We start from the raw sequence: 56,223 nt of genomic DNA, 5'->3' as shown, positions 1-56,223 counted from the left end.
TCGCACGGCTCGCTGGAATGGGCCGTGGCCTGGACGGTGGCCGACGACGGCGTCTCGCATTCCTACTGCAACACGATCCCGACGCCCGAGGGCGGCACCCACGAGGCGGGCCTGCGGGTCGCCCTGCTCCGGGGCCTGCGCGAGCACGCCGAGCGGGTGAACCAGGCCAAGCGCATGACGGCGGTGACCACCGACGACGTGATGGCCACCTGCGCCTCCATGCTCTCGGTCTTCATCCGCGAGCCGGAATTCCAGGGCCAGACTAAGGACAAGCTCGCCACCGTCGAGGCGCAGCGCATCGTCGAGACGGCGGTGCGGGACGCCTTCGACCATTGGCTCGCCGCTTCCCCGGCCCAGGCCAACAAGCTCCTCGATTGGGTGATCGACCGGGCGGAGGAGCGCCTGCGCCGCCGCCAGGAGAAGGAGGTCGCCCGCAAGAGCGCCACCCGCAAGCTGCGCCTGCCCGGCAAGCTCGCCGATTGCTCGGCGGCCGGGACGGCGGGCTCCGAGATCTTCATCGTCGAGGGCGATTCCGCCGGTGGCTCGGCCAAGCAGGCCCGCGACCGGGCGACCCAGGCGATCCTGCCGCTCCGGGGCAAGATCCTCAACGTCGCCTCGGCGAGCCGGGACAAGCTCGGCGCCAATCAGCTCATCGGCGACCTGACCCTGGCGCTCGGCTGCGGCACGGGGGCGAATTTCCGCGAGGCGGACCTTCGCTACGACAAGGTCATCATCATGACCGACGCCGACGTGGACGGAGCCCACATCGCCTCGCTGCTGATCACCTTCTTCTACCGGCAGATGCCCAAGCTGATCGACAAGGGGCACCTCTACCTCGCGATCCCGCCCCTCTACCGGCTGCAGCAGGGCTCGAAGGTCGCCTATGCCCGCGACGACGCCGACCGCGAGCGGATCGTCAAGACGGTGTTCAAGGGCGGCAAGGTCGAGATCGGCCGCTTCAAGGGCCTCGGCGAGATGATGCCGGCGCAGTTGAAGGAGACCACCATGGACCCGAAGAAGCGCACGCTCCTGCGGGTTGCGGTCCTCGACGAGGCGCGGGAATCGACGGGCGACACGGTGGACCGCCTGATGGGCAACAAGCCCGAGGCTCGCTTCGCCTTCATCACCGAGCGCGCGGCCTTCACGGAGGGCGCCGACCTCGACATTTGAACGGGGTGTCCAGAGGGCGAGCCCTCTGGCGGGTGCAGGGCGGAGCCCTGCCAACATCCAGGGGCCTTGCCCCTGGACCCCGGCAAGGGACTTGTCCTTCAGGATCCTCTTACTTCGAAGCGGGAATCGCCTTGGCCGGGTCGAAGGGCTGGGCTCCGGCAATCGCGTCCTTGCTCATCTGGAGGATCGCCGAGAAGCGGTCGCCGCCGGGGCGCAGGACGAGGGCCGTCGGCTCGACGGCGATGCGCTTGCCGCCGATCCCGAGAAAACCGCTCACATCGATGACCACCGCCCGGATGCGGCCGCCCTCCAGGAGCAGGTCGTCGATCTTGCCCACGCTCTCCCCCGCTTGGTTGCGCACGGTGATGCCGATGGCGTGGGAGGCCAGCAGGATGGCGGGCTTCAGGTTCTGGCGCCGCTGCGCCTCCGTCTCGCTGCCCGCCTGCATCAGGCCGCCGCCGCCGGCTCCGTCCGTGGCGGTGCCGGGGCCGGTGCCAGGCAGGATCGTCTCCTGGCCGATGACCGTGGCCTCCTGGGCCCATGCGGGCGGGCCCCAGAGGATGCAGAGGACGAACGGGACGACGCAGGGACGCGGACGCATCGGGAGGCACCTCGACGGGGGCGAAGCCACGCGGTCAGATGCGTGGTGGCCGGTGCCGGTCAATGGGTCGCCGCGAGGGCGGGTTCCCGGTCACCGCGCCGCAACCCCTCCCCCGAAACGACGGAAGCCCGGCCGTGGGGCCGGGCTTCCGCCGGGTGAGGCCCCGCCGCGCCCGACAGGCGCGGCGGAGCGTCGGAATCGAAGAAATCCTCACGGGACCCCCGGCAACCGGGAGCACTCCCCCCGGCCTCGTCGGCGCAGGGGGAGTGCCGTGAGAGGGTCTTAGTACGAGCCGAACTTGTAGTTCACGCCGGCGCGGACGACGGCGAACTCGGTCTCGCGGCGGACGTTGGCCGGGCCGGCGAGCAGGGCGATGCCCGGCGTCACGGTCGAGAAGGTGGTGCCGGCGGCGTTGGTGGCGAAGGCGCCGGCCGAGCGGCGGTTCTGGTCGAGGTTCACGTAGAGACCTTCCACCTTCAGCGTGACGGCCGAGGAGCGGAAGAAGTTCAGGAACGAGTCGGTCGGGAGAGCGTACTCGACACCGCCGCCGACCGTGTAGCCGGTCTGGAAGTCGTCGGAGGACACGCCCGTGCCGAACTGACGGCCGCCGCCGGCGCCGTAGGCGAAGCCGCCCGTGGCGTAGACGAGGGTGCGGTCGAAGGCGTAGCCGAGGCGGCCGCGCACGGTGCCGAAGTAGTCGAGGCCCGACAGGCCGTTCGGGTTGTAGACCAGGGTGCCGGGGACGATGCCGCCGGGAACGCCCAGGGTGTTGAAGGCGAAGCGGTTCCGCTGACGGCCGAAGTCGGCGTACTGGGCGTCAGCCTCGACACCGACGACGATGCCGGAGCCCGGCGTGAACTGGTAGTTGTAGCCGATCTGACCGCCGCCGACGAAGCCTTCGTTGTTGTTGCGGTTCGAGAAGGCGAGCACGCCCGGGATGTTGTTGGCGCCGGCCGCATCCGCGAAGATGCCGGTGCCGGCCGGAACGCCGACGACCGTGGCGGGGCGGCTCGAGGAGGCGTCGAAGCCGTAACCGGCGTTGAAACCGGCGTAGAAGCCCGTCCAGGTGAAGACCGGAACCGGGGTGAAGACCGGCGGCGGGGCGGCGCGGCGCGGCAGGTCGGCGGCCGAGGCGGCCGCGGTCAGGCCGGCGAGAACGGTCGATGCAAGGAGAAGCTTTTTCATGGGGTACTGCGTCCTGGGTTGGCTTAGGCCGGCGGCCTTCTAGGCGCTTGAGGCGAACGGGTCTGTCGCTTTCCTGCAACAAGCAGGGTCAGATTAGACAGACCGAGTCAACGAAAGGTGAAGGTTATGCAGTCGTAACGCCGACGTGAGAAGCGATGTGTCCCAGCGCACACGTGGTCCGCCACCAGTCGATCGGCCGATATTGAGGCGGCGATCGAGATCTAAATGCGGCAGAAGGGTGGCGTCCAGCACCGAACATTTGGTTGGTGGGCCGAGGCGGGGCGGAGGGCAGGCGTTTTATTTCAGGACGCTTTCGGCACAATGGCTCCGGAGCCGGTCAGGCTCGCTTAACCATGATGCGGCCGCGCCCGCGCAGCCGGGACTGGGCCCGGCGCCCGCGCGACGGCCGGCGATCGCCTCTTCGGGCGCGGAGCTAGGGCGTCGTCCCGCCCTTCCCGGGCCCGCGAGATTGACAAGCGACGACAAGACTATAGGTGGAGGGGTGATCGCTCGGCGGTCGTGCGCCCGTCCGTGCGTCCGCTCAATCCCGGATCGTTGCCGCGACGATGTCCTTCGCGCCGGCCGGGCGCGCAACAGTTGCCGACACGCAATGCCGTTCTCTGATCTGGGACTGAGTGAAAAAGTCCTGCAGGCCGTTACGGCCGCCGGTTACACCGAGCCGACGCCAATCCAGGCCGAGGCCATTCCCCATGTGCTCGCGCGCCGGGACGTTCTGGGCATCGCCCAGACCGGGACTGGCAAGACCGCGGCCTTCACCTTGCCGATGCTGACGCTGCTGGAGACCGGCCGCGCCCGGGCCCGGATGCCGCGCACGCTCATCCTCGAGCCGACCCGCGAGCTCGCGGCCCAGGTGGAGGAGAGCTTCGAGCGCTACGGCACCAACCACAAGCTCAACGTGGCGCTGATCATCGGCGGCGTCTCCTTCGCCGACCAGGATGCGAAGCTGACCCGCGGCACCGACGTGCTGATCGCCACGCCCGGCCGCCTGCTCGACCATTTCGAGCGCGGAAAGCTGCTGCTCACCGGCGTCGAACTCCTCGTGATCGACGAGGCGGACCGCATGCTCGACATGGGCTTCATCCCGGATATCGAGCGCATCGTGAAGATGGTGCCGTTCACCCGGCAGACGCTCTTCTTCTCCGCGACCATGCCGCCGGAGATCGAGCGGCTGGCGGACATGTTCCTGCACAACCCGCAGCGGGTCGAGGTGGCGCGCGCCTCCTCCACGGCGGCCACCATCACCCAGCGCCTCGTGGCCGTGGGCGCGGCGGATTACGCCAAGCGTGACCGGCTGCGGCAGCTGATCCGCAGCGAGGATCACCTGACCAACGGGATCATCTTCTGCAACCGGAAGCGCGACGTCGCGACCCTCCAGAAGTCGCTGGTCAGCCACGGCTTCGACGCCGCCGCCCTACACGGCGACATGGACCAGCGCTCCCGCACGGCCGCCCTCGATGCCTTCCGCAACGGCGAGACCGCCCTGCTCGTGGCGAGCGACGTCGCCGCGCGCGGCCTCGACATCCCGGCGGTGAGCCACGTCTTCAACTTCGACATCCCCCGCCACCCGGAGGATTACGTCCACCGGATCGGGCGCACGGGGCGCGCCGGCCGCACCGGCCAAGCCTTCACCCTCGTGAGCCCGGAGGACGACCGGTCGCTGGGAGCCATCGAGTCGCTGATCGGCCAGCCGATCCCTTGGCTCGACGGTGACCTGTCGACGGTTGCGGCCTCCGATGACGAGCCGCGCAGCCGCCACCGGGGCCGGAGCGGCGAGCGGCGCGGCCGCGGCACCAAGGCCGGCGGCCGGGGCGAGACGGCCCGGACGGAGGGATCGCGCGGGGAGGCCCGGAGCGAGACGCCCCGCGCCGAGTCGGGCCGGAGCGAGGGAGGCCGGACCGAGTCCGGCCGCGGCGGCCGGAGCGGTGGGCGCGAGCGCAGCCGCGCGACCACCCGTGCCGACGAGGCACCCAGGGCCGAACGCGCGACCGCCCGCGCCGACGAGGCGCCCAGGGCCGAGCGCGCGACCGAGGCTCCGTCCTCGCCGAGGCCGGGACCGGCCCGCCGCGAAAGCCCCCGCCGCCAGGCGCCGCGATCCGGCCGGGGGAACGAGGCCGAGGACGACACGCCCGTCGGTCTCGGCTCGCACGTGCCGGCCTTCCTGCTGCGTCCGACGTCGGTCAAGCGCGAGCGGTAGTCCCCGTCGCGGACGGTCCTTCGTGTCCCGCCACAGGCTCGGGGCCCGTCGTGAACCGTCGAGCGAGGGGTGAAACGGTGCGGCGGCTGCGACTTAGACCGCGGGAGAACATTGGTCCCGCGGAGACGGACTGTCCGCCTGCTTTGTATGATTCCTGCCCTATTAACCGAGTATCTACCAACGTCGGTTAGTTCTTAACCTGCGCGACGCGGTCCGAGAGGATTGCCTCGCCGTGCGGCAGGTGAGGATGACCCAGAGCGCTCTCCCGGATCGTGATCGCAGCTTCGCCCTGGCGAAGCGGACGCATGAACTCATGCGCGACTACGGGCCAGCGGCGACGCCGCGGTCCTACGCCGTGTGGTACGCCTACGTGTCCGGGGAGATGCCGACCCTCGTCGATGCGGTGAAGCGCCTGACCGCCGACAAGGGGCACCTGACCGAAGCCGACATCGACCAACTCCACGAGTGCTACATCGGCCAGCAGCGGCGGATCGCCGAGGCGGAGGTCGTCAGCAGGACGATTTTGGCCGAACTGGCGGCGGTGATGGAGATCCTCGATCTCTCCCTCGGCTCCACACGCCTCTACGGCGAGTCGCTGTCGAGCCTCACGCACGACCTGTCGGCGGACGCGATCAGCGGCGTGCGTCTCGCCGAGATCCTGGCTTCCCTGGCGGTGACGACCCGCGAGGTCGTGGCGAATAACCGGGTCCTCGAATTGCGGATGAACGAGAGCCGCAACGAGATCGAGACCCTGCGCGAGAAGCTCGAGGCGACGCGCACCGAGAATCTCACCGACGCCCTCACCGGCTTGGCCAACCGCAGGCATTTCGAGGAGACGCTGGAGGGGGCGCTCGGCGCGGTCGCCCGCGCCGGCACCCTCAGCCTGATCGTCGTGGATATCGATTTCTTCAAGCGGTTCAACGACCTCTACGGTCATCTCACCGGCGATCAGGTGCTAAGGCTGGTGGCCGTGGTGATGCGCGAGAGCACGGGGCCCACCGCCCACCTCGCCCGGTTCGGCGGCGAGGAGTTCGGCATTATCCTGCCCGATGCCGACCGGGCGACCGCCGTCCGCACCGCCGAGACGATCCGCACGAACCTCCTCGGCCGGGAACTGGTGAAGCGCTCGACGGGCGAGTCCCTCGGCAAGGTCACCGTCTCCCTCGGCGTGGCCGAGTACCGGGGCGGGGACACGCCCGCCTCCCTGCTGGAGCGGGCCGACCTCTGCATGTTCGCCGCCAAGCGCGCGGGGCGGAACCGCGTCGTCAGCGACGGGGCCCTCGCCGCCCCCGAGGCCGCCTGAGGGGCGGACCCATCGAGGGCCGGGCGCGGGGCCCGGCCCGGCCGGAGGTCGCCTTCGCGAAGCCCCGTCAGACCGTGGCAGGCACCCGCTCCGGCGAGACCGGCGTGATCGCCACGGACTCGCCGCAGCCGCAGGCCGAGGTCTGGTTCGGGTTGTTGAACACGAACTGCGAGGCGAGCTTATTGGTGGTGAAGTCCATCTCGGTGCCGAGCAGGAACAGCACCGCCTTCGGATCGACGAAGACCCGCACGCCGCGATCCTCCACCACGTCCTCGCCGGGCTTGCGCTCGTCGGCGTATTCCATCGTGTAGGACATGCCGGCGCAGCCGCCGTTCTTCACGCCCACGCGCAGGCCCGCCACGGGCGTGTCGGCCTGCGCCATAATCGCCTTGATCCGATCCGCCGCGCGCTCGGTCAGCGAGATTACCTTGAAGCTCGACATCATCACTCTCCGGCCCGACCGGGTTCAAGGCCCGTGGGACGTTGGACCACGACCTTTAAGATAAGCATGACTTGCCCGCCGGTCCACACGCCGCGCGGACCCTCACGCCATGCCGGGGCGAGGAAGGGTCCCCGGCGGCCGGACCTTCGGGGCCCGGAACGTCCTCAGCCGACGAGCCGCGCGAAAGCCGCGATATCGACATTGCCGCCGCTGATGACGATGCCGACGCGCTTGCCGCGCACGTCGAGCTTGCCGTGCAGCACGGCCGCCGCCGCGAGGCAGCCGGTGGGCTCCACCACGAGCTTCATCCGCGCGGCGAAGAAGCGCATCGTCTCCACCAATTCGGCGTCGCTCACCGTCACGATGTCGGTGACCCGCTCGCGGATCACCGGGAAGGTGAGACGGCCGAGATAGGTGGTCTGCGCCCCGTCCGCGATGGTCCGCGGCACGGGGATCGTCACGATCCGGCCCTCGCGGAAGGAGCGGCGACCGTCGTCCCCCGCCTCGGGCTCCACCCCGTAGACCGCGATGCCGGGGGAGCGCGCCGTCGCCGCCAGGGCGCAGCCGGAAAGCTGCCCGCCGCCGCCGAGGCAGGCGACTAGCATGTCGAGGGGGCCGGTCTCCTCGATCAGTTCCAGGGCCAGGGTGCCCTGCCCGGCGATGACGTCGGGATGGTCGTAGGGCGGGATGAGGGTGAGGTTCCGGGCCTGCGCGATCTCCCGCCCCAGGGCCTCGCGGTCCTGGCTGTAGCGGTCGTAGCTCACCACCTCGGCGCCGTAGCCACGGGTCGCCTCGACCTTCACCGCGGGGGCATCCTCCGGCATCACGATCACGGCGGGGACGCCGAGCAGCCGGCTCGCGAGGGCGATGGCCTGGGCGTGGTTGCCCGAGGAGAAGGCGAGCACGCCCCGCGCCCGCACCGCCTCCGGGAGGGCGCTGATCGCGTTGTAGGCGCCCCGGAACTTGAAGCTGCCCCCCCGCTGGAGGTTCTCCGCCTTGAAGAACAGGCGGGCGCCGGTCAGCGCGTCGGCGGTGCGCGAGGTCAGGACGGGGGTGCGATGGGCCACGCCCGCGAGGCGGCGGGAGGCCGCCTCCACGTCCGCGACACCCGGCAGGGCGGGCCCGTCCAAGGTGGTCTCCGGCATCGGTCCTCGCTCCCGTGGCGCCTTCGGCGGCCCCGCACGGCGAGCGGAGCCATTAGCGTTGCCGTGGATTATCCCCTCGCAGGGGGATCGCACAATGCCAGACCGGGACCGTACCACGCCGCACCGCGCGACCGCCCCATGACCGGCGACGACGTGCCGGGCGCCAGTACGCCCGTGACCTTCCGGGGCCGGGGCCTCGGCCTCCGCCTCGGATCACGCCTCGTCGTCCTCGTCTGCCCTCTCTGCTCCCAGCGCAACGCCCCACGGGGTGCCGAGCGCGGGATCTGTGAATGGTGCGCCTACGTCCCGTCGCCCGAGGATGTCGAACAGGTGGAGGACGCCTGAGCGGGGTCCGCGCCGGTCTCCGCCGAGGCCGGGCGAATTGAACGGAGCGGGGGCGGCGACGTTAACCGGCACACGCCCCCGGGTCCGGATCGGACGAACGGCCCCCAGAGAGGGCGAAACACTGGATAAGGAACCCGCCATGAAGACGACCACACTCATTGCCGCCGCCGGCCTCATCAGCCTCGGGACGGCGGCCTTCGCCACCGAGAGCGGACCGGCGACGCAGACGACCACCGGCAACGCCGTGACGCGCATGCAGGGCTCGCCGAACGCGGCCGGCTTCGGCAAGGACGGGGCGCAGGGCGCCGCCCGGGGCGACGTCACCGGAAGCACGGCCACCGCGCCGGGCGCGGCGACCCAGGACGGCAAGATGCACGGCTCGCCGAACGCCTCGGGCTTCAAGGGCGGCGCGACGACCGGTTCCGGCCGCTGATCGGTCTCGACCACCTGGCCGCGTCCGGGTTCCCGGACGCGGCCAACCCGGCTGTCCATCACCCGCCTCCCGCCGGCCTCAGGTCTCGGGGGCGGCCCGCTTCCGGGACCGCCTCGGCTTCGGTGCGGCCGCCGGGCGAGCCGGCTCCAGCGTCACGCTGACCGGGTTCGGCGTATGGTCATAGGCCGCGCCCGTCGCCGCATCGACGCCCAGCCCGATCACGCCCCCCGCCAGGATGTTTCCGGCCACGGCCGCGCCGCCCTTGCCGACGATCTCGGTCCGGACCGGCACCGAGCGCGGGCGGAACCCGTCCTTCTCGAAGGTCGCCATGAGTTCGTCGCTCCGCTTGATCTGCGGGGGCAGGGCGTCTCCGGGCAGGCGTAGCCCTTGTCCGTCGTCACCCGCGCGCCGGCGGGATCGGACACGAACGCCACGGGCTCGTCCGTTCCACGGACGATCGATCCGCATCCGCTCAATCCCATGGCCATCGCGACGGCCATGGCTATTCGAAAGTCCATCGTCTTCCCCTCAGCCGCATCCTTGCGGCGTCCGACGATGGGCGGACGATCAGCCTGCGACAAGTTAGCTCATGGTTCGGAGTGTGGAAGAAATCACCGCTAAAGTTGTGCCAACAAGACACATTAATACTTGGAATTGTGCCGGCGGGCGTCGATCACCGCCGGCCCCTCAACTCGTCCGGAATGGCCGCAGGGGTGGCAGGAGTTCTGGCAGGAGGGGTCGCTTGAGGGATCGCAGGAGGGGCAGCTTGGCGCGGTGATGCCGGATCGCCCTCCCGTACGCCCAACGTCGGGCGTGGCGGGGCCGCCGGCTCGGCCGCCGGAAGCGGTGCCGATTTCAGGCGGCGGCGAGGCGGAGCGGGCGGCTTCTCGGGTTCGAGGGTGACGATGACGGGGTTCGGCCCAAGTTCGACGTCCACTCCCGTGCCGGTTCCGAAGCCCAGGCCGCCGCCGCTGCCGACGCCGACCATCCCGATTCCCATGCCGACCTTGGCCATCTGCCCCTTGGGGATGAGGAGCTTCCTCACGGGGACGGTCTGCGGCTGGTAGCCCGCCAGGCTGAAGGTCGCATCGAAGGCGTCGTTCCGGTCGACCAGGATGGTGCAGGGCGTGCTGGAGCAGGTGTAGAGCTTGGTGATCGTCACGCTCGCCCCCGGCGGCGTCGAGACGAAGACCATCGGGATCCCCGCCTTGCGCGCGGTCGAGGCGCATCCGCTCAGACCAACGGCCGCCAACACCGCTACGACGAGCCGACACTTCATGCTCACACTCCAGGGCCGCGTCCTCCGCGAGCCGAGCGAGTGTGAAGACGATCCGGTCTCTACGCAAGACGAAGACTAAAAGAGAGCTTGCGGCTCCACACACGTTGTCTTGCAACTCTGGGTTTTAATACTGGGATGAACGGCGAAAAAGGCCGTTCATCCCGCTGCGGACAGCCTCAGGTGTGGATCACCTTGCCGTAGGCATCGAGCACGCTCTCGTGCATCATTTCGCTGAGCGTCGGGTGCGGGAACACCGTGTGCATCAGTTCCTCCTCTGTGCTCTCGAGGTTCATGGCGACGACGTAGCCCTGGATCAGCTCCGTCACCTCGGCCCCGACCATGTGGGCGCCGAGCAACTGGCCGGTCTTGGCGTCGAAGACGGTCTTGATCATCCCGTCCGGCTCGCCCAGCGCGATGGCCTTGCCGTTGCCCGCGAAGGGGAAGCGGCCGACCTTGACGGCAAAGCCCTGCTCCTTGGCTTTGGCCTCGGTGAGCCCGACGCTGGCGATCTGCGGCTGGCAGTAGGTGCAGCCGGGGATCTTGCCCTTGTCCATCGGGTGGGTGTGTAGGCCCTTGATGGTCTCGATGCAGATGACGCCCTCGTGCTCGGCCTTGTGGGCCAGCATCGGCGGCCCGGCCACGTCGCCGATGGCGTAGAGGCCGGGCACGTTGGTGCGGCCGAGCCCGTCGGTGACGATGCAGCCCCGGTCGGTCTTCACCCCGAGCTTCTCGAGGCCGAGATTCTCGATGTTGCCGACGACGCCCACCGCCGAGATCATCTTCTCGGCCTTGATCTGCTGTGTCTTGCCGTCGCCGGTCTCGATGGTGGCCGTGACGGAATCCGCCGCCTTCTCGACCTTCGTCACCTTGGCGCCGGTGAGGATCTTGATGCCCTGCTTCTCGAACCGCTTGCGGGCCATGCCGGCGATCTCGGCATCCTCCACGGGCAGGATCTGCGGCAGCACCTCGACCACCGTCACCTCGGCGCCCATGGTGCGGTAGAACGAGGCGAACTCGATGCCGATGGCGCCCGAGCCCATCACCAGCAGGCTCTTGGGCATCGCCTCCGGCACCATGGCCTCGTAGTAGGTCCAAATCTGCTTCTTATCGGGCTCGATGCCGGGCAGGGCGCGGGGCCGGGCGCCCGTCGCCACGATAATGTGCTTGGCGCTGTAGCTCCCCGCCCCCTTGGCGCCCTTCGGCGCCTCGGCGCGCTTGGTCTCCTTCACGGTGACCTGACCGGGCTGGTTGCCCTTGGCGACCGAATCGACGGTGGCCTCGCCCCAGATCACATCGACCTTGTTCTTCTTGAGCAGCATCCCGACGCCGCCGTTGAGGCGGGCGGAGACGCCGCGCGAGCGCTTGACGATGGCCGAAGTGTCGAACCCGACCTTCTCCGCCGTCAGGCCGTACTCGCCGGGGTGCTGGAAGTAGTGGAAGATCTCGGCCGAGCGGAGCAGCGCCTTGGTCGGGATGCAGCCCCAGTTCAGGCAGATGCCGCCCAGGTGTTCGCGGTCCACCACGGCGGTCTTGAAGCCGAGCTGCGCCGCGCGGATGGCGGTGACGTAGCCGCCGGGCCCGGCGCCGATGATGAGGACGTCGTAGGTTTCAGACATCAAGACCTCCTACTCCCCTCCCCCTTGCGGGGAGGGGTTGGGGGTGGGGGTGGTTCCGGAGGGGGCGCCGAGCGAGAGTGCGGCGGCGATGGTGTCGAGAACGCTGTCGATCTCGCGCATCACGACGTGATTGGGAAAGCGGAGGACGCGGTAGCCGCGCCGCTCCAGGGTCTCCGTCCGACGCTTGTCGTAGGCGAGACGGTGCTCATGGCCATGCTGGTCGCCATCGAGTTCGACGATCAGACGATGGCCCAGGCAACAGAAGTCGGCCACATAGCTCTCGATGGCGATTTGTCGCCGGAAGTGGGTGCCAGGCATCGGCAGCCGGTGACGCAGGTGCCACCACAGCCGCCGTTCGGCATCAGTCGGATTTCGCCGCAGGGATGCGGCGTGGCGGGCAGCACGGGGTGTGACAAGCCGAGAGGGAGTCTCCGACCAGGGCATCATCGATCCTGCCACTGTCGACCCACGTCGCGACCCCCACCCCTAACCCCTCCCCGCAAGGGGGAGGGGAAATCCACTCACACCAGCATTCCCATCGGGTTCTCGATCAGCCCCTTGAAGGCTTGGAGCAGCTCGGCGCCGAGGGCGCCGTCCACCACCCGGTGATCGACGGAGAGCGTGACGGTCATGGCCTGCACCACGCTCGGCTGTCCGCCCTTGGCGACGATACGGGCCTCGCCCGCGCCGACGGCGAGGATCGTGCCGTGGGGCGGGTTGATCACCGCCTGGAAGTTCTTGATCCCGAACATGCCGAGGTTCGACACGGCGGTGGAGCCGCCGTTGTACTCCTCCGGCTTGAGCTTGCGCGAGCGCGCCCGGCCGGCGAGGTCCTTCATCTCGGCGGAGATGGTCGAGAGCGTCTTCTGCTCGGCCTTGCGGATGACCGGGGTGAACAGCCCGCCCTCGATCGCCACGGCGACGCCGACATCCGAATGCTTGAACTTCAGCACCCGGTCGCCCGCCCAGACGGCGTTGGCGTTCGGCACCCGCTGGAGGGCGAGCGCCAGGGCCTTGATGACGAAGTCGTTCACCGACAGCTTGAAGGCGGGCTTGCCGTCCTTGTCCTTGCCCGCTCCGGCATTGACCTGCTCGCGCAGCTTGAGCAGCGCGTCGAGCTCGACGTCGAGGGACAGGTAGAAGTGCGGGACCGTCTGCTTCGATTCGGCCAGCCGCTTGGCGATGGTCTTGCGCATCCCGTCGAGGGTGATCTCCTCGTAGGAGCCCGGCTCGAACAGCGCCTTGACCTGCTCGGTGGTCATGCCCTGCGCGGGCGCGGCGGCGGCCGGGGCGGCGGCCTTCGGCGCCGGAGCCGCCTCGGCGGCGGGGGCCTTCGCGGCGGCAGCCTTGGTCCCGTCGCTGGCCTTCGCGCCGCCGCTCGCCTTGGCCTCGGTCACGTCACGGGCGATGACGCGGCCATGGGGGCCCGAGCCCTTGAGGGCGGAGAGGTCGATCCCCTCCATCTTGGCGAGGCGCCGGGCGAGGGGCGAGGAGAACACGCGGCCCCCCTCCCCGCCGGCGGAGGTGGGCGCCGAGGGCTGGCCGGCGGCGGGGTTCACCGCCTTGGCGGCGTCGGGCGCCTCGTTGACGCGGGTATAGGACATCTGGGCGTCGCCCGCCGGCTTCGCCTCGGCCTTCGGGGTCTCCTTGGGGGCTTCGGGCGCCTTGCCGCCGCCGGCGGCCGGGGCCTGGATGCTGCCCGGATCCTCGCCTTCACCCGCGATGAGGGCGATGAGGTCGTTCACCGGCACGTCGGCGGTGCCCTCCGGCACGACGATCCTGGCCAGCACGCCCTCGTCCACGGCCTCGACCTCCATCGTGGCCTTGTCGGTCTCGATCTCGGCGAGCACGTCGCCGGACTTGATGGCGTCGCCCTCCTTCTTGAGCCACTTGGCGAGGTTGCCCTTCTCCATCGTGGGAGAGAGCGCGGGCATGAGGACGTTGATCGGCATGGTGGTCAGGTCTCGGGCGGGGCCGAAGCGGCCGGATCGGCGAAGGGGAACAGGTCGTCGAGGGGAAAGGTGATGGCGTCGAAGGGGGCGAGCGACACGCTCTCGCCTCCGACCACGGTGCCGAGCAGGAGCCACCGGCCCCCGGTCAGGGCGAAGGGTTCCAGCGTGCGCTCGTCGGGATCGAGAAACCAGAGGAAGGGCACTTCGGCCTCGGCGTAGATGCGCCGCTTCGGGCCGAGGTCGAGGCGGCGGGTTGAGGGAGAGAGGATCTCGCCCACCCAGTCGGGCGGGGTTTCGATGTAAGCCTTATCTGGCTCGACCGGCATCCGCTCTCGACGCCAGCCGGCGAGGTCGGGGACGACTACGTCGTAGCCCAGGTGCAACTCCGGCTCGGCCATGAAGACCCATCCACCGGGACCGCCGCGGCCTCGCCCGTAAGGAAACTGAAGCTCCGCCCCGAGGCCTATGGCCACCGAGGCGTGGCGCGGCCGCGGACGCGGATGCGTCTCCAGCACCCCGTCGACGATCTCGGCGACGAGATGCGGCGGCACCGCCTCGAGGTCGGCATAGGTGGCGGGACGGGGCACGGCCTGGGCCATCGGGCCGCCGTCAGTTGAACGCACCCGGATCGAGGCATTCCGCCTCAATCGCGGCACGGATGCGCTCGAACGCCTCCTCCTCCGACAGGTCGGTGTCGACGGCGTAGGCGCGGGCCGCCTGCCGGGCGAGATCGACCAGCAGCCGCCCCCAGGTGGCTGGATCGTCGAAGGAGCGGCGCAGCGCAACGCTCACGGCGCCGTCCACCACCGCCGCGCGCAACACCTCGATGCCGCCCTGTTCGAGGGCATCGGGGGGAGCGGAGAGTTCGGCGAAATCCTGGCTCATCGGTCGCGGCCCGTCTGCTGCAGGAGGCGGGAAAGCGGTGGGGCGGAGGCGGGTGCCTCGCCCCTCACTTGTAGCAGACGGCCTTGGCCGCCTCGATCACCTCGGCCACGTTCGGCAGGGCGAGCTTCTCGAGGTTGGCGGCGTAGGGCATCGGCACGTCCTTGCCGGTGACCCGCAGCACGGGCGCGTCCAGGAAGTCGAAGGCATCGACCATCAGGCGCGCGGAGATCTCGGCGCCGATGCCGGATTGCGGGAACCCTTCCTCGACGGTCACGCAGCGGCCGGTCTTCTTCACCGATTCGACGATCGTGGCGCTGTCCATCGGGCGGATGGTGCGCAGGTCGATCACCTCGGCCTCGATGCCCTGCTCGGCGAGCGCCTGCGCCGCCTTGAGGGCGTAGGTCATGCCGATGGAGAAGGAGACGATGGTCACGTCCGTGCCCGGACGGTGGATGCGGGCCTTGCCGATCGGCAACTGGAAGTCGTCCAGCTTCGGCACCGGGAAGGTCTGCCCGTAGAGGATCTCGTTCTCGAGGAAGATCACCGGGTTCGGGTCGCGGATCGCGGCCTTCAGCAGGCCCTTGGCGTCGGCCGCCGTGTAGGGCGCGATGACCTTGAGGCCGGGCACGTTGGAGTACCACGCCGCGTAGTCGTGGCTGTGCTGGGCGGCGACGCGGGCCGCGGCGCCGTTCGGCCCCCGGAACACGATGGGGCAGCCGAGCTGGCCGCCGGACATGTAGAGGGTCTTGGCCGCCGAGTTGATGATGTGGTCTATCGCCTGCATGGCGAAGTTGAAGGTCATGAACTCCACGATCGGCTTCAGGCCGGCGAGCGCCGCGCCCACGCCGATGCCCGCGAAGCCGTGCTCGGTGATCGGGGTATCGACCACGCGCTTGGCGCCGAATTCCTGCAGCAGCCCCTGGGTGACCTTGTAGGCGCCCTGGTACTCCGCGACCTCCTCGCCCATGATGAAGACGTCGCCGTCCCGGCGCATCTCCTCGGCCATGGCGTCGCGGAGGGCCTCGCGGACGGTCATCGTGACCATCTCGGTCCCCGTGGGGAATTCCTCCATGACGGGATCGTTCGCCTTGGCGGTGATCGTGGCCGGGGCGGCGGGGGCGCGGGGGGCGTCGTCCTCGGTCTTGGCGATCGTGGCCGGCTTGTCGCCGCCGGGCTCGACGGAGGTGTCGTGGCCGTTCGCCTTCGGCGCCTCGGCCTTCGCCTTGCCGCCCGCGGCGGCGGCGGCCTCCACGTCCTCGCCCTCGTCCGCGATGATCGCGATGGGCGTGTTGACGGCGACGCCCTCGGTACCCTCGTCGATGAGGATCTTGGCGAGGACGCCCTCGTCCACCGCCTCGACCTCCATGGTCGCCTTGTCGGTCTCGATCTCGGCGAGCACGTCGCCGGACTTCACCGGATCGCCGACCTTCTTGAGCCATTTCGCCAGCTTGCCCTCCTCCATGGTCGGAGACAGGGCGGGCATCAGGATATCGGTCGCCATGTGAGTTCTTCGCGTCGCTCTCTTCGGGGGCGGCCTAAGGGTTGAGGCTCGGGATGGGGCCGTGATCCGGGATCAGGCGTCGACCTCGAGCAGAATGTCGGTCCACAGCTCGGACGGATCCGGCTCGGGATCGTTCGTCGCGAACTCGGCGGCGGCGTTGACGGTCTCGCGCACCTTGGCATCCGTCGCCTTGATGTCGGCCTCCGGCACGCCGTGCAGTTCGAGGAGGCGCTTGCGCACCATCTCGATCGGGTCGTGCTCGTCGCGCATCTTCGAGACCTCGTCCTTGGTCCGGTACTTCGCCGGATCGGACATCGAGTGGCCGCGATAGCGGTAGGTCTGCATCTCCAGAATGTACGGGCCCTGGCCGGAGCGGGCGTGCTCGATCGCCCGGGCGGCGGCCTCGCGGACGGTGCGCACGTCCATGCCGTCGACCTGCTCGCCGGGGATGCCGAAGGACAGGCCGCGCTTCGAGAAGTCGGTCTGCGCCGAGGCGCGGGCCACGGAGGTGCCCATGGCGTAGCGGTTGTTCTCGATGACGTAGACCACCGGCAGCTTCCACAGCGCCGCCATGTTGAAGCTCTCGTAGACCTGGCCCTGGTTGGCGGCGCCGTCGCCCATGTAGGTGAGGCTGACCTTGCCGTTGCCGCGGTACTGGTCCGCGAAGCCGAGGCCCGTGCCGAGCGAGACCTGCGCGCCGACGATGCCGTGGCCGCCGAAGAACTGTTTCTCGCGGCTGAACATGTGCATCGAGCCGCCCTTGCCGCGGCTGTAGCCGCCCCGGCGGCCGGTGAGCTCGGCCATCACGCCCTTGGGCTCCATGCCCGTGGCGAGCATGTGCCCGTGGTCGCGGTAGCCGGTGATGACCTGGTCACCGTCCTCGGATGCCATCTGCATCCCGATCACCACGGCCTCCTGGCCGATGTAGAGGTGGCAGAAGCCGCCGATCAGACCCATGCCGTAGAGCTGGCCGGCCTTCTCCTCGAAGCGGCGGATCAGCAGCATCTCGTGGTAGGCGTGGAGATCCTCGTCGCGCGTGAACTGCGGCATGTTGGGCGCCGGCTTGTGAGCCTCGGCAGCCTCCGGCGACGCGGCGGCGGGACCGGACTCAGCGACCTTGCCAGCATCCATGTCGACTACTCCCCCGTTCCGCGATCGTGAGTGGGGTGTAGGACAGGCGCGGCGCGAAAGCGAGGGCCGCCCCTCTGACAGGGGCGCGCGGTTGTCAGACCGGCCAGGGACGGACCGGCTGCGTCGCGCAGACGGCCGGAGCCCCGTTTCAGGGCGCGATGATGACGACGTCGTTGGCGTGGACGCGGCCGAGCACGACCCGCGCGCGCTCCTCCAGCAGGTCCCGGTCGATCTGGTCGCTCTTCAGGAGGCCGACGCGATGCTCCCAGACCGCCCGCTCGGCCTTCACGGCGGAGAGTTCCTGGTTGAGGGCGAAGGCCTTGATCTTCAGGGCCCGCTTGGCCTCGAGGCCGCGGTTGCCGCTCTCCGCCTGGACGATGAAATAGCCGCAGACGAGGGCCGACAGGGTCCACAGACCCAGTGGCAACACGACCATTCTGACGCGGCGGCGGACGACCATGCCGCGACCTTGGCCGTGAAAGGGTTAACGGGGGGTTTAGGGGGCTCGCGCGAGGGTCACATCACCCCCGGCCGCCGCCTCGCTTCCCACCGACACGACAAGGTGTCGGTGGGCCTCTCCCCGCGGACGGGGAGAGGGGGATTCCTGCCCTACGCCTTCGCGAGGTGCTTGATCGCGCTGCGGCCCGCGTACAGCGCCTGCGGGCCGAGGCCCTCCTCGATGCGGATCAGCTGGTTGTACTTGGCCAGTCTGTCAGAGCGGGCGAGCGAGCCGGTTTTGATCTGCCCGCAATTCGTCGCGACCGCGAGGTCGGCGATGGTCGAATCCTCGGTCTCGCCCGAGCGGTGGGACATCACCGCCGTGTAGCCGGCGCGCTGGGCCATATCGACGGCGGCCAGCGTCTCGGTGAGGGAGCCGATCTGGTTGACCTTGATCAGGATCGAGTTGCCGGTCCCGGTGGAGATGCCCCGCGACAGGCGCTCGACGTTCGTGACGAACAGGTCGTCGCCCACGAGCTGGCAGCGGGCACCGACCTTGTCGGTCAGGAGCTTCCAGCCCTCCCAATCGTCCTCGGACATGCCGTCCTCGATGGACACGATGGGGTACTTGCCCACGAGCTCGGCGAGGTAATCGACCTGGGCGGCGATGTCCCGCGTGCGGCCCTCGCCCTCGTAATGGTAGGCGCCGTCCTTGAAGAACTCCGTGGCCGCGCAGTCCAGCGCCAGGGCGATCTCCTCGCCCGGCTTGAACCCGGCCGCCTCGATCGCCTGCATCACGAAGTCGAGGGCCGCCTCGGCGGAGGGCAGGTTGGGGGCGAAGCCGCCCTCGTCGCCCACGTTGGTGTTGTGGCCGGCCTTCTTGAGGGCGCCCTTGAGGGTGTGGAACACCTCGGAGCCCATGCGCACGGCTTCGGCGATCGACTCGGCGCCGACCGGCATGATCATGAATTCCTGGAAGTCGATCGGGTTGTCCGCGTGGGCGCCGCCGTTGATGATGTTCATCATCGGCACGGGCAGGACCCTGCCCTGCACGCCGCCGACATAGCGGTACAGCGGCAGGCCGGACGCCTCGGCGGCGGCCTTGGCGACGGCGAGCGAGACGCCGAGGATGGCGTTGGCGCCGATGCGGCTCTTGTTGGCCGTGCCGTCGAGTTCGATCATCGCCTCATCGACGGCCACCTGATCCTCGGCATCCATCCCGCCGATCGCGTCCAGGATCTCCGTCTGCGCGGCCTCGACGGCGCGGAGCACGCCCTTGCCCCCGTAGCGGGACTTGTCGCCATCGCGCAGTTCCACCGCCTCGTGGGCGCCCGTCGAGGCGCCCGAGGGAACGGCGGCGCGGCCGAAGGAGCCGTCCTCCAGCATCACGTCGACTTCGACGGTCGGGTTGCCGCGGCTGTCGAGGATCTCACGGGCGCTGATATTGGTGATCGCGGTCATGATGGTCTCCTGGGCCGCGGGCCGTCTGCGTCGCGGCATCGGTGCCGTCGCGCTGCGGTGCGGCTTATCCGCCATGCGCCCGCCCCCGGCAACCCGCCCGCCGGTCCCGTCCTGATGAATTCTTTGCAGCCGGGCCGGTTGTTTTTTCAGGCCGTCCGGGAGGGACGGCGACGCCGGTGCGGGACACGCGATTTCGCGCTATAGGGCCGCCATGAGCAGCCCTTCCGACACCGGTGCGCCCGCCCTGCAATTGGGCCAGGCCACTCCCCTGCCCCAGACGCCCGAGGAGGCCCGCCTCGACCGCGTTCCCAATCCCCATGTGGATACGGATTATCTCGCGCGGTTCACCGCGCCGGAATTCACGTCCATCTGTCCGGTGACGGGCCAGCCCGACTTCGCGATCCTGATCATCGACTACGTGCCGGGACAATGGCTCGTCGAGTCCAAGTCGCTGAAACTGTATCTCGGCGCCTTCCGGAACCACGGCGCCTTCCACGAGGACTGCACCGTCGCCATCGGCAAGCGCCTCGTGGCGCTGCTGGAACCGCGCTACCTGCGGATCGGCGGGTACTGGTACCCCCGTGGCGGCATTCCCATCGACGTGTTCTGGCAGACGGGTGCGCCGCCGGCCAACGTTTGGCTCCCCGACACGGGCGTCGGCTCGTATCGCGGGCGCTGAGAAGCGAACACGCGAAGGGGCGGCCGGCTCACGCCGACCGCCCCTTCATCGTCAGGTCCGAAACTTAGTAGCCGTAACCGTAGTAGCCCGAGCCGTAACCGTAGGCCGGAGCACCGTAGCCATAGCCGTAAGCGGGACGGTTGTAGCCGTAAGCGTCACGGGCTGCTCCGGCAGCGATGGCACCAGCCGCGAGGCCGGCGATCCCGAGGCCGACGGCAGCGCCGGTCCCGATGCCGCGGCGACCGCCACCGTAGTAGCCGTGGTGGCCATATCCACCGCCACGCCAGCCGTAGGGACGCGCCTCGGCGCTGCTGGTGGCGGCGATGCTGCCCACGGCGAGGGAGGCGGCGGCGGTGATGAGAGCAAGCTTACGCATCGTATCCTTTCTCGATCACTGATCGATTATGCCTCAACAACGTGGGCGGTCAGGCAGTGGTTCCGAGATTTCTGAGCCCGAATTTCCCTTAATCCCGTCCATGAACGGCCGTTCATGAGCAGAATGGCCACTCTGTCATCAATCGTGACGGCCTCGGCCGCCCTCCAAGCTGCGCTGTGTCGAAACGGGATCTTGCAACAACGTTGCAGGAGGCGATGGGCGGAGCCCAATGCTGGTTCCGATGCTGAACGCCAATTTAATCGACACGGGCCCGCCGGGGGCCCTTGATCGGGCCCCGTTCCATGCTCGGCCCTTCCATGCGGCGCCTCAGTCTTCTCCTCCTCATCCTCGTGTCGGCGGCACTGCCCGCCGCGGGCCAAGCCCTTCCCGCGCCGTCCACGCCGGGGCGGACGGTGACCGATGCGGTCTATGTCCGGCCGCTCTACGGGGGGCCTTACCGGCATTGCGGCGGCGAGTGCCTGAAGAGCGGGTCGCTGTCGTGGTTCTGCACGGAGCGGCAGCAATGCCTGCTCAACTGCGCGGTGGCTCCGCCCTCGCGGAAATGCGCGGGCCCGTGAGGTCGGCTGTTCGCCGGGCGCGACAGGTCCATAAACGACGGGCGCCGCGAATCGGGCGCGGTTGGAGCCTGCGCCGATGGATGCCCTGACGCTGATCCGCGAGACCTTCGCTCCCCTCGCTCGCAGGGCGATCCTCGATATCGGCTGCGGCGCGGGGCACTTGTCCCGCGCGCTGAGCGCGGACGGGGCGGCCGTGACCGGCATCGATCCCGGCGAGGCAGCCCTCGCCAAGGCGAGGGCTGCCGTCCCGGAGGCGCGGTTCGAAGCCGCCTCGGCGCAGGCCCTGCCCTTCCCGGACGGAGCCTTCGACGGGGCGGTGATGCTGAATTCCCTGCACCACGTGCCCGATCCGGCCGCCGCCCTCGCCGAAGCGGCCCGCGTGCTGGGGCCTGGCGCCCGCCTCGTGGTGGTCGAGCCCCTGGCGGAGGGCACGTTCTTCGACGCGCTCAAGCCCGTGGAGGACGAGACCGACATCCGTGCGGCGGCCCAGGCCGCCATCGCGCAGGCCGTGGCGGCGGGCCGCTACGCCTGCGAGCGCGACGTGGTGGTGGAGCGGCGGGAGACCTTCGCGGATGGCGAGGCGTTCTTCACCCGCATTTCCGCCGTCGATCCGGCCCGGGCCGACGTCATCCGCGCCGACCGGGCCACGGCCGAGCGGGCGTTCCTGGGTGCGGCCGAGCGGACCGCTGAAGGCTACGCCCTCGTCCAGCCCCTCCGCATCCACGTGCTGAAGCCGGAATAAGGGATCCCAAAGGACCGCGTCCCTTGGTGGGGTCCAGGGGCAAGGCCCCTGGGTCTTGCAGGGCGCCGCCCTGCACCCGCCAGAGGGCTTGCCCTCTGGACACGCAGACCTGGCGTCAGCCCTTCCGGCGCTTGGCGAGTTTATCGAAGGCGATCAGCTCTTCGAGGAGCGCCGGCATGTCCTTCAGCGCCACCATGTTGGGGCCGTCGGAGGGGGCGCGGTCGGGGTCGGGGTGCGTCTCGATGAAGACGCCCGCCACGCCCACCGCCACCGCCGCCCGCGCGAGCACGGCGACGAATTCCCGCTGGCCGCCGGAGCTGGCGCCCTGGCCACCCGGCTGCTGCACGGAGTGGGTCGCATCGAACACCACGGGCGCGCCACCGGTGACCGAGGCCATGATCGGCAGGCTGCGCATGTCCGAGACGAGGGTGTTGTAGCCGAAGGAGGCGCCCCGTTCCGTGACGATGACGTTGGGGTTGCCGGCCTCCGTCACCTTGGCGGCGACGTGCTTCATGTCCCAGGGGGCGAGGAACTGCCCCTTCTTCACGTTCACCGCCCGGCCCGTGGCGGCAGCGGCGAGCAGCAGGTCGGTCTGGCGGCAGAGGAAGGCGGGGATCTGCAGGATGTCCACCGCCTCCGCCACCGCCGCGCATTGGTCCGCATCGTGGACATCGGTGAGGACGGGGAGCCCCAGGCTCTCACGGATCTCGGCGAAGATCGGCAGCGCACCGGCGAGGCCGATGCCGCGGGCGGCGGTGCCGGAGGTGCGGTTCGCCTTGTCGAAGGACGACTTGAACACCAGTCCGATCCCGAGCCCGGCCGCCAGCTCCTTGAGGGCGGCGGCGATCTCCAGCCCGTGGCTGCGGCTCTCCAGCTGGCAGGGGCCGGCGATGAGCGCCAGCGGCAGGTGGTTGGCGAAGGCGGTGTCGCGCACGCGTACCACGGCGCCGGGATCTGGCTGAGACATGGGGCGGATCTAGCCCGCGCGGCGGCGATGCGAAAGCCCGATCACCGGTTTGGCCGGCACCACCCGGCAGACGGTCAGGTCCCCGGCGAGCGCATCCGTGCGCGGCCCGGTCTCGCATTGCATGAGCGTCGGCCCGGTGCCGCCCCGCCGGGGGGCGTCGGCGAGCAGGCTGTCCTGATGGAGGGTGAGGGCCAGCACCTCGGCCTCGGCCGCATCCGCCCCGGTCAGCGCCCGCGCCGCAAGGCCGACGAGGGCGAAGTAGGCTCTGGCGGGTTCGCGATCCAGGGACGCCAGGGTGATCCGCGCCGGGTTGCGGCAATCGAGGCTCATGCGCTCGGCATCCTGCGCCCGGAACACCGCGTAGGCCCCCGTCCGCCCGGCGAGCGAGGCGCCGGTCACGCGGATGACCTTCGCGGTCAGGACATCGCAAGGGTCGGCCGCCGCCGCCGGGGTGGCGAGGCCCAGGCCCATCAGGCAGGCGGCGAAAAGGGAGCGGGGCATCGGGGGCGTCCTGCGCGGAGGGGACCAGCATACTGGACGAAGCGGCCCCGTGCACGATGTCGGTAGCGTTCGTCTACCGCCGACCGCCGCCGTCCTCGCTCCCGCGACGACGCCGTGGCAACCCCGTCCCCGAGGCCCCTATGTCGCGTCCCGCCCTCGCCCTCACCCTGCTCCTCGCCGCGACGATGCCCGGATGGGCCGACCCCGCCCCGGCCTACGGCCCCGAACTCGAGGGCTACGCCTACCCCTTTCCGGTGGAGCGGTTCACCTTCACGTCCCAGCGCCAGCCCCTGCAGATGGCCTATCTCGACGTGAGGCCGGAGACGCCGAACGGGCGCACGGCGGTGCTGCTCCACGGCAAGAATTTCTGCGCGGCCACCTGGGAGGGCCAGATCCGGGCGCTGACGGGGGCCGGCTACCGGGTGATCGCCCCGGATCAGATCGGTTTCTGCAAGTCGAGCAAGCCCGCCGCCTACCAGTTCACCTTCCGGCAACTGGCTGAGAACACCCACGCCCTGCTGGAGAAGCTCGGCGTGACGCGGCCAGTGATCGTCGGGCATTCGACGGGCGGGATGCTCGCCGCCCACTACGCCCTGCTCTATCCGAAGGAGGTGGAGCAGCTGGTGATGGTGAACCCGATCGGGCTGGAGGATTGGAGCGCCAAGGGCCTTCCGCCGGTCTCCCTCGACCAGTGGTACCAGCGCGACCTCAAGACGAGCGCGGACTCGATCCGCGCCTACGAGACCGCGACCTACTATGCCGGCCATTGGGAGGCCCGCTACGAGCCCTGGGTCGAGATGCTCGCCGGGCTCTACCGGGGACCGGGCAAGGAGGCGGTCGCCTGGGACTCTGCGCTGCTCTACGACATGATCGTCACGCAGCCGGTGGTCTATCGCTTCCCGCAGATCGCGGTGCCGACCCTGCTGATCATCGGCCAGAAGGACAACACCGCCATCGGCAAGGACATGGTCCCCGCCGACCGGCGCGCCACGCTCGGGAACTACCCCGAACTCGGCAAGGCCGCAGCGAAGGCCATCCCCGGCGCGAGGCTGGTGGAATTCCCCAATTCCGGCCACGCGCCGCAGATGTCGGAGCCGGAGGCGTTCAACGCCGCGCTGATCGAGGGAATCGGGCGGTAGCGAGGCTATTCTCCTGCCCCTCCCCGTTGTCCCCCTCCCCCTTGCGGGGAGGGGTTAGGGATGGGGGTGGCGCAGAAGGCACCGCTGCGAACTCTCCGGCATCACCTCCACCCCCTGCCCCTCCCCGCAAGGGGGAGGGGAGAGGCTCCTAGAAGTACGACTGCAGCACTCCGCGGCGCCGCACGTCGAGGGTGGCGCAGTGGAACGAGCCGCCGAAGGGGCCGTAGCTGAGGAAGGGCGCCGGGATCGGGTCGAAGCCCCAGTCCTTGAGGGCCTTGATCAGCGTCGGCTGGCTCTGGTCCACGACGATCTTCTTCTCGGTGATGGCGAGCACGTTGATCGAGGTCCAGGGCGAGCACATCGAGATCTTGCTCATGAAGCCCTCGACCGGGTCGGGGCGCGGGGCGACGAGGACGTCCCACTTCTTGAGCACGGCCGGCAGGCGCTCGATATCGACGTAGTCCGGGTTCACCAGCACCTTGCCCGGCGCCAGAGGCATGAAGGACGAGTCGATGTGCATGGGCTGCGGGCAGCGGCTCTCGATCTCGTGGATGCGGAAGCCGGAGCCGAGGTGGCGGCGCAGCCACTCGATGCCCATGAGGTTCGTGACGTTCGAGCGGGTGACGAACAGGTCGCGGCCGCAGCGCACGAAGTCGGCCGCGTCGAAGACCGGCTCGAACTCGTTGACCGTGAACTGCATCGGCTCGCCGGCCTTCAGGTTCGGCACCCGGTAGTCGTAGTTATACAGGTCGTCGGTCAATTGGGGCCGCGGGGCCGAGGTCCAGCGGGCGCCGTTCCGGAAGTACTCCTTGAACAGCGAGCGGTAGGCGTCACCCTCGAAGTAGCGCGAGCGCCAGCACATCGGGCTCTCGATGATCTCGTCGCCGATGACGAGGTACGGGTCGCGCGGGCAGGCGACGCAGAAGCCCCGGGAAGTCCAGCGGGGCGCCTTGAACTTCTTCGAGAAGTCCACCGGATCGGGCCGGCGGACCTTCACGCCCTCGCCCGCGAGGATCCCGATGAAGTTGTCCAGCTCCTGCTGGGCCAGCTTCTTCATGAACTTCGGGTACTTCCAGCCGGAGGCGAGGCGGTAGAACGGCTGCGCCGCCCGGGGAAGGTTGAAGATGACCGTGAGGTGGTGCGTCGGGATCGTGGCCCCTTCGAGGGAGCCGACGATCACCTCCTCCAGCGGGTCCCATTCGTTCCACGCCATGACCGGCGAGCGCGGGGAAGGGATGGCGGGTTCGCGCTGGCCTGCGAAACCGTCGGCACGCAACGTGTCGTCCACGGCCTCGGCGGCCGTGATGGGTGATTCGCGGTCCATGACGTGTGGTCCTTCTGCGACGTTCAGCGGTCTCTCGAATGGGGTGCCGAGCACCCCCGCCGCTTTGCCCCTCGGTGTAGCAAACGGGTGATAGACAGGGCTCATCCATGCTGCAACGTGACGGAAGTGCTTGTCGGGGTCGTTCGGACCTATTTCCGCCGCGACCGTGACCGATTTCCCGCATCAAGCCATTTGCGAGCTTGAAAGACGAAGATGAAGCGTCTCACGACACTGGCCTCGATTGCCGGTCTCTGCACGGTCGTGGGCCTGTTCGCGTCCTCCGGGCTGGAGGACGTGTCGGCCGCCGTGGTCAGCGCCGGATGGGGCGCGCTCCTCGTCGTGCTCGCACGATTCGTGGCGGTCGCCTGGGCGGGGTTCGGCTGGCACGTCGTGTTCCCGGCGGGCCCCCGGCCGCGCCTGCGCGACTGCATCTCCCTGCGCTTCGTGCGCGAGGGCATCAACACGCTGCTGCCCGTGGCGACGGTGGGGGGTGACTTCGTGGGCGCCCGCCTGCTCGCCAAGCGCGGCGTGCCGGGCGCGCTCGCCGGCGCGAGCATGTTCGTCGACCTGATGACCCAGGCGGTGACGCAGCTTCTCTTCACGATCCTCGGCCTCGGCCTGCTGGTCTGGCTCGACGGCGACGGGCCGGTGGCCCGCACCGTCGGCGGGGGTGTGGCCCTGGCCATTCCGGCGCTGGCCGCCTTCTACCTGATCCAGCGCAGGGCCGGTCACCGGGTCATCCAGGCCCTGCTGTCCCGGTTCGCCTCCGGCCGCGAGTGGCGGGCGCTCGGCGCCATCGACCAGCTCTACGACAGCCTGCGCCGCCTCTACGGTGCGAAGGGCCGGGTCACGGCGGCGATCGCCATCCATTTCGGAGGCTGGATCGTCGGCACCCTCGAAGTCTACCTGTGCTTGCACTTCATGGGCTATCCCGTTGATTTCATGCAGGCCCTCGTGATCGAGAGCCTTGCCCAGGCTGTCCGTGGCGCGGCCTTCGCCGTGCCCGGAGCCCTCGGCGCGCAGGAGGGCGGCCTCATCGCCCTGTGCGGCCTGTTCGGCATCCCCGCCGAGGCGGCGCTTGCCCTCTCCCTCGTCAAGCGCTTCGCCGATCTCGGCGTCGGCCTGCCGAGCCTGCTCCTGTGGCACCGGATCGAGTCCCGCCTGCGGGCGAGCGGCGAGGAGGAGGCCGGGCCCGAGCGGGAGGAGGCCGTCCCGCCGGGTCGGCGGCCGCCCCCGGCAACCCTGGGCCCGTTCTACAGCTACGCCCCGCCGCGCATGGTCGCCCGGATGGACGACAAGGAGTTGAAGAAGTGCGCCTGATTCGCCACTTCGCCGCCGCATTCCTGCTGGTTCCCGTCCTCGCCGCGCCCGCCCGGGCCGGCGACGAGGCAGCGATCAAGACCGTCGGCGACCTCTACGCCACCTTCTCGGGCGCGGTGAAGGATGGCGCGGGGCCCCTCCCCGCGCGGGTGGAGGTGCTCGGCCCCGCCCTCGACAGGGCCTTCGACTTTCCCGCCATGGCCCGCATCGCCGTCGGGTCCAAGTGGGGCGGCTTCACCTCCGAGCAGCAGGCGGCGGTGATCGCGGCCTTCAAGCGCAGCCTGAACGTCACCTATGCCAGCCGCCTCGGCCGGGCGGCGGGGGGCAAGTTCGAAGTGACGCCCAAGGTGGAGACGCGCGGTGCCCAGCGCGTCGTGCCGACCACGGTGACCGCCGCCGACGGCGACGACTCGCAGGTCGACTTCGTGGTCAACGGCGACGACAAGGTGCAGGACGTGCTCCTGAACGGCGACGTCAGCGAACTCGCCGCCCAGCGGACGATCCTGTCGAAGCCCCTGGCCAGCGGCGGCGCCGACGCCGTGGTCAAGTTCCTGAACGAGCGCGCCGACGGCATGCTCGCCGCCAAACCGGCCCAATAGGCCGACGCCCCTCAGCCGCGGTCGGCGGCCGGACATCTCACGGACCCGACGGATGGATTGGACCTCCCTGGCGTCGCAGGCGCTGCTCTGGCTGTCACCGCTCTGCCTCGTGATCGCCGGCGCGGGCTGCCTCTACGGGTTGGCGGCGGCCCTGTTCGTCACCCGTTACGGCAGCCGCCGTGCCCCTGCCCTGCCGGCCGGGATCGCCCCCCCGGCGGTGACGGTGCTGAAGCCCCTCTGCGGGATGGAGCCGAACCTCTACGAGAACCTCGAGACGGTGATCCGGCAGGATTACGCGGGCGCGGTGCAGATCGTCTTCGGCGTGCAGAACACCGCCGATCCGGCCATCGGCGTGGTGCACGCCCTCCGCGCGGCCTACCCGGACGCGCGGATCGACCTCGTGGTGGACGGGCGGCAGCACGGGTCGAACCGCAAGGTTTCGAACCTCATCAACATGGCCGAGGCGATCGCCCATCCGGTGATCGTGCTGGCCGACAGCGACATGGTGGTGGAGCCGGACTACCTCGCCCGCCTCGTGGCCGAACTGGCGCAGCCGGGCGTGACAGGCGTCACCTGCCTGTACCACGGGGTGCCCGCCTTCCGCGGCCCCATCGGCCAGCTCGCCGCCCTGGCGATCGACGTGCAGTTCCTGCCGAACGTGGTGATGGGCGTGAGCCTCGGCCTCGCCAAGCCGTGCTTCGGCTCGACGGTGGCCTTCACGCGGGCGAGCCTCGACGCGATGGGCGGCTTCCGCCGGTTCCGCAACGACCTCGCGGACGACTACGCCGTGGGCGCGGCCCTGCGCGACCTCGGCGGGCGGGTGGTGATCCCGAGCTTCACCATCGGCCATACCTGCGTCGACACCGAGGTATCCGGCCTGTGGCGCCACGAACTGCGCTGGAACCGGACGATCCGCACCGTCGATCCGGCGGGCTATGCCGGCTCGGTCGTGACCCACGCCTTCCCAATCGCCCTGATCGGCGCCCTGCTGCCCGGGGCCGGCACGGCGGCCCTCGGCATGGCCGCCCTGGCCCTGGCCTGCCGCGCCCTGCTCTGCCGCCAGGTGGAGCGGGCCTTCGGCCTGCCCTCCCACGCCACGTGGCTGTTGCCGATTCGCGACATCCTCTCCTTCTTGAACTTCTCCTGTGCCTTTCTATCGGGGGCGGTGACATGGAAAGGTCACGATTATCACGTGGTTGCGGATGGCACGCTGATCCCCGACGCGGACCTCGGCCGAGACGCCGAAGCCCCGACCGCCTGATCCCCCTTTTCGCACCTCCGGCACTGCACTGAGGCCTTGAACCCCATGCGCACGCTTTTCCTCCAGGCCCCCACCTTCGACGGCTTCGACGGCGGCGCGGGCTCCCGCTACCAGGCCAAGCGCGAGATCAAGTCGTTCTGGTACCCGACCTGGCTCGCCCAGCCGGCCGCCCTGGTGCCGAACTCCAAGCTGATCGACGCGCCCCCGCACAACATCAAGCTGTCCGAGATCGTGGCCCAGGCCAATGACTTCGACCTCGTGGTGCTCCACACCTCGGTCCCGTCCTTCAAGTCGGACGTGAAGACCATCGAGGCGATGAAGGCCGCCAACCCGAAGCTGATCGCCGGGCTGATCGGCGCCAAGGTGGCCGTGGACGCGGCCGGCGCCATGGCCCAGGCTCCGGTGGTCGATTTCTGCGCCCGCAACGAGTTCGACTTCACGGTCAAGGAGGTCGCCGAGGGCGTGCCGATGGCACAGATCAAGGGTCTGTCCTATCGCGATGCCAACGGCACCGTGGTCCATAACGAGGACCGCGAGATCATGACCGACATGGACCAGCTGCCCTTCGTCACCAGCGTCTACAAGCGCGACCTGGAGATGGAGAAGTACTTCATCGGCTACCTGAAGCACCCCTACATCTCGTTCTACTCCGGCCGGGGCTGCAAGAGCCGCTGCACCTTCTGCCTGTGGCCGCAGACGGTGGGCGGGCACACCTACCGGACCCGCTCGGTCGCCCACGTGATCGAGGAGATCAAGTACTGCCTGAAGGAGTTCCCCCAGACCAAGGAGTTCTTCTTCGACGACGACACCTTCACCGACAACCTGCCCCGCGCCGAGGAGATCGCCCGCGAGCTCGGCAAGCTCGGCGTGACGTGGTCGTGCAATGCCAAGGCGAACGTGCCCCGCGAGACCCTGAAGGTCCTCAAGGAGAACGGCCTGCGCCTCCTCCTCGTCGGCTACGAGTCGGGCAACCAGCAGATCCTGCACAACATCAAGAAGGGCATGCGCGTCGAGGTGGCCGAGAAGTTCACCAAGGATTGCCACGACCTCGGCATCGCCATCCACGGCACCTTCATCCTCGGCCTGCCGGGCGAGACGAAGGAGACGATCCAGGAGACGATCGACTTCGCCAAGCGGATCAACCCGCACACGATCCAGGTCTCGCTGGCGGCGCCCTACCCCGGCACCTTCCTCTACAAGCAGGCCGTGGAGAACGGCTGGCTCGACGTGGAGAACGCCGAGCTCGTGGACGAGAACGGGGTGCAGGTCGCCCCGCTGCACTACCCGCATCTGTCGCACACCGAGATCTTCACCTCGGTGGAGGAGTTCTACAAGAAGTTCTACTTCCGCGCGCCGAAGATCGCCTCCATCGTCTCGGAGATGGTGCGCTCGCCCGACATGATGAAGCGCCGCCTGCGCGAGGGTGTGGAGTTCTACCGCTTCCTCAAGGAGCGCCAGGGCACCGCCAAGGCCGCGTAAGTCCTGGGGGTCCGGGGCCTCGAGGCCCCGGCGGGGAGTGCGGGGCTGCGCCCCGCATCGTCCCAGGGCGCCGCCCTGGACCCGCGAGAGGGCTTTGCCCTCTCGACACCCATGACCGAGGGTACTGTGAAGCGTCTCGTTGTTACCGCCGATGATTTCGGGCTGAGCCCCGAGGTCAACGAGGCCGTCGAGCAGGCGCACCGGGAGGGCATCCTCACCGCCGCCAGCCTGATGGTCTCGGCTCCCGCCGCCGCCGATGCGGTGGCGCGGGCCCGTCGGCTGCCGTCGCTCCGGGTGGGCCTCCATCTCGTCCTCGTCGAGGCGTGGCCGACCCTGCCGCCGGCCGAGCTGCCGGACCTCGCCGGGCCGGACGGCCTGCTCCGGGCCGACATGGCGGGGCTCGGCCTCGACCTCGCCCGCCGCGCGGGCGCCCGGCGTCAGCTCGCCGCCGAGCTCACGGCGCAGTTCGAGGCGTACCGGGCCACCGGCCTGCCCCTCGACCACGTCAACGCCCACAAGCATTTCCACGTCCACCCGCTGATCGCGGGGGCGGTGCTGCGGATCGGCCGCCGCTACGGGATGCGCGCCCTGCGGGTGCCCCGGGAGCCGAGGGACGTCCTGCGCCGCGCCGAGCCCGGCGCCCGGCCCCGCGCCGCCCTCGACAGCGCGCCCTGGGCCGCCCTCCTCGCGCTCCGCGCCCGGCGGGCGGGCCTGCTGATCCCGGACCGGACGCTCGGCCTCGCGTGGTCCGGCGCGATGACGCCGCCGCGGGTCGCCGGGCTCCTCGCCCACCTGCCGGACGGCCTCACCGAACTCTACACCCACCCCGCCACCGGCGGCGGCTTTCCCTGCGAGGCGCCGGGCTATCTCTACGCCGAGGAGCGCGACGCGCTGATCGCGCCCGCGAGCCTTGCAGCGGCAGCGGGCGTGGCGAGGGGTGGGTTCTCGGACTTCTCGTAGTTCTCGCCGCCGGTGCGAGCGCCGCGACGCGATCCAGGACAGGGAGACGCCTCACGACGAGGCGCCGACCCTGGATTGCTTCGCTCCGCTCGCAACGACGGATGACGGTTCCGAGAATTCGACTACTTCACCGCCACCGTCTCGGCCTTGCGCTGGCCGAGGAGCGGGCTCTTGCCGGCGGCCTCGCCCTCGGGGCGGTTCCGGTCGGGCTGGGCCGGGGGCTCGCCCAGGGTGGCGGGGACCACGAAGAAGGCCGCGAGCAGGGTGAAGAACAGCGAGAGCGCCAGCAGCTCACCCATGCTGGCCGTGCCCGGATGGCTCGACAGGACGAGGGAGCCGAAGGCGCTGCCCGTGGTCATGGCGGAGAAGAAGATCGCACGGGTCAGGCTGGAGGCCAGCATGTCCGTGACGCCTGCCCGCCACGCGATCACGTAGTAGATGTGGAAGGCGACGCCGACCGCGAGCATCAGTGGCAGGGCGATGATGTTGGCGAAGTTCAGCGGCATGCCGATGATCTTCATCGCCATCAGGGTCCACAGGGTGGCGATCACCAGCGGGCCGAGGGTCATCGCCACGTCCCAGGGCTTCCGCAGGGCGACGGAGAGGATGACGAAGATCAGCACGAGGGCGGTGATGGCCGCTTGCACGAAGGCGCCGAGGATCGTGTAGGTCGAGCGCGTGGTGGAGACCGGCGCGCCGGTGGCGTGCGGGGCGACCTTCAGCACCTCGTCGGAGAACTTGCGCAGCACCTCGTCGTCGTTGGAGTTGCCCTTCGGGTGGATCTCCACCCGGGCGCGTCCGTCGGCCGAGACCCAGTCCGCCTTCAACTGTGGCGGCAGGTTCTCGAGGGTGATCTTGGTGGGGTGGAGCAGGTCGCGCAGGCCGGAGAGCAGCGGGCCGAGATCCTTCGTGAGGGCCACCGAGGCGGCCTCCCGCTTCTGTACCGGCCCGTCCGCCAGCGCGATCAGGGTGCCCGTGAGGGTGCGGGCCGTGTCGGCCCCCGGCGTGCCGGGCTTCGCCTCGTCGGCCGTGGCCTTCAGCGCGGCGGCGGCATCCTTGAGCGCCTTGACGTTGTCCGCGTCGGTGGGCGGCGGCGGCCTGCGGGCCGGGTTCAGGACCGGATCGAGCAACTGCGCCGTGTCGGCGATCTGCGCGAGCTTCTTGTCCTGGTCCGGCGGCACGAAGGTGTCGATGCTGTTGACCGAGCTCGCCACGGGCAACGCGGCGAGCTTCTTCGACAGCTCCGGCACCGCCGCGACGTTCGGGGCCAGCACGTCGATGACGTTGGGGCTCGTCTCGGGGTTCTTGATGAGGTCGAGATAGGTGGCGATCGATTCGACCTTCGGGCTGCGCAGGTGCATCGGGTTCGAATCGAAGGGCAGCCAGTAGAGGAGCGGCATGCCCGCGAGCGTCACGAGGCCGACGGCGATCAGGATCGGCTTGCGGTTGCGGATGATCCACGGGTCGACGCCCACGAGCCACTTGGTCTCGACCGCCTGCTTCTCGCCCTTCGGCCGGAAGATGGCGATGAGCGCGGGCAGCAGCGTGAGCGAGAAGAGGTAGGCCACGATCATGCCGACGCCGGCGATGAGGCCGAGTTCGGAGACGCCGCGGAAGGCGGTGGGCAGGAAGGCGAAGAAGCCCGCGAGCAGGGACACCGCCGCCAGGGTCAGCGACCAGCCCACGCCCCGCGCCGCGGCGCGGATCGCCGCCTGCAGGGTCGGCTGCTCGTAGCGGTCCGCCCGGTAGCGCACCGAGAACTGGATGCCGAAATCGATGCCGAGGCCCACGAACAGGGCGGCGAAGGCCACCGAGATCGGGTTCAATTCGCCAACCAGCGCGAGGCCCAGCGCCGCCGTCACGATGAGCCCGGCGAAGGTGGTGATGATGACGGCGACGACCAGCGGCCCGGAGCGCAGCGCCAGCCACAGGAACAGCACGATGGCACCGACGATGATGCTGTTGTTGAGGAGCGCGTCCTCCGAGAGGGTCGCGAACTCCTCGTCCGCCACGGCGACGGGGCCGGTGAGGCGCATCCGCAGGCCGTGGGCGGCGTCGATCTTCAGGTCCCGGGCGGTCTCGCGGATCATCCGCGTCGCCTCGTAGCCCGGCTCCAGGGCGTTGAAGTCCAGCACCGGCTGGATCATCACGAATTTCAGCTTGTCGGTGACGCGGGTTTCCCCGTTCGACAGGAGCGACTGCCAGGAGAGGCGGGCGGGCTCGCCCTTCAGGACCCGCTGGAGGGTGGCGTCGATCTGCGCCATCGGCTTGTCGAGGTCGGCCAGCGTCGCGTCGCCCGATTTGACGCCCTTGGCGCCGAGCGTCAGCACCCGCATGACGCCGCGCAGCGACGGGTCGGCGGCCAGCGGCCCGAGGAGGCCCTGCTGCTGCGTAAGCTGCTCCAGGGTCTTGTCCAGTTCCGCCTGGGGCATCAGGAGCAGGCCGTTCTTCTGGAAGAACGGGCCGCCATCCGGCCGGTAGACGGTCTCGATGAGGGACTTGCGCTCCGAGAGGGTCCGCGTGAGGGCGGCGGCGGCCTCCTCGGTCTCCTCCGGCGTCTGCCCGTCGATGACGGCAACGATCAGGTTGGAGCGCTGGGGGAACGCCTTCTCGAAGGCGATCTCGTCCTGGCGCCACGGCTCCTTCGGATCGATCAGGCGCTCGACATCCGTGTTGATCTTGAACAGATGGACGCTGATCCCGACGCTCACGACGGTCATGGCCGCGATCACGGCGATCACGATCCAGCGGTAGCGGACGGAGAGCGCGACAAGTCCTTCGATCACGAGTGCCCTACCAATTCGCCCGGCGCCGGTCGCCGGTCCCCGGTGGCCGGAGCGACACGCCCCGGTCGCCACAGCCGAACCACACGGCCAGGACGGCGCGCCCGGAGGACGACCCGCCCTGGAGCCGCCGCGCCGAGGCACGCTGATGGATGGCGCGGGTGATCCCGTGCCGGACGCTCCCTTGCAGTGCGGCCGCTTGGCTCAGTAAAGAGGAGGGCGCCGGAATGCAACGCGAGCGAGCGCTGACGTATCCGTCCGGCCACAACGGTGCGTTGCCGCACCGCACACGCGACCGTGTTCCCGCCAACGGCGCCGGTGGCCGCATTCCCGTCGCATTGTGCGCGTGAAAGTCGGCAACCGTTTATGGGCCGATGCCGCGCCGTGTGTGGCGCCGTTGCGTCAGCCTTCGACGAAAGCGTTCTCGAACGATCCAGGGCCGGCAGATTGAGATCGTTCCAAGCTACGTTGCTGGAAATCGAACACTTTTCACGTTAAGCACCCCGATCGATCCGGGGTCGACAAAGCTAAGGAGCCTCAACTTGGGTATCCCCCTCCGATATGTCGCGACGATCGGCGGCTACATCCTCAAGCAGCACCTGACGGGCCGCAAACGCTACCCCCTCGTGATGATGATGGAGCCCCTGTTCCGCTGCAACCTGGCCTGCGCCGGTTGCGGCAAGATCGACTATCCCGAGGAGATCCTGAACAGGCGTCTGCCCGTGGACGAGGCGCTCGAATCCGTGCGCGAGTGCGGCGCACCGGTGGTCGTGATCGCCGGCGGCGAGCCGCTCCTGCACAAGGACCTGCCGCAGATCGTCGAGGGCATCATCGCCCAGAAGAAGTTCGCGATCGTCTGCACGAACGCGCTCCTCCTCGAAAAGAAGATCAAGGAATATAAGCCGAGCCCGTACTTCACCTGGTCAATCCATCTCGATGGCGACAAGGAGATGCACGACCAGTCGGTGTGCCAGCGCGGCGTCTACGACAAGGCGGTGGCGGCCATCGCGAAGGCCAAGGAGATGGGCTTCCGCGTTACCATCAACTGCACCTTCTTCAACAATTCCTCGCCGGAGAAGATCGCCGACTTCTTCGACAGCGTGACCCGCATGGGCATCGACGGCATCACCGTCTCCCCCGGCTACGCCTACGAGCGCGCGCCCGATCAGAAGCACTTCCTCAACCGCAAGGCGACGAAGGAGCTGTTCCGCGGCGTGTTCCGGCACGGCAAGGAGAAGGGCCGCGAGAAGTGGACCTTCCAGCAGTCGGGCCTCTTCCTCGACTTCCTGGCCGGCAACCAGACCTACCACTGCACCCCGTGGGGCAACCCGACCCGGACGGTGTTCGGCTGGCAGAAGCCCTGCTACCTCCTCGGCGAGGGCTACGCGGCGACCTTCAAGGAGCTGATGGAAACCACCGATTGGGATTCCTACGGCACCGGCAACTACGAGAAGTGCGCCGACTGCATGGTCCACTCCGGCTACGAGGCCTCCTCGGTGGTCGATTCGGTCCGCAAGCCGTGGAAGCCGGTCATCCAGATGCTGCGCGGCATCAAGACCGAGGGCGACATGGCCCCCGAGGTCAGCCTGGAGAACCAGCGCCCGGCCGAGTTCGTCTTCTCGCGCAACGTCGCGCAGAAGCTCTCCGAGATCAAAGAATCGGGCGTCGACACCAAGCAGGAAGCCCGCAAGCGCACGGCCGCGTAAGCGCCGGCCGCCGACGGACCGACGAGGGCCGCCGTGGGATGCCACGGCGGCCTTTATTTTCTCGGACACGAGACGGCATGAACCCGGCCGTGGGTCACAGGCCCCCCACCCGCTCGGGTTCTTCGCCGAGGCGTTTCACCAGAAGTGGCACAGGCCGCCACGTCTTCCCGGAAGTCGCGCAGCCCTAGATTGCTTCGCGACGCTCGCAATGACGGATCGGCCGGTAAATCTCTCCGGCCAGACGCCGAAGACTGGGCGCATCCCCGGCTGAGGCCGTTTCGACCCACCTCGGATCACTGCGCGCCCGTGAGGACGGGGTGAGATGGGGCGGCGCGGGAGCGCAGGCGGTCACGCCGCCTCGGGCGGTCCGTCGTCCTCGGGGCCGGTGGGGGAGTTGAGCAGGTCCTCCAACTCGTCCACGAGCCGGTCGATCTGATCCTCCGTGGCGAGCACCTTGAGCACCTCGCCCGTCTCCGCTTCGACCGCGAGCTCGATGTGCGGCCCCACCCGGGTCGCGAGGATGCGGGCGAGGATCTTCAGGGCGCTCATGGATGGGTGTCCTCCGCAATGAGGCCGACGGCGACGGCCGGGCCGCAGGTCGAGATCCAGGCTGCATCCCTGGAGGCGTCCGGCGCAATCCGGGGAGCGAGGCTTTCCGCGAATCCGAGGTTCGGGCGGCCCAGGCGCGCGGCGAGGCGCGCGCCCACGAAGGCGCCCGCGCCGCAGGTCACGAGGGGAGCCTCCGGCGGCATGTCGGGGCGCGAGAGCAGCGCGGCCGCCGCGTCGTGCAGGAGGCGCAGTTGCGCCTCCGCGAAGTGGCGGGCCAGCGCCGCCCACGCCTCGGGACTGCCCTCCCCCCGGTCGCGGCCGACGATCCGCGCGAGGCGCGTCTCGCACTCGGCCACCGACTTGCCCTTGCGGTCGCCGGTGCCCTGCTGGTCGGCCGCCGGCGGCAGGTCGCCGAGGATCCGGTAGGCATCGGCGATATGGGCGAAGGTCTCGGTCATCAGCCGGGTCCGGCGGCCGAGGAACGGCGCGTGGTCCGTAAGGCCGATCAGGGGCGTGCGCACCACGCCGGTATAGACGAGTTCCCCGGTCTCCAGCCGTTCGGCGTCGCTGTAGCCGGTGGCGGCGGGGCGGCCCGCGACGATGGGGATGAGGTCGGCGGTGGTGGAGCCGATATCGACGAGGAGCGCGTCGGGCACGAGCCGGCCGACGAGGGCGGCGGTGGCGTGCCAGTTGGCCGAGGCGATGGCGAAGGCGGAGCGCGGCGCCGCCTCGGGCGTCACGAAGCCGTCGCGCCCCGCGTAGATCCGCACCGGGCCTTCGAGGCGCGCGGCGGCCCAGTCCGACAGGGCGGCGACGCCGGCCGTCCGGTCCGCGAAGCAATCCGTCAACTCGCCGGTCATCGTCACCGCGTGGGAGGCCTCCTCCCGCGCCCAGTCGGGCATGATCTCAAGGGCCGAATCGAGGGCGGAGACCCCCTGCCAGAGGGGGCACGGCACCTGGACGGCGGCGGCGATCCGGCCGTCGCGAATTAGAGCGGCCTTGACGTGGACCCCGCCGAGGTCCCACCCGATGGTTTTTGGGATCGACATGCGCGGATGACGGGCTTCGACGTCTCGGGGAAGGGAGCCGGCACCCCCGGCTTCGCGGTGATTCCGGTGCTGGACCTGCGCGGCGGGCGCGTGGTCCGCGCACGCCGGGGCGAGCGGGACTCCTATGCCCCGATCGAGACGCCCTTGGCAAAGGGCTCGGCGCCGGAAAGCGTCGCGGCGGGGTTGCTGGCCGCGTGGCCCGCGCGGCGCCTTTACATCGCCGACCTCGACGCGATCATTGACGGGCGCCCCCCCGATCGCGCCGCCCTGCGCGCCATCGCGGCGGCCTGCCCCGGTGTGGAGCTGTGGGTCGATGCGGGCTTTTCCGCCCTGGCCGCGACGGAGGATTTCCTGGGGACCGGCCTCGGGCGGCCGGTGCTCGGCACCGAGAGCCAGAGCGACGAGCGACTCGTGGCGGCGCTGAGCGACCGGGCCGTCCTGTCCCTCGACTCGAAGGGCGACGCGCGGCTAGGGCCGCCGGTCCTGCACGAGGATCCCACGCTCTGGCCGCGGGACGTCATCGTGATGACCCTCGCCCGCGTCGGGGCCGGGGCCGGACCGGACCTCTCCGCCCTCGCCGCCATTCGGGCCATGGCGCCCGGCACTCGCATCCACGCCGCCGGAGGCGTGCGCGGCCCGGAGGATCTGCGCGCCCTGGCGACGGCGGGGCTCGCCGGGGTCCTCGTGGCCTCCGCGCTCCACGACGGGACGCTGCGCCGACCATTGGAGCCCTGACCGGACCGCCGCTTCCGGCCCGGCGACGGGGCTGCTAAACCGCCTTCATTCCAGATCGCCGGGACGCGAAGAGACGATGGACAAGTTCACCACCCTGGAGGGCGTCGCGGCGCCCCTGCGGACGATCAACGTCGACACCGACCGGATCATCCCCGCCAAGTTTCTCAAGACCATCAAGCGCACCGGGCTGGGCAAGAGTCTGTTCGCCGAGATGCGCTACCGGGAGGACGGATCCGAGAACCCGGATTTCGTGCTCAACCAGCCGGCATACCGCCACGCCAAGATCCTCGTGGTCGGCGACAATTTCGGCTGCGGCTCGTCGCGCGAGCACGCGCCCTGGGCGCTGGCCGATTTCGGCATCCGCTGCGTGATCTCCACGAGCTTCGCCGACATCTTCTTCAACAACTGCGCGAAGAACGGCATCCTGGCGATCGTCGTCGCGCCGGAGGATCTGGAGAAGCTGTTCGAGGATGCCGAGCGCGGTGCCAACGCCACCCTCTCGGTCGATCTGGAATCCCAGACGATCCGCGGGCCGGACGGCGGCACCCTGCACTTCGACATCGACGAGGGCCGCAAGCACAACCTGCTGAACGGTCTCGACGAGATCGGCCTGACGCTGGCGCGCGGCCAAGCCATCGACGCCTACGAGCAGAAGCTCGCGCAGCGCGAATGGGCCTGAGTCGGGACTTCTGACGCAGGGCCGAGGGAGCGGCGCCTCCCCGCGCGGCGCGAGGACGGCGGCGGGAATGCGGAAGGGGGGCGAGCCCCCCTTCCAGGGCGATCAGCGCTTGGCGAGCAGCTGCTCGATCAGCGAGCCGCCCTTGTCGATCGCCGCCATCTCCTCCGCCACCGCGGTCACGGTGTCGGTGATCTGCTCCGGCGTGTGCTCGGAGGTAAGGAAGAACCGCAGGCGTGAGCTCCGCTCCGGCACGGCCGGGTGGATGATCGGCTGGACGTTGATGCCGCGCTTGAACAGCCGGTCCGACAGGGTCACCGCCTTCAGCGAATCGCCGACGATGATCGGGATTACCGCCAGCCCGAGGCTGAAGCCCGTGTCGAGGCCGAGCTTGCGCGCGGTGGAGAGGAAGAGCGTGCCGTTCCGGCGCAGGCGCTCGACCCGCTCCGGCTCCGCCTGCATCACGGCGAGTGCCGCCTCGGCGGCGGCCGCGATCGGCGGCGACATGCCGACGCTGTATACGAACCCGCCCGCCGAGTGCTTCAGGTACTCGATCAGGGCGATGGGCCCGCAGATGTAGCCGCCGCAGGCCGACAGGGTCTTGGACAGGGTGCCCATCCAGATGTCGACCTCCTTCGGATCGACACCGCAATGCTCGAACAGGCCAGCACCCGTGCGGCCGGTGACGCCGAGGCCGTGGGCCTCGTCCACCATCAGCCACGCGTCGTAGCGCTTCTTCAGGGCGACGAACCCGGCGAGGTCCGGCGCGTCGCCGTCCATGCTGTACAGGCCCTCGACCACGATGAGCGCCCGGCGGTGCTCGTGCCGGGTCGCCTGGAGGAGGTTCTCCAGGGCGTCGAGGTCGTTATGGGCGAAGGAGCGCCGCTGCGCGCCCGAGAGCTGCACGCCGGTGACGATGCTGTTGTGCGAGAGGGCATCGTGGAACACCACGTCCCCCGCCTCCAGCAGGGCGCCGATGGTCGTGACGTTGGTGGCGTGCCCGCTCACCATCACGACGCAGCCCTGCGTCTGGTAATGGGCGGCCAGCGCCTGCTCCAGGCTGATATGGCCGGGCCGCTCCCCCGCGACGACCCGGCTCGCCGAGGCCGACGTGCCGTAGGACTCGATGGCGTCCCGCGCGGCGGCGCTGACCTTCGGGTGCCCGTTCAGGCCGAGGTAGTCGTAGGAGGAGAAGTTCGTGAAGGACTTCTGGTCGATGCGCGTCGTGGCGCCGGCCTTGGCGTCGTGAACCCGGAAGAACGGGTTGCCGAGGCCGATCAGCTCGGCGGCCGAGCGCTGGAGCTTCAGTTCCCGGTAGCCCGGCAGGTTCTCGAAGTTCTGCGCCGCGCTGGAGCGGGACGTGTCCGGCGTCTTGGCCGCCGCCGGCCGGGGCGTCGTGCGCCCCAGGCGATTCGTCACGAAGCCGGCCAGGGCCGCCCGCCCACCGTCGGGCCGAGCCGATTGAGTCATTGCTGAGTCTCTTTGGTCTCGCGTTCCTTGGCCTCGATGAGGTCCCGGAGCGGGGCGACCGTGCCCGCATCGACCTCACCACCGATGTGCTTGGCCATCAGGCTCATCGCGACACCGGCCGTATCGTCCATGGGGGCGGAAACGGCCTGAATTAAGGACTCGGACAATTCATTCACGGTCATGCCCGAGGAGAGGCCCGCCGGCGGCGCGTCGAGGCCGAAGCGCTCCTGCAGGCTCGCCCCGAGTTCGACGCCCATCAGGGAGTCGAGGCCGATCTCGGAGAGCTGGCGGACCCGGCTGATGTCGTCCTTCGGCAGGCGCAGGATGCGGGCGATGTCCTCGACGATGGCGTCGGAGACGGTCTTGCGCACCGCGTCGATGTCGCCGCCCTTGAGCAGAGCCGCGATGTTGATCGCCTGCACGGCGCCCGCTTCGGCCTGCTGGTCGGAGCCGAGTTCGGCGTAGCTCGGCGAGCGCATCGTCGCCAGGCGCTCGCGCGCCTTGCCCCAATGCATCGCCGCGATGGCGATCACGCCCTCGTCCGGGTCGCTGCCCTGGCTGGAGAGCGCCTCGCCCATCAGGTCGAGGCAGCGGCGGGCCTCCATCGGCGTGACGCCGACGCGACCCGCGAGACCTTCCATCACCGCCTTGTTGCGGGCGAGCATGCCCACGTCGCCGATGGCACCCCAGGCGACCGCGAGGGCCGGCAGACCCTTGCGGCGGCGCTGGCGGGCCAAGCCTTCCATGAAGCCGTTGGCGGCGACGTAGGAGCCCTGGCCCGGATTGCCGATGAAGGTCGTGGCCGAGGAGAACAGCACGAAGTAGTCGAGCGCCCGGTCCCGGGTCGCGGCATCGAGATGCTGCGCGCCGATCACCTTCGGGCCGATCACCGCATCGAGGGCGGCTACGTCGAGGTTCGAGATCAGGCCGTCCTGCAGCACCGCCGCCGCGTGGATCACGCCGGCGAGCTTGGCGCCGCCGCGTTCGATCTCCGCGAGCATCCGGTCGACGCCCGAGCGGCTGGTGATGTCCACGGCCTTGGCCTCGGCCTTCACGCCCCGCGCGGTCAGCTCGGCGAGCGCCGCCTTGGCCTCGTCGCTCGCAGCGCCCTTGCGGCCCGAGAGCACGATGTGCCGCGCCCCCCGGTCCGCGAGCCAGCGCGCCGCCTCCAGGCCGAAGCCGCCGAGGCCGCCGGTGACGAGGTGCACGCCCTCGGCCGAGACGGTGAACGGCGTGACCTTGTCGCGCTTCACCGAGCCGGCCTTCGGCGGGCTGATGACGATCTTCCCGATATGCCCCGATTGCTGCATCAGCCGGAACGCGTCCGAGGTCTCGGCCGCGGTGAAGGGCTGGTACGGCAGGGGCTTGAGGCCACCGTCGTTGAACAGGGCCATCACCTCGCGGAACAGCCGCGCGCCGTCGTCGCCCTGGTGCTGGATCACCTGATCGAGATCGACGCCGAAGTAGCTGAGGTTCCGCCGGAACGGCCGCAGGCCGATATGGGTGTTGGCGACGTAGTCGCGCTTGCCCAGTTCCACGAACCGCCCGAAGGGCCGCAGGGCGTTCAGCGACCGCTCCATCGCCTCGCCGAACAGGCTGTTGAGGACGATGTCCACCCCCGCCCCGGTGATGGCGCGGACGTCGTCCACGAAGGCGAGCGAGCGGGAGTCGAGCACGTGCTCGGCGCCGAGCGCCTTGACAAGGGCGCGCTTCTCGCGGGAGCCGGCCGTGGCGATGACGCGGGCACCCTTGAGCTTGGCGATCTGCAGGGCCGCGAGGCCCACGCCGCCCGCCCCGCCATGGACGAGGACCCATTCCCCGCGCTTCATCCGGGCGCAGGAGACCAGCGCGTAGTAGGCGGTGAGGAAGGCCACCGGCACGGTGGCCGCCGCCATCGGATCGAGGCCCTGCGGCATCGGCGCGACGACGAGGTCCGGCACCACGATATGCGTGGAGAAGCCCGACTGGGCGAAGGCGACGACGGGATCGCCGACCTTGAAGCCCTTCACGCCCGGCCCGACCGCCGTGACGCGCCCGGCGCATTCGAGGCCGAGGCGCGGACCGGCGAAGCCGTCCTCCAGGATCTCCTCCGGGAGCATCGAGAGCGCCCAGAGCACGTCGCGGAAGTTCAGGCCCGTCGCCTCGACGGCGATCTCCATCTCGCCCTTGCCCGGCGCCACCCGCTCGGCGGGGCCCCAGACCATCTCGTTGAGGCCGCCGGTGTTGCTGCGCTCCAGCCGCGCCGCCTCGGCCGGCACGGTGTCGGCCGGGTTGCGGTGGCGGGGACGACCCGCATGGAAGCGGATGACCTGCGTGCGCTCGTCGTCGAGCACGATCTCGGTCTCCGGCGTGCCGGAGAGGATGAGGTCGCGCAGGCGCTCGGAGGCCCGCTTCGAGGTCATCTCGGCGGAGAGGTCGATGCGGCGCACGTCGAGGGTCGGCACCTCGTTGGCGAGCGTCCGCGAGAAGGCCCACACGCCCGCCTCGACATTCGTCGTCTGGCCGCCGCGGTCACGGGTCGCCCCCGGTGCCACGACCCAGAGGCAGGTCGGGCGGGAGCCGAGATGCTCGACGCAGCGCTTGAGGCTCATGCAGCGGTCGCGCAGGCGCTCCGCCGCCTCGCCGCCCCGGGTGAAGGCGCCGGCCAGGAACACCACCGTGTCCGGCGTCTCCTTCTCCAGTTCCTTCAGGGAGGTCTCGGAATCGAGGATGATCGAGACATGCACACCCGCCGCGACGAGGAGCGTCGCGAGGGAGGAGGCGGTCTCGGCGGCGAAGTCGTCGTCCGAGCCGATGATGAAGGCGAAGCTCTGAGCGGGGGCCGGCGCGGGCCGCACGGGGGCTTCGCCCACGAGCAGCAGGTCGTCGCCGTTGCCGGATACCGCCCGGTCCACGGACACGGCGACCAGACCGGCGGCGCTCAGCGAGCGCTGCCAGCCGCCGATATCCTCCAGGCGCCCGAGGGGCAGGCCCCCCACGCTCTCCTCGAACCAGCCCTCGGACAGGCCGAAGACGAGGTCGCGGAACAGGGAGTTGCCGGGCTCCACGGCGACCATCAGGCCGCCGGTGGCCAGCGCCCGGGCGAGGTCGGCCGTCAGGCCGCGGTCGCCCCGGTGCAGGCTTCCCGCCGCCAGGATCAGGTCGACGCTCGCCGGAGCGAGATCCTCGGCCGTCTCCACCACGACTGCGTTGCGGCCCAGGGAGAGGCGGGCGCGTTCGGCGAGGCGCCGGTCGGTCTCAAAGATGGTGAGGCGGGCCTCGGCGCCGCCGGCGAAGGCGGCGGCCTGGGCCGAGAGCGGCCCGAAGCCCACCTGCAGCACCCGCAGGGCACGCTCCTTCGGCAACTGGCCGAGGGCGGCCTCCATCAGGCCCGCGAGGGTTTGGGCGGAATGGCGGGCGGTCGCCGAGCGCATGACGAAGGCGTCGACGGCGCTCGAGGGCGGGCTCGGAAGCTCGGTAATCTTGCCCGCCACCAGCCGCTCGACGCTGGCGCCGACATCGGCGACGAGGACGAGTTCGGCCGACAGTTCGGGGTGATCAGCCGCGATCCAGCGCATGATCTCGTCGGGCGGGGGCAGGGCCGAACCGTCGCCCAGGCGCCACGTCTCGCCCTCGCGCTCGGCGAGGCCGCTGCTCTCCAGCGCGCACAGGGCGTTGACGAGCCAGGGGCGCATCGCCTCGGGCAGGCGCGGGTCGGCCAGGCGGACCGTGCCGCCCTCGCTCAGCCCCTCGGCCGCGCGGAAGGCGAGCGAAGTCGCCCAGCCCTCCAGCAGGAGGTGGCCCGGCGACAGGCCCGTGTCGGCCGGCGCCACGGAGTCGGCGATCAGCGGCCGCAGGCGCGCGGCCACGGAGGGGCGGCGCTCCATCGGGATCGCCGTCGGCTCGGTGGCGAGTTCGGCCACCTGCGACAGGGCGTAGGCGGCGAGGTCGTCGCCGCCCTTGGCGCGCAGCGCCTGGAACCGGCCCTCGCGGATCGTGGCGATCACCTCACCCTCGGCATCGAGGAGGGTGAAGTCGGCCAGGATCGAGCGCTCGTTGCAGCGCCGGGTCCGGATGACCGAGCGGGCGATCACCGCCCCCGGCTTCACAAGGCGGATCTCGCCGAAGCGCACCGGGATGTAGGCCTTGCCGCCGCCCTCGCCGAGGAGGTCGGCGAAGAGCAGGATCAGGCCGTGGAAGCAGGCATCGAGCCGCGACGGCACCAGGGCGTAGCGGGGGTCGGCCTCCGCCGGGGCGAGGTCGGAGACGATGGTCGCCTCGTCCAGGCGGGCGCTGAGTGCGACCTGACGGAAGTTCGGTCCGAAGCCGAGGCCGGACGCCTCGGCGCGGGCGTACAGTTCCTCGCCCGTCAGGCCGTGCTCGCCGCCGGCCTCCAGGTCGAAGCCGCCGAGATCGGGCTTGCGCGGCGGGGCGAACTCACCCTCGACCACCTTGGCCTGGGCGTGGAGCTGCCACGGGGCCTGGGTCAGCCGCGGGCGGCTCAACACCTGGATGCCGTTGCCGGAACCGGCGAGGCGCACCGTCACCTCGCGCAGCGCGTCCTCCGCGAAGACCATCGGGGCGACGATCTCGAACTCGGACAGGATCACCTCGTCGTCGCGCTTGGCGGCGCGGACGGCGGACAGCGCCATCTCCACGAAGCCGGCGCCGGGCATGATCACCTGCCCGTCGACCTTGTGGTCCTCCAGTTCGGGCACCGCGTCGGGATCGACATGGGCGTACCAATCGAGCCCGTCCGCCTCGGCCCGGGAGCCGATCAGCGGGTGGTACGGCCGGGGGCTGAGGGCGCCCGTGCTCTCGGTGGTGTCTGCGAGGCGGAAGGGGCGGCGCTGCCACGGATAGGTCGGCAGCTTCACGTCGCCCTTCGGCGCCGTGCCGAACAGCAGGTCCTCGTCGACCGCCGCGCCGAGCACGAGGGCCGCGTTCACGGCCTTGGCGATCGGATCGCCGCCCGAGGCCTTGCGGTGCATGACGCCGACGGTCGCCACCTCGATTCCGAGGGGCTCCACCGCGTCGCCTACGTGGGACATCAGGGTCGCCCTCGGGCCGACCTCGACGAAGACGCGGGCGCCCTGGCGGGTCGCCGCCTGCACGGCATCGCTGAAGCGCACCGGCTCGCGGATGTTGCGCCACCAGTAGCCGGGGCCGAAATGCGACCCGTCCAGGCTGTCGCCGGTGACGGTGGACATCAGGGTCACCGAGCCGCCGCGCGGCTTGAGCCCGGCGAGGTCGCGCAGGAGCGGCTTCTCGGTCGGGTCCATCAGCCTTCCGTGGAAGGCGTAGGCGAGGTCGAGCTTGCGGCCCCGGCGGCGCTTGCGCGACAGGGCCTTCAGGGCGGCGTCGATATCCGCCACGGGACCGGCGACGGTCACCGCCTTCGGGCTGTTGGTGGCCGCGAGGTCGAGGGTCGGGAAGTCCTTGAGGAAGGCAGGGACCTCCTCCGCCGGCATCAGCAGCACCGCCATGGTGCCCTGGCCGTGCGTCGTCTCCTGGTGGTGGCTGCGGTAGTAGATGACCTTGACCGCATCCTCCAGGCTCAGCACCCCGGCGGCCTCGGCGGCGGCGATCTCGCCGACGCTGTGGCCCAGCACGTAGGACGGGTTGAGTCCCTTGGCCCGCAGGGCGGCGGTGGAAGCGCTCTCGATCGCGAAGATCAGCGGCTGCGAGACGCTCGTGAGCACGAGGCGCTCGTCGAGATCCTCGGCGTAGAGGGCGTCCTTCAGCGACCAGTCGGCATAGCCCTGGAACAGGGTGTCGATCCGGTCGAAGGCGGCACGGAAGGCGGCGTTCTCCTCGTAGGCCTCGCGGCCCATGCCCGCCCACTGGCTGCCGTTGCCCGAATAGACGAAGGCCACCTCGGCGGCGCGGTCCACGGCGGTGCCGGTATGGGCCTCCTCCGCGTCCTCGCCCTCGCCGACGGTGCGCAGCGTCGCGGCGACGTCGGCCTTGCCGTCGAGGGACAGGGCGAGGCGGACGGGCATCCGCTCCCGGCGGTGGGCGACGGCCGCGGCGATGTCGGCGAGCGCGGCGGGCTCCTCCTCCAGGCGCTCGGCGTAGTCGAGGGCGAGGTCGTTGAGGGCCGCGCGGCTCTGGGCCGAGATCAGCAGCACCTGCGGCTCGCGCGCCGCCTGCCCGGCGGCGGCCGGGACCGGGTCGGCATCGGTGATGACGACGTGGGCGTTGGTGCCGCCGAAGCCGAAGGAGTTCACCCCGGCGAAGCGCTGGCGCGTGCCGCGGGTGATCGGCAGCCCCTCGCGCACGACGTGCAGGTTCAGGTCGCCGAAGGGAATGTCGGGGTTCAATTCGGCCGCGTGCAGCGACGGGGGCACGAGGTCGTGCTCCAGGGCCAGCGTCGCCTTCATCAGGCCGGCGAGGCCCGAAACCGGCTCGGTATGGCCGATATTGGTCTTGATCGAGCCGATCGGCAGCGGGCGCGAGCGCCCCTTGCCGAGCTTCGAGCCGATGGCGGACGCCTCGATCGGGTCGCCCACCGGCGTGCCGGTGCCGTGCGCCTCCATGAAGGCGAGGTCGTCGAGGGCGATCTCCGCCTCGCGGTAGACCTTCTCCAGCAGCGCGCCCTGGGCGTAGCCCGAGGGCAGCGAGATGCCGGTGGTCCGGCCGTCGGAGTTGATGCCGCTCGCCGCCACCACGGCGCGGACGGTGGAGCCGGCCCGGCGGGCGGCCTCCGCCGAGCGCAGCACCATCACCACGCCGCCCTCGGACCGCACGTAGCCGTCGGCGTTCTTCGAGAAGGCCTGGCACAGGCCGGTGCGCGAGAGCATCTGCGCGGCGGAGAAGCAGATGAAGTTGAACGGGCTCGCCAGCACGTTGACGCCCGCGACGATGGCGGTGTCGATCCGGCCCGACTGGATCGCCTGGACCGCGTTGTCGAAGGCGACGAGGGACGACGAGCAGGCCGTGTCGACCGTGTAGCTCGGTCCCTTCAGGTCGTAGATGTAGGAGATGCGGTTCGAGAGGATCGACAGCGTGTTGCCCGTGGCCGCGTAGGCGTCGCCCGAGGGCGCGTCCATCACGCGCAGGTTGCCGTAATCCAGGGACGAGGCGCCCACGAACACGCCGATCTGGCTGCCCGCGACCGCCGACGGACGCAGGCCCGCATCCTCCAGCGCCTCCCAGGTCAGTTCGAGCAGCATCCGCTGCTGCGGGTCCATCTGCTCCGCCTCGCGGGGCGAGATGCCGAACACCGCCGGATCGAACGACCAGACGTCGTCGAGGGTGCCCGCCGCGAAGGTGTAGCTCTTGCCGCGCTCGTGGGAGCGGGGGTGGAGGAAGCGTTCGACGGAGAAACGGTCGCCGGGGATCTGGCCGACGGCGCAACGGCCTTCCGACAGAAGCCGCCAGAGCCCGTCCACGCTGGGGGCTCCGGGGAGTCGGCAGGCGCGTCCGACGATCGCGATGTCTGTGCGTTTGGTCACGTTCGGTTCGCGGGCGCTCGTGAAGGGAGTGCGGCTCGGCTCTTAGCGAGTAAGGACCGTCTCACCCCTTAGTATGGCGTCATTGCGGTGTCCAACACGCGCCGGGCGCATCTCATCCGGGAAAACAGAAATTGCTGTCCCATGTGACATGTATTCATCAGGGGCGGTCACCAATCCCGCCCCAGAAAAGCCAAGTTCGATCGTGGCCGGTGGTCAATAGCTTGCCAAGTCGATTATCAGAATTGGCGAATTTCGAACAGAGGCAGGGAAAAAAGCCTGCGAGGTCAGCGGCGGACAAGGCAAAACTGCCCGCCAGCATCTTCGGTACAAATAGTGTATTCGTCTTGGCAACGACAGTCGGCGAGGGTCAACGGGTGGGTGAGCTCATATCTCCCTGGCCGCGGCCGATGCCTTGATAGGCAAATCCGTGCTGCGCCGCGATCGCGGGATCGTAGATATTGCGGAGATCGACCAGCACGGCGCCGCGCATCGCGGTCCGAAGCCGGTCGAGATCGAGGGCGCGGAAGGCGTTCCACTCCGTGACGATGACCAGCGCGTCCGCCCCCTCGGCGCAGGAATAGATGTCCTCGGCGAATGTGACCCCCGGCAGGAGCGGGCGCGCCTGCTCGATCCCCTCGGGATCGTAGGCGCGCACGCTCGCCCCCGCATCCTGCAGCCCCGCCGTGATCGCCAGCGACGGCGCGTCGCGCATGTCGTCCGTGTCCGGCTTGAAGGTGAGGCCGAGCAGGGCGATGGTCTTGCCGCGCACCGATCCACCGCAGGCCCGCACGACCTTCCGGGCCATCGCCCGCTTGCGCTGGTCGTTGACCGCCACCACCGTCTCCACGAGCCGCAGCGGCGTGCCCGCGTCCTGGGCCGTCTTGGCGAGGGCCAGGGTGTCCTTGGGGAAGCAGGATCCGCCGTAGCCCGGCCCGGCATGGAGGAACTTGCCGCCGATGCGCTTGTCGAGGCCGATGCCGCGGGCCACCGCCTGCACGTCGGCGCCCACCGCCTCGCACAGGTCGGCCATCTCGTTGATGAAGGTGATCTTGGCGGCCAGGAAGGCGTTGGCGGCGTACTTGGTGAGCTCGGCCGTGCGCCGACCGGTCACGAGGATCGGCGCGGCGTTGAGGTAGAGCGGGCGGTAGACCTCTCGCATCACCGCCTCGGCCCTGGCGTCCTCGGTGCCCACGACGATCCGGTCGGGGCGCTTGAAGTCGCCGATGGCCGCGCCCTCGCGCAGGAATTCGGGATTAGAGACCACGGCGAAGTCGGCGGCCGGGTTGGCCTCGCGGATGATCCGCTCCACCTCGTCGCCGGTGCCCACCGGCACGGTCGATTTCGTCACCACCACGGTGTAGCCGGACAACGCCCCGGCGATCTCGCGGGCCGCCTCGTAGACGTAGGACAGGTCGGCGAAGCCGTCGCCCCGGCGGGAGGGCGTGCCGACGGCGATGAACACGGCGTCGGCCTGGGCCACCGCCTCGCGCAGCTCGGTGCGGAAGGAGAGGCGGCCCTGGCGGACGTTGTCGGCCACCAGCGCGTCGAGGCCGGGCTCGAAGATCGGCATCCGGCCCGCTTCGAGGGCGGCGATTTTGGCGGGATCGTGATCGATGCAGACCACCTCGTGGCCGAAATCCGCGAGGCACGCGCCCGATACGAGCCCGACATACCCCGCACCCGTCATCGCAATGCGCATGGCGCCTCCCGGCGCGGCCCACCCGCGATGCCGCAGCGCAGCATGCGTCGGGAACCGCGCCAACGCAACCGGACCGCCCCCGCGGCGGCCTCCGTTGATGCGGGGGAGCAACACCGTGAAATCGCGACGGTTTTTTGACACGCCGCGCGGGCTTGCGGGCGCCGCGCCCCGGCCTCCCGTCGCGGCTTCTCAAGGCCCGCCGATCTCCTGTAGAAGACGGCGCCCCGGGGGATGCCTTGCACCCTCGAAGGACGCCCCGGCCCCGGAGGCGCCTCCGGGGCCGTGAAGCCCCGGACGGGGGCGGGAGACCGGCAAAGGACCGCGATGACCGAACTGCCGAACGTGCATGTGCGCGCCGAGATCCTCGCCCAGGCGCTGCCCCACATGCAGCGCTACGATCAGGAGATCGTCCTCATCAAGTATGGCGGGCACGCCATGGGCGACGCGGCGGCGGCGCAGACCTTCGCGCAGGACGTGGTGCTGCTGGAGCAGTCGGGCCTCAAGCCCCTCGTCGTCCACGGCGGCGGCCCGCAGATCGGCAAGATGCTCGACCGGCTCGGCATCCAGTCCGAGTTCCGGGGCGGCCTGCGCGTCACCGATGCCGCCACCGTCGAGGTGGTCGAGATGGTGCTCGCCGGCTCCATCAACAAACAGATCGTCGGCTGGATCTCGGGCCAGGGCGGCCGGGCCATCGGCCTGTGCGGCAAGGACGGCAACATGGTCCGCGCCAAGCGCGCCATGAAGACGTTTCGCGATCCCGAGAGCAACGTGGAGCAGGTCCTCGACCTCGGCCTCGTGGGCGAGCCGGACCACGTCGAGCGCGGCGTGCTCGACGCGGTGCTGAAGGCGGAGCTGATCCCGGTCCTCGCGCCGGTGGCCTACGGCGCCGACGGGCAGACCTACAACGTCAACGCCGACACCTTCGCCGGGGCCATCGCCGGGGCGCTGCGGGCCAAGCGCCTGCTGCTGCTCACCGACGTGCCGGGCGTGCTCGACAAGAACAAGAAGCTCATCCCGGAACTCACGGTGGAGGATTGCCGCCGGCTCATCGCCGACGGCACCATCACCGGCGGCATGATCCCGAAGATCGAGACCTGCATGTACGCCCTCGACCGGGGCGTGGAGGCGGTGGTCATCCTCGACGGCAAGGTGAACCACGCCGTGCTGCTGGAGCTCTTCACGAATTACGGCGCCGGCACGCTGATTCGCCGGGGCTAAGCCGGCGCGGCACGCCTCTTGCCGGGCGTCGGCGTGCCCGGCGGGGGCGCGCTGGCAACCTCGGCCGTTTCCGCGCATTGATGTCGCCCGGCTCCGGCCGCCCCTCTCGCCCGCGACGGACCCCCGTGTACCAGCCGACGCACGATCACTTCTCCGCACCGGATTCCCGGGGTTTCGGCCACGTGGATACCTGGGTGTTCGACCTCGACAACACGCTCTACCCGAGCGACGCGATGGTGTGGCCGCAGGTCGACGAGCGAATCACCCTGTACGTCATGCAGCTCTACGGGCTCGATGCGCTCTCGGCGCGGGCGCTGCAGAAGTACTTCTACCACCGCTACGGGACGACCCTGAAGGCGCTGATGGTGGAGGAGGACGTGGACCCCCACCACTTCCTCGACTTCGCCCACGACATCGACCACTCGACGATCAAGCTCGACGAAGCCCTCGGCGCGGCCATCGAGCGCCTGCCCGGCCGCAAGCTGATCCTCACCAACGGCTCCCGGCGCCACGCGGAGAACGTCGCCGCCAAGCTCGGCATCCTCGACCATTTCGAGGACGTGTTCGACATCGCCGCCGCCGACTTCGTGCCCAAGCCCGAGCGCGTCACCTACGAGCGTTTCATGCGCCTCCACGGCGTCGAGCCGACCCGCGCCGCCCTCTTCGAGGACATCGCCCGCAACCTCGCCGTGCCGCACGACCTCGGCATGGCCACTGTGCTGGTGGTGCCCCGGATCGTCGACCCCTACCGGGAGGCCTTCGAGCAGGAGGCGGTGCAGGAGCCCCATATCGACCACATCACCGACGACCTCGCGGGCTTCCTCACGACCTGCGTCCAGCCCCAGGCCGAGGGCGCGTGAGCGACCTCGCGACGATGCGGGCGCCCGGCCTCGCGGAGATCGAGGCGCTGGCCCACGACGCCTTCGCCGCCCTCCCGGCCGAATTCCGGGCCCTGTGCGAGGGCGTCGCGATCCACGTGGACGACTTTCCCGACGGCGAGACCCTCGACGAGATGGGCTGCGAGAGCGAGTTCGACCTGCTGGGCCTGTTCCGGGGCGTCGGCCTTGCCCAATCCGGCGAGGTCGAGACCGGCCGGATGCCCAACGCCGTCTGGCTCTATCGCCGCCCCCTCCTCGACTACTGGGCCGAGCACGGCGAGACGCTGGGCGACCTCGTCACCCACGTCCTCGTCCACGAGATCGGCCACCATTTCGGCCTGTCGGACGACGACATGGCCCGGATCGAGGCGGCGGCGGAGTCCGACTGACCGCGGCGCCTACTCCACCACCTGCTCATCGCCCGCCAGCGCGAGGTCGCGCAGCCGCTCCAGCGCCCCGACGAGATCCCCGTGGGACGGGGCGGCCAGCGCGATCCGCACCGCGTTCTGCGCATGGCCGGGGGCTACCGCGAAGGCGGAGGCGGGGATGAGGGCGATTCCCCTCCGGAGGGCGGCGGTGGCGTAGGCCTCCGCCCGCCAGATCTCCGGCAGGCGCAGCCACAGGTGGTAGGCTCGCCCATCGCCCACCACCTCCAGTCCGGCCAGCGCGGAACGGGCGAGGTCCTGCCGCGCCCGCGCGTCCTGGCGCTTGATCGCGGCCAGACGCTCCGCTGTCCCGTCGCCCATCCATTGCACGCCCGCCGCGAGGGGGAACCCCGTCGCCGACCAGCCGCCCTGCCTCAGGGCGACGCCCAGCCGGTCGCCGAGGCCGGTCCCGGGGGGCGCTCCCAACATGCCGATCGTGAGGCCGGGGGCGACGCGCTTCGACAGGCTGTCTACGAAGATGACGTGGGCCGGCGCGAGGGCGGCGAGCGGCGGCAGGTCGCCGAAGAAGCCGTAGACCGCGTCCTCGATGGCCACGAGGCCGGTGCGTTCGAGGACGGCGGCGAGGTCGGTCCGGCGACGAAGGCCCATCGTCGCGCCCAGCGGATTCTGCAGGCTCGGCTGGAGATAGAGGCCGCTCAGCGGGGTGGCGCGGTGGGCCTGCAGGATCGCCTCGGGGCAGACCCCCTCCTCGTCCATGGCGAGGGGAATGAGGGCGATGCCGAGATGCGCGGCGATGCCCTTCACCACGGGATAGGTCAGCGGCTCGCAGCCGATCCGCTCGCCCGCCGAGGCGAGGGTCGCCAGCGCGGCGGCGATGGCTTGGCGCCCGTTGCCCGCGAAGCGGATGTCGGCGGGGCTCGGCGCGTAGTCGCCCGAGGTCAGGAACCGGGCCGCGACCGCCTGCGCCTGGGGCGTGCCGGTAGGGCCGTATTGCTGGAGTGCGGCCTCGACGGCCCCCGTGCGGGCGAGCCTCGCCAGGGTTTCCGCGACCACCGTTTCCTGCTCGGGCAGGTAGGTGACCGTCCGTTGAAGGTCGATGGCGCTTGAAGGGGGCTCCACCGGCACCGACCGCGGCCCGCCGAGATCGGTCCGGACATAGGTCCCGCGTCCGACCTCCCCGATCACCAGCCCCCGCCGGGCCAGCTCCGCGTAGACGCGGCTCGCCGTCGAGACGGCGATGCCCCGCGCGTAGGCGAACTCCCGCTGCGGCGGCAGCCGGTCGCCGGGGCGGAGGCGGCCGGCCGCCATGTCGGCGGCGACCTCGTCGGCCACCTCGCGAAAGTCCCTCGACGGCATAATTGCTCCGAGATCAATGTTTCAATTGCACCGATATGCATATCGGTGCAATTCGAGCCACGCAATCCCGGCCGGACTGCTCCCCACCTCGTCAGGATCAGCCGTCATGTCCGTCATCCCGTTTCCCTCGTCGGCGTCACCCGCTTTCCCGGCCTGCGAGACCGTCGGCAGGCCCTCGGAGGCCACCGCTCCGCGAGCGTCCCTGCCGGCCCTCTGGCTACGGCGGTGGCGGGGCCGCAAGGTGCTCGCTGCCCTCAGCCCGGATCAGATCCGCGATGCGGACCTCGACCCCTATGCGGTGCGCCTGGAGGCAACGAAGCCGTTCTGGCGGGCGTGAGGGCAGGACGCATCGGGATGGTCGACAAAGCCGCCGCGCTGGTGTAGGCACCGCGCCAACTCACAACAGGATCGCCGAAATCCTGGTGCTCGCCCCCCACACGGGCGGTCGGGCGCGACGGCTGGAGCATTGTCATGAACATCATCGAGCAGCTGGAGCGCGAGGAAGTCGCGCGCCTTGCCAAGACCATTCCCGATTTCGAGCCGGGCGACACGGTCATCGTCAACGTCCGCGTGAAGGAAGGCGAGCGCACCCGCGTCCAGGCCTACGAGGGCGTCTGCATCGCCCGGTCCGGCGGTGGCCTCAACGAGAGCTTCACCGTCCGCAAGATCTCTTACGGCGAGGGCGTCGAGCGCGTCTTCCCGGTGCACTCCCCGATGATCGATTCGATCAAGGTGGTCCGCCGCGGCAAGGTCCGTCGCGCCAAGCTGTACTACCTGCGCGACCGTCGCGGGAAGTCGGCCCGTATCGTCGAGCGCAACGACCGCACCGCGAAGCCGGCCAAGGGTGCTCCGGCCGCCGCGCCGGCCGCCGCCGAGTAATCTTCTTGGAATATCGGGGCGGCGATCGCCGCCCCGGACGAAAGCCCGCCCGGCCCTGGCCGCGGCGGGTTTTTTCATGGCGCCGACCGTCCTTGCGAGCGCGAGCGGACGCCATCCGGGGATGCGCCCTCGCCGGCAGGCGTCCCGCCGCCCTGGATCGCGTCGCTCCGCCCGCGAAGACGGTGTACCGTCAGGGCTGACGCGCGAGGGCCAGGCCGAGCCCGGCGCCGAAGAAGAAGGTCGCCCCGAGGCGGTTGCGCAGGCGCGCGGGCATCGCGGCGACGGCCCGCAGGCGCGCGGCGAGGATGGCCCAGGTCGAATCGAGGGCCGCCGACAGGGCGAGGAAGGTCAGGGCCAGCATCGTGAGCTGCGAGACCGCCTCGGGACCGGGCTGCACGAACTGAGGCAGGAAGGCCCCGAAGAACAGAAGCGTCTTCGGATTCGTCAGCGAGACGAAGAATCCCCGCGCCAGGGTGCGCCCCGTGCCCACGGGCTTCTCCACCACCGGGCCGGGACCCGCCCGCCATGCGAGGATCGCGAGCACCACGAGATAGGCGACGCCGACCCAGCGCAGGACCTCGAACCACGCGGCCGAGAGGGTCAACAGGACGCCGGCCCCCAGCACGACGAGCGTCAGCTGGATCACCATGGCCAGCATCGCCCCGACCACGGTGGTGAGCCCGGCGCGCACGCCCCGGGTGAGGCTCGTCGCCAGGATCAGCGCGACGTTGGGACCGGGCAGCAGGATCAGCCCGACCGAGGCGCCGACGAAGGTGAGGTAAACGGAGAGAGACATCGCGGACCTGCGAATCGACGGCCCGAGCCTAGACCATGGCCGGACGGATTGAGCCACACCCGTCGATGAAACCCAGGTCGTCTCTGCGAGCGGAGCGAAGCCGTCGAGGAAGGCGCACCGTTCGGAGGCGTCCCGCTGCCCTGGATGGCTTCGCTGTCACTCGCAGCGACGAAGGGTGCGAGCGCCGGGGCGATGGACCTCCTATCGCCGCAGGGCTTCGAGCACCTTGCCGCCGGGTCGTCCGGTGGCGGGCATGCCGAGCTTGCGCTCGATATCCTTGATGGCGTCGCGGGTCTTCTGGCCGACCTTGCCGTCCGGCTCGCCGACATCGTAGCCCATGCTGGCCAAGCGCACCTGCAGGTCGCGGCGCTCCGCGCGGGACAGGGGCGGGTCGTCCGTCGGCCACGCCGTCTGCACGCCGGGGCGCCCGCGCAGGCGATCCGACAGGACGGCGATGGCGAGTCCGTAGGATTCGGCGGCGTTGTAGGAGTAGATCGCGTCGAAGTTCTTCGTCACGAGGAAGGCCGGGCCGTCGGCGCCGGCTGGCGCGATGATCCCCGCCGGGCCCTCGCCGGAGAGGGGGCGCCCGTCGATCCGAGTCACGCCCAGCGACGCCCAGTGCGAGACCGGCTTCTTGTTCTTGCGCCCGGCGGCGGAGACGCTGAAGGAGGCGGGCAGGCGGACCTCGTAGCCCCAGGGCTGGCCGTTCTGCCACTTGGCGACGTGCAGGAAGTTGGCGGTGGAGGCGACTGCGTCGGCGACTGAATCCACCACGTCGCGGCGCCCGTCGCCGTCGCCGTCCACGGCGAGGCGCTGGTAGGTGGTCGGCATGAACTGGGTCTGGCCGAAGGCGCCCGCCCAGGAGCCGGTGAGCCGCGAGGGCGCGATGTCGCCCCGGTCGATGATCTTCAGGGTGGCCATCAGCTCGCCCCGGAAGAAGTCCCGGCGGCGGTTGCCGGAGCAGGCCAGGGTGGCGAGGGACTGCACCAGCGGCATCTTGCCGAGGTTCTTGCCGAAGTTCGATTCGACGCCCCACACGGCGGCGATGGTGTAGCGATCGACGCCGAAGCGGGCCTCGGCGCGGGCGAGCGCGTCGGCGTGCTGGCGCATGGCGGCGCGGCCGTCCTCGACCCGCTCGTCGTCGACGAGGGCGGCCATGTAGTCCCAGATCGGCGTCTTGAACTCGGGCTGCGCCTGCGAGAGCTCGATCACCTTGTCGTCGTAACTGATGCCGGCGGTGGCCGCGTCGAAGGCCCGCGACGAGATCCCCGCCGCCGCGGCCTGGGAGCGGAGACCCGCGAGGCACCCGTCGAAATCGGCGAGGGCCGGGCCGGCGAGCAGACCCAGCGCCACGCTCGCGGCCAAGCCGGTCGCCAAGCCGGTCGCCAAGCCCGTTACCAAGTTCAGGGCCGCGCCCGTGGTGTGTCCGGTGGGCGGCTTCGGCATGGCGCTGGTCCTCAGGTCGGCGGGCGGAGACTGGGCCCGAATTCAGGCGACATGAGGGTTAACGAAGGGTGACGGAACGCCGCCCGCCCCGGCGCCGGAGCGCCTACCGCGAATAGGAGTAGGTCGCGGCGCCC

The 56,223-nt window shown here is 70.2% G+C and carries 50 protein-coding genes (1 of these 50 only partly in view); 22 read left to right on the top strand and 28 right to left on the bottom strand.

Annotated features, from left to right (window positions below):
- Nucleotides 1-1,170 carry the 3' portion of a DNA topoisomerase IV subunit B gene (parE, locus tag MFF06_RS13300; RefSeq protein WP_238204577.1) on the top strand. 903 nt of this gene lie to the left of the window's left edge, so only the last 1,170 of its 2,073 coding nucleotides appear in the window; the start codon falls outside the window, past its left edge; its stop codon occupies nt 1,168-1,170.
- A gap of 109 nt (nt 1,171-1,279) precedes the next feature.
- On the opposite strand, the gene MFF06_RS13295 is transcribed toward parE, so the two are convergent.
- Nucleotides 1,280-1,771, bottom strand: coding sequence for a PRC-barrel domain-containing protein (locus tag MFF06_RS13295; protein ID WP_238204576.1), 492 nt, complete (start codon nt 1,769-1,771; stop codon nt 1,280-1,282).
- Between the two features lie 282 nt (nt 1,772-2,053).
- Entirely contained in the window at nt 2,054-2,956 is a 903-nt protein-coding gene (locus MFF06_RS13290) for an outer membrane protein (RefSeq protein ID WP_238204575.1), read from the bottom strand.
- Nucleotides 2,957-3,566: 610 nt separating this feature from the next.
- On the opposite strand from MFF06_RS13290, the gene MFF06_RS13285 reads away from it, so the two are divergent.
- Together MFF06_RS13285 and MFF06_RS13280 are read left to right on the top strand one after the other, a co-directional pair.
- Nucleotides 3,567-5,171 (top strand): DEAD/DEAH box helicase, encoded by a 1,605-nt coding sequence (locus MFF06_RS13285; protein WP_238204574.1) that lies wholly within the window; start codon nt 3,567-3,569, stop codon nt 5,169-5,171.
- Between the two features lie 247 nt (nt 5,172-5,418).
- On the top strand, nt 5,419-6,474 hold the full coding sequence (locus tag MFF06_RS13280; RefSeq protein ID WP_238204572.1) for a GGDEF domain-containing protein: 1,056 nt from the start codon (nt 5,419-5,421) through the stop codon (nt 6,472-6,474).
- 67 nt (nt 6,475-6,541) lie between these two features.
- Here MFF06_RS13280 and MFF06_RS13275 read toward each other — a convergent pair whose 3' ends face one another.
- Together MFF06_RS13275 and MFF06_RS13270 are read right to left on the bottom strand one after the other, a co-directional pair.
- Entirely contained in the window at nt 6,542-6,919 is a 378-nt protein-coding gene (locus MFF06_RS13275) for a HesB/IscA family protein (RefSeq protein ID WP_238204570.1), read from the bottom strand.
- Between the two features lie 161 nt (nt 6,920-7,080).
- A complete protein-coding gene (locus MFF06_RS13270; RefSeq protein ID WP_238204569.1) occupies nt 7,081-8,061 on the bottom strand; it encodes a threo-3-hydroxy-L-aspartate ammonia-lyase in 981 nt (326 codons plus the stop codon).
- Nucleotides 8,062-8,199: 138 nt separating this feature from the next.
- Between MFF06_RS13270 and MFF06_RS13265 the strand changes: the two genes are divergently transcribed.
- Nucleotides 8,200-8,406: a hypothetical protein gene (locus tag MFF06_RS13265; RefSeq protein WP_238204568.1), complete on the top strand. Its 207-nt coding sequence runs from the start codon at nt 8,200-8,202 to the stop codon at nt 8,404-8,406.
- Between the two features lie 139 nt (nt 8,407-8,545).
- Complete coding sequence (locus MFF06_RS13260) at nt 8,546-8,839, top strand: hypothetical protein (protein ID WP_238204567.1); 294 nt, start codon at nt 8,546-8,548, stop codon at nt 8,837-8,839.
- A 78-nt stretch (nt 8,840-8,917) separates the two neighbouring features.
- Here the strand turns inward: MFF06_RS13260 and MFF06_RS13255 are convergent, their stop codons facing one another.
- The 11 genes from MFF06_RS13255 to eno form a co-directional block, all read right to left on the bottom strand.
- The gene (locus MFF06_RS13255; RefSeq protein ID WP_238204566.1) at nt 8,918-9,169 is read right to left on the bottom strand and encodes a hypothetical protein; all 252 of its coding nucleotides are present in this window, start codon (nt 9,167-9,169) and stop codon (nt 8,918-8,920) included.
- A gap of 343 nt (nt 9,170-9,512) precedes the next feature.
- On the bottom strand, nt 9,513-10,118 hold the full coding sequence (locus tag MFF06_RS13250) for a hypothetical protein (RefSeq protein WP_238204565.1): 606 nt from the start codon (nt 10,116-10,118) through the stop codon (nt 9,513-9,515).
- Nucleotides 10,119-10,294: 176 nt separating this feature from the next.
- Complete coding sequence (gene lpdA / locus MFF06_RS13245; protein ID WP_238204564.1) at nt 10,295-11,734, bottom strand: dihydrolipoyl dehydrogenase; 1,440 nt, start codon at nt 11,732-11,734, stop codon at nt 10,295-10,297.
- A gap of 9 nt (nt 11,735-11,743) precedes the next feature.
- On the bottom strand, nt 11,744-12,178 hold the full coding sequence (locus MFF06_RS13240) for an endonuclease domain-containing protein (protein ID WP_373323115.1): 435 nt from the start codon (nt 12,176-12,178) through the stop codon (nt 11,744-11,746).
- 77 nt (nt 12,179-12,255) lie between these two features.
- Nucleotides 12,256-13,686, bottom strand: a complete 1,431-nt coding sequence (locus MFF06_RS13235; RefSeq protein WP_238204563.1) for a pyruvate dehydrogenase complex dihydrolipoamide acetyltransferase — start codon at nt 13,684-13,686, stop codon at nt 12,256-12,258.
- A gap of 5 nt (nt 13,687-13,691) precedes the next feature.
- A complete protein-coding gene (locus MFF06_RS13230) occupies nt 13,692-14,285 on the bottom strand; it encodes a Uma2 family endonuclease (RefSeq protein WP_238204562.1) in 594 nt (197 codons plus the stop codon).
- A gap of 10 nt (nt 14,286-14,295) precedes the next feature.
- A complete protein-coding gene (locus MFF06_RS13225; RefSeq protein WP_238204559.1) occupies nt 14,296-14,571 on the bottom strand; it encodes a DUF5076 domain-containing protein in 276 nt (91 codons plus the stop codon).
- 64 nt (nt 14,572-14,635) lie between these two features.
- Entirely contained in the window at nt 14,636-16,072 is a 1,437-nt protein-coding gene (locus MFF06_RS13220) for a pyruvate dehydrogenase complex E1 component subunit beta (protein WP_238204557.1), read from the bottom strand.
- 72 nt (nt 16,073-16,144) lie between these two features.
- Entirely contained in the window at nt 16,145-17,203 is a 1,059-nt protein-coding gene (gene pdhA, locus MFF06_RS13215; RefSeq protein WP_238204555.1) for a pyruvate dehydrogenase (acetyl-transferring) E1 component subunit alpha, read from the bottom strand.
- 148 nt (nt 17,204-17,351) lie between these two features.
- On the bottom strand, nt 17,352-17,663 hold the full coding sequence (locus MFF06_RS13210; RefSeq protein WP_238204554.1) for an FtsB family cell division protein: 312 nt from the start codon (nt 17,661-17,663) through the stop codon (nt 17,352-17,354).
- Nucleotides 17,664-17,812: 149 nt separating this feature from the next.
- Complete coding sequence (gene eno / locus MFF06_RS13205; RefSeq protein WP_238204552.1) at nt 17,813-19,102, bottom strand: phosphopyruvate hydratase; 1,290 nt, start codon at nt 19,100-19,102, stop codon at nt 17,813-17,815.
- A 211-nt stretch (nt 19,103-19,313) separates the two neighbouring features.
- On the opposite strand from eno, the gene queF reads away from it, so the two are divergent.
- The gene (gene queF / locus MFF06_RS13200; protein ID WP_238204550.1) at nt 19,314-19,781 is read left to right on the top strand and encodes a preQ(1) synthase; all 468 of its coding nucleotides are present in this window, start codon (nt 19,314-19,316) and stop codon (nt 19,779-19,781) included.
- Nucleotides 19,782-19,845: 64 nt separating this feature from the next.
- Here the strand turns inward: queF and MFF06_RS13195 are convergent, their stop codons facing one another.
- Nucleotides 19,846-20,157: a hypothetical protein gene (locus MFF06_RS13195; protein ID WP_238204548.1), complete on the bottom strand. Its 312-nt coding sequence runs from the start codon at nt 20,155-20,157 to the stop codon at nt 19,846-19,848.
- Nucleotides 20,158-20,459: 302 nt separating this feature from the next.
- On the opposite strand from MFF06_RS13195, the gene MFF06_RS13190 reads away from it, so the two are divergent.
- Nucleotides 20,460-20,735, top strand: a complete 276-nt coding sequence (locus MFF06_RS13190) for a hypothetical protein (protein ID WP_238204545.1) — start codon at nt 20,460-20,462, stop codon at nt 20,733-20,735.
- Between the two features lie 76 nt (nt 20,736-20,811).
- Nucleotides 20,812-21,477, top strand: coding sequence for a class I SAM-dependent methyltransferase (locus MFF06_RS13185; protein ID WP_238204543.1), 666 nt, complete (start codon nt 20,812-20,814; stop codon nt 21,475-21,477).
- 115 nt (nt 21,478-21,592) lie between these two features.
- Here the strand turns inward: MFF06_RS13185 and kdsA are convergent, their stop codons facing one another.
- Both kdsA and MFF06_RS13175 read right to left on the bottom strand, forming a co-directional pair.
- Nucleotides 21,593-22,444: a 3-deoxy-8-phosphooctulonate synthase gene (gene kdsA / locus MFF06_RS13180; RefSeq protein WP_238204541.1), complete on the bottom strand. Its 852-nt coding sequence runs from the start codon at nt 22,442-22,444 to the stop codon at nt 21,593-21,595.
- 9 nt (nt 22,445-22,453) lie between these two features.
- Nucleotides 22,454-22,945, bottom strand: coding sequence for a hypothetical protein (locus tag MFF06_RS13175; RefSeq protein ID WP_238204539.1), 492 nt, complete (start codon nt 22,943-22,945; stop codon nt 22,454-22,456).
- A 140-nt stretch (nt 22,946-23,085) separates the two neighbouring features.
- On the opposite strand from MFF06_RS13175, the gene MFF06_RS13170 reads away from it, so the two are divergent.
- Nucleotides 23,086-24,084, top strand: a complete 999-nt coding sequence (locus tag MFF06_RS13170) for an alpha/beta fold hydrolase (protein ID WP_238204537.1) — start codon at nt 23,086-23,088, stop codon at nt 24,082-24,084.
- A 148-nt stretch (nt 24,085-24,232) separates the two neighbouring features.
- Here MFF06_RS13170 and MFF06_RS13165 read toward each other — a convergent pair whose 3' ends face one another.
- Nucleotides 24,233-25,408, bottom strand: coding sequence for an amidinotransferase (locus MFF06_RS13165; RefSeq protein WP_238204536.1), 1,176 nt, complete (start codon nt 25,406-25,408; stop codon nt 24,233-24,235).
- A gap of 213 nt (nt 25,409-25,621) precedes the next feature.
- Between MFF06_RS13165 and MFF06_RS13160 the strand changes: the two genes are divergently transcribed.
- From MFF06_RS13160 to hpnK, 5 genes are all read left to right on the top strand, one after another.
- A complete protein-coding gene (locus tag MFF06_RS13160) occupies nt 25,622-26,728 on the top strand; it encodes an HpnL family protein (RefSeq protein WP_238204535.1) in 1,107 nt (368 codons plus the stop codon).
- The gene (locus MFF06_RS13155; protein ID WP_238204534.1) at nt 26,719-27,327 is read left to right on the top strand and encodes an MlaC/ttg2D family ABC transporter substrate-binding protein; all 609 of its coding nucleotides are present in this window, start codon (nt 26,719-26,721) and stop codon (nt 27,325-27,327) included. Before MFF06_RS13160 ends, MFF06_RS13155 begins: the two co-directional genes overlap by 10 nt.
- Nucleotides 27,328-27,379: 52 nt before the next feature.
- Nucleotides 27,380-28,588 carry a bacteriohopanetetrol glucosamine biosynthesis glycosyltransferase HpnI gene (gene hpnI / locus MFF06_RS13150; RefSeq protein ID WP_238204533.1) on the top strand — a complete coding sequence of 403 codons (1,209 nt, stop codon included), beginning with the start codon at nt 27,380-27,382 and terminating at the stop codon, nt 28,586-28,588.
- A gap of 45 nt (nt 28,589-28,633) precedes the next feature.
- Nucleotides 28,634-30,067: a hopanoid biosynthesis associated radical SAM protein HpnJ gene (gene hpnJ, locus MFF06_RS13145; protein ID WP_238204532.1), complete on the top strand. Its 1,434-nt coding sequence runs from the start codon at nt 28,634-28,636 to the stop codon at nt 30,065-30,067.
- Nucleotides 30,068-30,193: 126 nt separating this feature from the next.
- Nucleotides 30,194-31,027 carry a hopanoid biosynthesis-associated protein HpnK gene (gene hpnK, locus MFF06_RS13140; protein WP_238204592.1) on the top strand — a complete coding sequence of 278 codons (834 nt, stop codon included), beginning with the start codon at nt 30,194-30,196 and terminating at the stop codon, nt 31,025-31,027.
- 122 nt (nt 31,028-31,149) lie between these two features.
- On the opposite strand, the gene MFF06_RS13135 is transcribed toward hpnK, so the two are convergent.
- The gene (locus MFF06_RS13135) at nt 31,150-33,813 is read right to left on the bottom strand and encodes an MMPL family transporter (protein ID WP_238204531.1); all 2,664 of its coding nucleotides are present in this window, start codon (nt 33,811-33,813) and stop codon (nt 31,150-31,152) included.
- A 539-nt stretch (nt 33,814-34,352) separates the two neighbouring features.
- Here MFF06_RS13135 and hpnH point away from each other — a divergent pair.
- Nucleotides 34,353-35,516 (top strand): adenosyl-hopene transferase HpnH, encoded by a 1,164-nt coding sequence (hpnH, locus tag MFF06_RS13130; protein ID WP_238204529.1) that lies wholly within the window; start codon nt 34,353-34,355, stop codon nt 35,514-35,516.
- A gap of 348 nt (nt 35,517-35,864) precedes the next feature.
- Here hpnH and MFF06_RS13125 read toward each other — a convergent pair whose 3' ends face one another.
- Nucleotides 35,865-36,065: a hypothetical protein gene (locus MFF06_RS13125; RefSeq protein ID WP_238204527.1), complete on the bottom strand. Its 201-nt coding sequence runs from the start codon at nt 36,063-36,065 to the stop codon at nt 35,865-35,867.
- Nucleotides 36,062-37,114, bottom strand: a complete 1,053-nt coding sequence (locus MFF06_RS13120) for a hydantoinase/oxoprolinase family protein (RefSeq protein WP_238204525.1) — start codon at nt 37,112-37,114, stop codon at nt 36,062-36,064. Before MFF06_RS13120 ends, MFF06_RS13125 begins: the two co-directional genes overlap by 4 nt.
- 6 nt (nt 37,115-37,120) lie before the next feature.
- Between MFF06_RS13120 and MFF06_RS13115 the strand changes: the two genes are divergently transcribed.
- On the top strand, nt 37,121-37,849 hold the full coding sequence (locus MFF06_RS13115; RefSeq protein ID WP_238204522.1) for a HisA/HisF-related TIM barrel protein: 729 nt from the start codon (nt 37,121-37,123) through the stop codon (nt 37,847-37,849).
- 76 nt (nt 37,850-37,925) lie between these two features.
- Nucleotides 37,926-38,528, top strand: coding sequence for a 3-isopropylmalate dehydratase small subunit (gene leuD, locus MFF06_RS13110; protein ID WP_238204513.1), 603 nt, complete (start codon nt 37,926-37,928; stop codon nt 38,526-38,528).
- 102 nt (nt 38,529-38,630) lie between these two features.
- On the opposite strand, the gene MFF06_RS13105 is transcribed toward leuD, so the two are convergent.
- From MFF06_RS13105 to MFF06_RS13095, 3 genes are all read right to left on the bottom strand, one after another.
- Nucleotides 38,631-39,995, bottom strand: coding sequence for an aminotransferase class I/II-fold pyridoxal phosphate-dependent enzyme (locus MFF06_RS13105; protein ID WP_238204510.1), 1,365 nt, complete (start codon nt 39,993-39,995; stop codon nt 38,631-38,633).
- Nucleotides 39,992-47,431, bottom strand: coding sequence for a type I polyketide synthase (locus MFF06_RS13100; RefSeq protein WP_238204508.1), 7,440 nt, complete (start codon nt 47,429-47,431; stop codon nt 39,992-39,994). The genes MFF06_RS13105 and MFF06_RS13100 overlap by 4 nt, the downstream gene beginning before the upstream one ends.
- Before the next feature lie 367 nt (nt 47,432-47,798).
- The gene (locus MFF06_RS13095) at nt 47,799-49,130 is read right to left on the bottom strand and encodes a UDP-glucose dehydrogenase family protein (protein ID WP_238204505.1); all 1,332 of its coding nucleotides are present in this window, start codon (nt 49,128-49,130) and stop codon (nt 47,799-47,801) included.
- A gap of 324 nt (nt 49,131-49,454) precedes the next feature.
- On the opposite strand from MFF06_RS13095, the gene argB reads away from it, so the two are divergent.
- From argB to MFF06_RS13080, 3 genes are all read left to right on the top strand, one after another.
- Nucleotides 49,455-50,348, top strand: coding sequence for an acetylglutamate kinase (gene argB, locus MFF06_RS13090; RefSeq protein ID WP_238204504.1), 894 nt, complete (start codon nt 49,455-49,457; stop codon nt 50,346-50,348).
- A gap of 125 nt (nt 50,349-50,473) precedes the next feature.
- A complete protein-coding gene (locus MFF06_RS13085) occupies nt 50,474-51,208 on the top strand; it encodes a pyrimidine 5'-nucleotidase (RefSeq protein WP_238204503.1) in 735 nt (244 codons plus the stop codon).
- A gap of 14 nt (nt 51,209-51,222) precedes the next feature.
- On the top strand, nt 51,223-51,615 hold the full coding sequence (locus MFF06_RS13080) for a metallopeptidase family protein (RefSeq protein WP_238204590.1): 393 nt from the start codon (nt 51,223-51,225) through the stop codon (nt 51,613-51,615).
- A 9-nt stretch (nt 51,616-51,624) separates the two neighbouring features.
- On the opposite strand, the gene MFF06_RS13075 is transcribed toward MFF06_RS13080, so the two are convergent.
- Nucleotides 51,625-52,968, bottom strand: coding sequence for an aminotransferase-like domain-containing protein (locus tag MFF06_RS13075; protein ID WP_238204502.1), 1,344 nt, complete (start codon nt 52,966-52,968; stop codon nt 51,625-51,627).
- Nucleotides 52,969-53,074: 106 nt separating this feature from the next.
- Here MFF06_RS13075 and MFF06_RS13070 point away from each other — a divergent pair, with 106 nt between their 5' ends.
- Nucleotides 53,075-53,305 (top strand): DUF1127 domain-containing protein, encoded by a 231-nt coding sequence (locus MFF06_RS13070; protein ID WP_238204501.1) that lies wholly within the window; start codon nt 53,075-53,077, stop codon nt 53,303-53,305.
- A 134-nt stretch (nt 53,306-53,439) separates the two neighbouring features.
- Nucleotides 53,440-53,847, top strand: coding sequence for a 50S ribosomal protein L19 (gene rplS, locus MFF06_RS13065; protein ID WP_238204500.1), 408 nt, complete (start codon nt 53,440-53,442; stop codon nt 53,845-53,847).
- 190 nt (nt 53,848-54,037) lie between these two features.
- On the opposite strand, the gene MFF06_RS13060 is transcribed toward rplS, so the two are convergent.
- Nucleotides 54,038-54,643, bottom strand: coding sequence for a LysE family translocator (locus tag MFF06_RS13060; RefSeq protein WP_238204491.1), 606 nt, complete (start codon nt 54,641-54,643; stop codon nt 54,038-54,040).
- Nucleotides 54,644-54,844: 201 nt separating this feature from the next.
- On the bottom strand, nt 54,845-56,089 hold the full coding sequence (locus MFF06_RS13055) for a lytic murein transglycosylase (RefSeq protein ID WP_238204489.1): 1,245 nt from the start codon (nt 56,087-56,089) through the stop codon (nt 54,845-54,847).
- Nucleotides 56,090-56,223 lie beyond the last annotated feature (134 nt).

The sequence above is a fragment of the Methylobacterium aerolatum genome, assembly GCF_022179085.1.
Lineage (GTDB): Bacteria > Pseudomonadota > Alphaproteobacteria > Rhizobiales > Beijerinckiaceae > Methylobacterium > Methylobacterium aerolatum.
The sequence above is the reverse complement of the archived record's forward strand: the minus strand, read 5'-3'. Positions and strand labels throughout refer to the sequence as shown.

Coding starts and splice junctions, on each gene's coding strand:
- MFF06_RS13280 (WP_238204572.1), top strand. CDS start 5,419: ATGACCCAGAGCGCTCTCCCGGATCGTGATCGCAGCTTCGCCCTGGCG.
- MFF06_RS13095 (WP_238204505.1), bottom strand. CDS start 49,130: ATGCGCATTGCGATGACGGGTGCGGGGTATGTCGGGCTCGTATCGGGC.
- MFF06_RS13055 (WP_238204489.1), bottom strand. CDS start 56,089: ATGCCGAAGCCGCCCACCGGACACACCACGGGCGCGGCCCTGAACTTG.
- MFF06_RS13235 (WP_238204563.1), bottom strand. CDS start 13,686: ATGCCGATCAACGTCCTCATGCCCGCGCTCTCTCCCACGATGGAGAAG.
- pdhA (WP_238204555.1), bottom strand. CDS start 17,203: ATGGATGCTGGCAAGGTCGCTGAGTCCGGTCCCGCCGCCGCGTCGCCG.
- rplS (WP_238204500.1), top strand. CDS start 53,440: ATGAACATCATCGAGCAGCTGGAGCGCGAGGAAGTCGCGCGCCTTGCC.
- argB (WP_238204504.1), top strand. CDS start 49,455: ATGACCGAACTGCCGAACGTGCATGTGCGCGCCGAGATCCTCGCCCAG.
- MFF06_RS13285 (WP_238204574.1), top strand. CDS start 3,567: ATGCCGTTCTCTGATCTGGGACTGAGTGAAAAAGTCCTGCAGGCCGTT.
- MFF06_RS13260 (WP_238204567.1), top strand. CDS start 8,546: ATGAAGACGACCACACTCATTGCCGCCGCCGGCCTCATCAGCCTCGGG.
- MFF06_RS13170 (WP_238204537.1), top strand. CDS start 23,086: ATGTCGCGTCCCGCCCTCGCCCTCACCCTGCTCCTCGCCGCGACGATG.
- hpnI (WP_238204533.1), top strand. CDS start 27,380: ATGGATTGGACCTCCCTGGCGTCGCAGGCGCTGCTCTGGCTGTCACCG.
- MFF06_RS13105 (WP_238204510.1), bottom strand. CDS start 39,995: ATGACTCAATCGGCTCGGCCCGACGGTGGGCGGGCGGCCCTGGCCGGC.
- MFF06_RS13220 (WP_238204557.1), bottom strand. CDS start 16,072: ATGGCGACCGATATCCTGATGCCCGCCCTGTCTCCGACCATGGAGGAG.
- MFF06_RS13185 (WP_238204543.1), top strand. CDS start 20,812: ATGGATGCCCTGACGCTGATCCGCGAGACCTTCGCTCCCCTCGCTCGC.
- MFF06_RS13240 (WP_373323115.1), bottom strand. CDS start 12,178: ATGCCCTGGTCGGAGACTCCCTCTCGGCTTGTCACACCCCGTGCTGCC.
- MFF06_RS13265 (WP_238204568.1), top strand. CDS start 8,200: ATGACCGGCGACGACGTGCCGGGCGCCAGTACGCCCGTGACCTTCCGG.
- leuD (WP_238204513.1), top strand. CDS start 37,926: ATGGACAAGTTCACCACCCTGGAGGGCGTCGCGGCGCCCCTGCGGACG.
- MFF06_RS13225 (WP_238204559.1), bottom strand. CDS start 14,571: ATGAGCCAGGATTTCGCCGAACTCTCCGCTCCCCCCGATGCCCTCGAA.
- MFF06_RS13210 (WP_238204554.1), bottom strand. CDS start 17,663: ATGGTCGTCCGCCGCCGCGTCAGAATGGTCGTGTTGCCACTGGGTCTG.
- MFF06_RS13080 (WP_238204590.1), top strand. CDS start 51,223: ATGCGGGCGCCCGGCCTCGCGGAGATCGAGGCGCTGGCCCACGACGCC.
- MFF06_RS13195 (WP_238204548.1), bottom strand. CDS start 20,157: ATGCGTAAGCTTGCTCTCATCACCGCCGCCGCCTCCCTCGCCGTGGGC.
- MFF06_RS13275 (WP_238204570.1), bottom strand. CDS start 6,919: ATGATGTCGAGCTTCAAGGTAATCTCGCTGACCGAGCGCGCGGCGGAT.
- MFF06_RS13115 (WP_238204522.1), top strand. CDS start 37,121: ATGACGGGCTTCGACGTCTCGGGGAAGGGAGCCGGCACCCCCGGCTTC.
- MFF06_RS13230 (WP_238204562.1), bottom strand. CDS start 14,285: ATGGCCCAGGCCGTGCCCCGTCCCGCCACCTATGCCGACCTCGAGGCG.
- MFF06_RS13250 (WP_238204565.1), bottom strand. CDS start 10,118: ATGAAGTGTCGGCTCGTCGTAGCGGTGTTGGCGGCCGTTGGTCTGAGC.
- MFF06_RS13120 (WP_238204525.1), bottom strand. CDS start 37,114: ATGTCGATCCCAAAAACCATCGGGTGGGACCTCGGCGGGGTCCACGTC.
- eno (WP_238204552.1), bottom strand. CDS start 19,102: ATGACCGCGATCACCAATATCAGCGCCCGTGAGATCCTCGACAGCCGC.
- MFF06_RS13295 (WP_238204576.1), bottom strand. CDS start 1,771: ATGCGTCCGCGTCCCTGCGTCGTCCCGTTCGTCCTCTGCATCCTCTGG.
- queF (WP_238204550.1), top strand. CDS start 19,314: ATGAGCAGCCCTTCCGACACCGGTGCGCCCGCCCTGCAATTGGGCCAG.
- MFF06_RS13175 (WP_238204539.1), bottom strand. CDS start 22,945: ATGCCCCGCTCCCTTTTCGCCGCCTGCCTGATGGGCCTGGGCCTCGCC.
- MFF06_RS13190 (WP_238204545.1), top strand. CDS start 20,460: ATGCTCGGCCCTTCCATGCGGCGCCTCAGTCTTCTCCTCCTCATCCTC.
- MFF06_RS13070 (WP_238204501.1), top strand. CDS start 53,075: ATGTCCGTCATCCCGTTTCCCTCGTCGGCGTCACCCGCTTTCCCGGCC.
- MFF06_RS13060 (WP_238204491.1), bottom strand. CDS start 54,643: ATGTCTCTCTCCGTTTACCTCACCTTCGTCGGCGCCTCGGTCGGGCTG.
- MFF06_RS13255 (WP_238204566.1), bottom strand. CDS start 9,169: ATGGCGACCTTCGAGAAGGACGGGTTCCGCCCGCGCTCGGTGCCGGTC.
- MFF06_RS13165 (WP_238204536.1), bottom strand. CDS start 25,408: ATGGACCGCGAATCACCCATCACGGCCGCCGAGGCCGTGGACGACACG.
- MFF06_RS13270 (WP_238204569.1), bottom strand. CDS start 8,061: ATGCCGGAGACCACCTTGGACGGGCCCGCCCTGCCGGGTGTCGCGGAC.
- MFF06_RS13160 (WP_238204535.1), top strand. CDS start 25,622: ATGAAGCGTCTCACGACACTGGCCTCGATTGCCGGTCTCTGCACGGTC.
- lpdA (WP_238204564.1), bottom strand. CDS start 11,734: ATGTCTGAAACCTACGACGTCCTCATCATCGGCGCCGGGCCCGGCGGC.
- MFF06_RS13290 (WP_238204575.1), bottom strand. CDS start 2,956: ATGAAAAAGCTTCTCCTTGCATCGACCGTTCTCGCCGGCCTGACCGCG.
- kdsA (WP_238204541.1), bottom strand. CDS start 22,444: ATGTCTCAGCCAGATCCCGGCGCCGTGGTACGCGTGCGCGACACCGCC.
- MFF06_RS13075 (WP_238204502.1), bottom strand. CDS start 52,968: ATGCCGTCGAGGGACTTTCGCGAGGTGGCCGACGAGGTCGCCGCCGAC.
- hpnJ (WP_238204532.1), top strand. CDS start 28,634: ATGCGCACGCTTTTCCTCCAGGCCCCCACCTTCGACGGCTTCGACGGC.
- MFF06_RS13125 (WP_238204527.1), bottom strand. CDS start 36,065: ATGAGCGCCCTGAAGATCCTCGCCCGCATCCTCGCGACCCGGGTGGGG.